General features: G+C 71.2%; 50 protein-coding genes and 1 pseudogene. 41 read left to right on the plus strand and 10 right to left on the minus strand.

The features are described from left to right. Nucleotides 1-249 precede the first annotated feature (249 nt). Complete coding sequence (locus ABZ406_RS23880; protein ID WP_357765614.1) at nt 250-756, minus strand: PaaI family thioesterase; 507 nt, start codon at nt 754-756, stop codon at nt 250-252. Between the two features lie 55 nt (nt 757-811). On the opposite strand from ABZ406_RS23880, the gene ABZ406_RS23885 reads away from it, so the two are divergent. Both ABZ406_RS23885 and ABZ406_RS23890 read left to right on the plus strand, forming a co-directional pair. Next, complete coding sequence (locus ABZ406_RS23885; RefSeq protein WP_357765617.1) at nt 812-1,288, plus strand: helix-turn-helix domain-containing protein; 477 nt, start codon at nt 812-814, stop codon at nt 1,286-1,288. Between the two features lie 346 nt (nt 1,289-1,634). Beyond that, on the plus strand, nt 1,635-2,681 hold the full coding sequence (locus tag ABZ406_RS23890; RefSeq protein ID WP_357765620.1) for a S1 family peptidase: 1,047 nt from the start codon (nt 1,635-1,637) through the stop codon (nt 2,679-2,681). Nucleotides 2,682-2,762: 81 nt separating this feature from the next. Here the strand turns inward: ABZ406_RS23890 and ABZ406_RS23895 are convergent, their stop codons facing one another. Continuing rightward, a complete protein-coding gene (locus tag ABZ406_RS23895; RefSeq protein ID WP_357765623.1) occupies nt 2,763-3,398 on the minus strand; it encodes a DUF998 domain-containing protein in 636 nt (211 codons plus the stop codon). 106 nt (nt 3,399-3,504) lie between these two features. After that, nucleotides 3,505-4,233: a DUF998 domain-containing protein gene (locus tag ABZ406_RS23900; RefSeq protein WP_357765626.1), complete on the minus strand. Its 729-nt coding sequence runs from the start codon at nt 4,231-4,233 to the stop codon at nt 3,505-3,507. Nucleotides 4,234-4,387: 154 nt separating this feature from the next. Between ABZ406_RS23900 and aspS the strand changes: the two genes are divergently transcribed. The 4 genes and pseudogenes from aspS to ABZ406_RS23920 all read left to right on the plus strand — a co-directional run bounded on the left by aspS (nt 4,388) and on the right by ABZ406_RS23920 (nt 8,772). After that, nucleotides 4,388-6,193 (plus strand): aspartate--tRNA ligase, encoded by a 1,806-nt coding sequence (gene aspS, locus ABZ406_RS23905; RefSeq protein ID WP_357765629.1) that lies wholly within the window; start codon nt 4,388-4,390, stop codon nt 6,191-6,193. Nucleotides 6,194-6,296: 103 nt separating this feature from the next. After that, nucleotides 6,297-6,767 (plus strand): annotated as a pseudogene (locus ABZ406_RS23910) (sugar nucleotide-binding protein); the annotation flags it as partial. 63 nt (nt 6,768-6,830) lie between these two features. Next, entirely contained in the window at nt 6,831-7,439 is a 609-nt protein-coding gene (locus ABZ406_RS23915) for a helix-turn-helix domain-containing protein (RefSeq protein ID WP_357765632.1), read from the plus strand. 46 nt (nt 7,440-7,485) lie between these two features. After that, a complete protein-coding gene (locus ABZ406_RS23920) occupies nt 7,486-8,772 on the plus strand; it encodes an MFS transporter (protein WP_357765635.1) in 1,287 nt (428 codons plus the stop codon). A gap of 37 nt (nt 8,773-8,809) precedes the next feature. Here the strand turns inward: ABZ406_RS23920 and ABZ406_RS23925 are convergent, their stop codons facing one another. Then, on the minus strand, nt 8,810-9,550 hold the full coding sequence (locus tag ABZ406_RS23925) for a GNAT family N-acetyltransferase (protein WP_357765638.1): 741 nt from the start codon (nt 9,548-9,550) through the stop codon (nt 8,810-8,812). Between the two features lie 139 nt (nt 9,551-9,689). Between ABZ406_RS23925 and ABZ406_RS23930 the strand changes: the two genes are divergently transcribed. From ABZ406_RS23930 to ABZ406_RS24030, 21 genes are all read left to right on the plus strand, one after another. Then, nucleotides 9,690-9,911 (plus strand): hypothetical protein, encoded by a 222-nt coding sequence (locus ABZ406_RS23930; RefSeq protein ID WP_030335598.1) that lies wholly within the window; start codon nt 9,690-9,692, stop codon nt 9,909-9,911. 74 nt (nt 9,912-9,985) lie between these two features. Then, a complete protein-coding gene (locus ABZ406_RS23935) occupies nt 9,986-11,524 on the plus strand; it encodes a replication-associated recombination protein A (RefSeq protein ID WP_357765641.1) in 1,539 nt (512 codons plus the stop codon). Between the two features lie 2,495 nt (nt 11,525-14,019). Then, nucleotides 14,020-14,715 carry a hypothetical protein gene (locus ABZ406_RS23940; RefSeq protein WP_357765864.1) on the plus strand — a complete coding sequence of 232 codons (696 nt, stop codon included), beginning with the start codon at nt 14,020-14,022 and terminating at the stop codon, nt 14,713-14,715. Between the two features lie 149 nt (nt 14,716-14,864). Continuing rightward, a complete protein-coding gene (locus ABZ406_RS23945) occupies nt 14,865-15,329 on the plus strand; it encodes a DUF948 domain-containing protein (protein WP_357765644.1) in 465 nt (154 codons plus the stop codon). Between the two features lie 30 nt (nt 15,330-15,359). Continuing rightward, entirely contained in the window at nt 15,360-15,665 is a 306-nt protein-coding gene (locus tag ABZ406_RS23950) for a hypothetical protein (RefSeq protein ID WP_357765647.1), read from the plus strand. Further along, on the plus strand, nt 15,662-18,340 hold the full coding sequence (gene alaS / locus ABZ406_RS23955; RefSeq protein ID WP_357765652.1) for an alanine--tRNA ligase: 2,679 nt from the start codon (nt 15,662-15,664) through the stop codon (nt 18,338-18,340). The genes ABZ406_RS23950 and alaS overlap by 4 nt, the downstream gene beginning before the upstream one ends. Before the next feature lie 72 nt (nt 18,341-18,412). Then, nucleotides 18,413-18,871 carry a Holliday junction resolvase RuvX gene (ruvX, locus tag ABZ406_RS23960; RefSeq protein ID WP_357765654.1) on the plus strand — a complete coding sequence of 153 codons (459 nt, stop codon included), beginning with the start codon at nt 18,413-18,415 and terminating at the stop codon, nt 18,869-18,871. Then, nucleotides 18,871-20,067 (plus strand): endolytic transglycosylase MltG, encoded by a 1,197-nt coding sequence (gene mltG / locus ABZ406_RS23965; RefSeq protein WP_357765657.1) that lies wholly within the window; start codon nt 18,871-18,873, stop codon nt 20,065-20,067. Before ruvX ends, mltG begins: the two co-directional genes overlap by 1 nt. A gap of 36 nt (nt 20,068-20,103) precedes the next feature. After that, nucleotides 20,104-20,934: a shikimate dehydrogenase gene (locus ABZ406_RS23970; RefSeq protein ID WP_357765660.1), complete on the plus strand. Its 831-nt coding sequence runs from the start codon at nt 20,104-20,106 to the stop codon at nt 20,932-20,934. A gap of 217 nt (nt 20,935-21,151) precedes the next feature. Next, on the plus strand, nt 21,152-22,852 hold the full coding sequence (locus tag ABZ406_RS23975; protein ID WP_357765663.1) for a glycosyl hydrolase: 1,701 nt from the start codon (nt 21,152-21,154) through the stop codon (nt 22,850-22,852). 382 nt (nt 22,853-23,234) lie between these two features. After that, a complete protein-coding gene (locus tag ABZ406_RS23980; RefSeq protein ID WP_357765666.1) occupies nt 23,235-24,038 on the plus strand; it encodes a phosphatase PAP2 family protein in 804 nt (267 codons plus the stop codon). A 181-nt stretch (nt 24,039-24,219) separates the two neighbouring features. Continuing rightward, the gene (locus ABZ406_RS23985) at nt 24,220-26,151 is read left to right on the plus strand and encodes a hypothetical protein (RefSeq protein ID WP_357765668.1); all 1,932 of its coding nucleotides are present in this window, start codon (nt 24,220-24,222) and stop codon (nt 26,149-26,151) included. Nucleotides 26,152-26,302: 151 nt separating this feature from the next. Then, entirely contained in the window at nt 26,303-27,913 is a 1,611-nt protein-coding gene (locus ABZ406_RS23990; RefSeq protein ID WP_357765671.1) for a lipopolysaccharide biosynthesis protein, read from the plus strand. A 98-nt stretch (nt 27,914-28,011) separates the two neighbouring features. Beyond that, a complete protein-coding gene (locus tag ABZ406_RS23995) occupies nt 28,012-29,262 on the plus strand; it encodes an O-antigen ligase family protein (RefSeq protein ID WP_357765867.1) in 1,251 nt (416 codons plus the stop codon). A 41-nt stretch (nt 29,263-29,303) separates the two neighbouring features. After that, on the plus strand, nt 29,304-30,857 hold the full coding sequence (locus ABZ406_RS24000) for a lipopolysaccharide biosynthesis protein (protein ID WP_357765870.1): 1,554 nt from the start codon (nt 29,304-29,306) through the stop codon (nt 30,855-30,857). Between the two features lie 6 nt (nt 30,858-30,863). After that, the gene (locus ABZ406_RS24005; protein ID WP_357765674.1) at nt 30,864-31,766 is read left to right on the plus strand and encodes a sulfotransferase domain-containing protein; all 903 of its coding nucleotides are present in this window, start codon (nt 30,864-30,866) and stop codon (nt 31,764-31,766) included. Continuing rightward, nucleotides 31,763-33,025, plus strand: a complete 1,263-nt coding sequence (locus ABZ406_RS24010) for a hypothetical protein (protein ID WP_357765677.1) — start codon at nt 31,763-31,765, stop codon at nt 33,023-33,025. Before ABZ406_RS24005 ends, ABZ406_RS24010 begins: the two co-directional genes overlap by 4 nt. A gap of 222 nt (nt 33,026-33,247) precedes the next feature. Further along, entirely contained in the window at nt 33,248-33,727 is a 480-nt protein-coding gene (locus tag ABZ406_RS24015) for a UDP-N-acetylglucosamine--LPS N-acetylglucosamine transferase (protein ID WP_357765679.1), read from the plus strand. An 80-nt stretch (nt 33,728-33,807) separates the two neighbouring features. Next, nucleotides 33,808-34,419 (plus strand): glycosyltransferase, encoded by a 612-nt coding sequence (locus ABZ406_RS24020; RefSeq protein WP_357765873.1) that lies wholly within the window; start codon nt 33,808-33,810, stop codon nt 34,417-34,419. Further along, nucleotides 34,416-35,336: a glycosyltransferase gene (locus ABZ406_RS24025; protein WP_357765681.1), complete on the plus strand. Its 921-nt coding sequence runs from the start codon at nt 34,416-34,418 to the stop codon at nt 35,334-35,336. Before ABZ406_RS24020 ends, ABZ406_RS24025 begins: the two co-directional genes overlap by 4 nt. 62 nt (nt 35,337-35,398) lie before the next feature. Beyond that, complete coding sequence (locus ABZ406_RS24030) at nt 35,399-36,055, plus strand: class I SAM-dependent methyltransferase (protein ID WP_357765683.1); 657 nt, start codon at nt 35,399-35,401, stop codon at nt 36,053-36,055. A 272-nt stretch (nt 36,056-36,327) separates the two neighbouring features. Here ABZ406_RS24030 and ABZ406_RS24035 read toward each other — a convergent pair whose 3' ends face one another. Next, entirely contained in the window at nt 36,328-39,558 is a 3,231-nt protein-coding gene (locus tag ABZ406_RS24035; protein WP_357765686.1) for an RHS repeat-associated core domain-containing protein, read from the minus strand. Nucleotides 39,559-39,912: 354 nt separating this feature from the next. Here ABZ406_RS24035 and aroC point away from each other — a divergent pair, with 354 nt between their 5' ends. Together aroC and ABZ406_RS24045 are read left to right on the plus strand one after the other, a co-directional pair. Further along, nucleotides 39,913-41,091 carry a chorismate synthase gene (aroC, locus tag ABZ406_RS24040; RefSeq protein WP_357765689.1) on the plus strand — a complete coding sequence of 393 codons (1,179 nt, stop codon included), beginning with the start codon at nt 39,913-39,915 and terminating at the stop codon, nt 41,089-41,091. Next, nucleotides 41,091-41,594, plus strand: coding sequence for a shikimate kinase (locus ABZ406_RS24045; RefSeq protein ID WP_357765691.1), 504 nt, complete (start codon nt 41,091-41,093; stop codon nt 41,592-41,594). Before aroC ends, ABZ406_RS24045 begins: the two co-directional genes overlap by 1 nt. Nucleotides 41,595-41,631: 37 nt before the next feature. Here the strand turns inward: ABZ406_RS24045 and ABZ406_RS24050 are convergent, their stop codons facing one another. From ABZ406_RS24050 to ABZ406_RS24060, 3 genes are all read right to left on the minus strand, one after another. Continuing rightward, nucleotides 41,632-42,435: a hypothetical protein gene (locus ABZ406_RS24050; protein ID WP_357765694.1), complete on the minus strand. Its 804-nt coding sequence runs from the start codon at nt 42,433-42,435 to the stop codon at nt 41,632-41,634. Nucleotides 42,436-42,440: 5 nt separating this feature from the next. Then, nucleotides 42,441-42,941 (minus strand): sigma-70 family RNA polymerase sigma factor, encoded by a 501-nt coding sequence (locus ABZ406_RS24055; protein WP_357765697.1) that lies wholly within the window; start codon nt 42,939-42,941, stop codon nt 42,441-42,443. A gap of 206 nt (nt 42,942-43,147) precedes the next feature. Continuing rightward, complete coding sequence (locus ABZ406_RS24060; RefSeq protein ID WP_357765700.1) at nt 43,148-43,564, minus strand: hypothetical protein; 417 nt, start codon at nt 43,562-43,564, stop codon at nt 43,148-43,150. Between the two features lie 10 nt (nt 43,565-43,574). Here ABZ406_RS24060 and ABZ406_RS24065 point away from each other — a divergent pair, with 10 nt between their 5' ends. Beyond that, a complete protein-coding gene (locus ABZ406_RS24065; RefSeq protein ID WP_357765703.1) occupies nt 43,575-43,850 on the plus strand; it encodes a hypothetical protein in 276 nt (91 codons plus the stop codon). A gap of 118 nt (nt 43,851-43,968) precedes the next feature. On the opposite strand, the gene ABZ406_RS24070 is transcribed toward ABZ406_RS24065, so the two are convergent. After that, entirely contained in the window at nt 43,969-44,697 is a 729-nt protein-coding gene (locus tag ABZ406_RS24070) for an alpha/beta hydrolase (RefSeq protein WP_357765706.1), read from the minus strand. 79 nt (nt 44,698-44,776) lie between these two features. Here ABZ406_RS24070 and ABZ406_RS24075 point away from each other — a divergent pair, with 79 nt between their 5' ends. The 5 genes from ABZ406_RS24075 to nusB all read left to right on the plus strand — a co-directional run bounded on the left by ABZ406_RS24075 (nt 44,777) and on the right by nusB (nt 48,365). Then, entirely contained in the window at nt 44,777-45,775 is a 999-nt protein-coding gene (locus ABZ406_RS24075) for a YafY family protein (RefSeq protein WP_357765709.1), read from the plus strand. A gap of 10 nt (nt 45,776-45,785) precedes the next feature. Then, the gene (gene aroB / locus ABZ406_RS24080; protein ID WP_357765712.1) at nt 45,786-46,865 is read left to right on the plus strand and encodes a 3-dehydroquinate synthase; all 1,080 of its coding nucleotides are present in this window, start codon (nt 45,786-45,788) and stop codon (nt 46,863-46,865) included. Next, entirely contained in the window at nt 46,862-47,287 is a 426-nt protein-coding gene (gene aroQ, locus ABZ406_RS24085) for a type II 3-dehydroquinate dehydratase (protein WP_357765714.1), read from the plus strand. The genes aroB and aroQ overlap by 4 nt, the downstream gene beginning before the upstream one ends. Nucleotides 47,288-47,373: 86 nt before the next feature. Continuing rightward, nucleotides 47,374-47,931 (plus strand): elongation factor P, encoded by a 558-nt coding sequence (gene efp, locus ABZ406_RS24090; RefSeq protein WP_007458344.1) that lies wholly within the window; start codon nt 47,374-47,376, stop codon nt 47,929-47,931. 23 nt (nt 47,932-47,954) lie between these two features. Continuing rightward, the gene (gene nusB, locus ABZ406_RS24095) at nt 47,955-48,365 is read left to right on the plus strand and encodes a transcription antitermination factor NusB (protein WP_184188983.1); all 411 of its coding nucleotides are present in this window, start codon (nt 47,955-47,957) and stop codon (nt 48,363-48,365) included. Between the two features lie 73 nt (nt 48,366-48,438). On the opposite strand, the gene ABZ406_RS24100 is transcribed toward nusB, so the two are convergent. Then, entirely contained in the window at nt 48,439-48,927 is a 489-nt protein-coding gene (locus ABZ406_RS24100) for a transcriptional regulator (RefSeq protein ID WP_007458348.1), read from the minus strand. A gap of 288 nt (nt 48,928-49,215) precedes the next feature. Between ABZ406_RS24100 and pyrR the strand changes: the two genes are divergently transcribed. The 6 genes from pyrR to ABZ406_RS24130 are packed head-to-tail and all read left to right on the plus strand — an operon-like array spanning nt 49,216 to nt 57,606. Next, the gene (pyrR, locus tag ABZ406_RS24105; RefSeq protein WP_357765717.1) at nt 49,216-49,800 is read left to right on the plus strand and encodes a bifunctional pyr operon transcriptional regulator/uracil phosphoribosyltransferase PyrR; all 585 of its coding nucleotides are present in this window, start codon (nt 49,216-49,218) and stop codon (nt 49,798-49,800) included. After that, a complete protein-coding gene (locus ABZ406_RS24110; protein WP_030335650.1) occupies nt 49,797-50,723 on the plus strand; it encodes an aspartate carbamoyltransferase catalytic subunit in 927 nt (308 codons plus the stop codon). Before pyrR ends, ABZ406_RS24110 begins: the two co-directional genes overlap by 4 nt. Next, entirely contained in the window at nt 50,720-52,051 is a 1,332-nt protein-coding gene (locus tag ABZ406_RS24115; RefSeq protein ID WP_357765720.1) for a dihydroorotase, read from the plus strand. The genes ABZ406_RS24110 and ABZ406_RS24115 overlap by 4 nt, the downstream gene beginning before the upstream one ends. Next, the gene (gene carA, locus ABZ406_RS24120; protein ID WP_357765722.1) at nt 52,048-53,211 is read left to right on the plus strand and encodes a glutamine-hydrolyzing carbamoyl-phosphate synthase small subunit; all 1,164 of its coding nucleotides are present in this window, start codon (nt 52,048-52,050) and stop codon (nt 53,209-53,211) included. Before ABZ406_RS24115 ends, carA begins: the two co-directional genes overlap by 4 nt. Continuing rightward, nucleotides 53,204-56,551 carry a carbamoyl-phosphate synthase large subunit gene (carB, locus tag ABZ406_RS24125; protein ID WP_357765725.1) on the plus strand — a complete coding sequence of 1,116 codons (3,348 nt, stop codon included), beginning with the start codon at nt 53,204-53,206 and terminating at the stop codon, nt 56,549-56,551. Before carA ends, carB begins: the two co-directional genes overlap by 8 nt. Further along, nucleotides 56,548-57,606 carry a quinone-dependent dihydroorotate dehydrogenase gene (locus tag ABZ406_RS24130; RefSeq protein ID WP_357765728.1) on the plus strand — a complete coding sequence of 353 codons (1,059 nt, stop codon included), beginning with the start codon at nt 56,548-56,550 and terminating at the stop codon, nt 57,604-57,606. Before carB ends, ABZ406_RS24130 begins: the two co-directional genes overlap by 4 nt. Nucleotides 57,607-57,671 lie beyond the last annotated feature (65 nt).

Consider the following 57,671-nt stretch of genomic DNA (forward strand, 5'->3'; position numbering starts at 1 on the left):
CTCCCGGGTCTGCGGCCCTCGGGAGGGCGACGGCTACCTGCGCTTCGTCGAGTACGCGCGGGAGCTGTGGCGGCTCGAACGCACCGACTTCATCGCCCCCACCCCCACCCCACCCCACCCCACCCCAACCCCTCTTTTGCTCGTGGTTGATCAAGAGGTTTCGGTCACCGGCAGCCGGTTTTTTGACGCAAACCTCTTGATCACCCGAGCGAGGGCGGGGCCTGGGGAGGGGCGGGAGGGGGTTTCGGGTTAGGGGAGGGGGAGGAGGAGGCAGGTGCTGGTGGCGTGGGCTACCAGGCGGGCGGTGGTGTCGGTGATGCGCGCCTCGGCCAGGGCCGTGCGGCGGCCGCGTTGCAGCACGGTGCCCTCGCAGCGAAGGGTGCCGCTGTCGACGGTGACCGGGCGGAGGAACTTCACGTTGAGGTCCAGCGAGGTGTAGCCGACGCCGGCGGGCAGGGTGGTGTGCACGGCGCACCCCGCCGCCGTGTCCAGCAGGGTCGAGAGCACGCCACCGTGGACGCTGCCGAGCGGGTTGTAGTGGAACTCCTGCGGCGTCAGTTCGACCACGACCCGACCCTCGTCGGCCTCCATCCGGGTCATGTCGAGAAGGTGCATCACCGGCGGCGCGGCCAAGTCACCGGCGATCATCGCCCGGAGCATGTCGAGGCCGCCGCGTCGACCGATCTGGGCCGCGTTGACCGACGGGTCCGACCAGGTGAAGGTACGGCTACGCGCTGGTTCCTGCGTCTGCGTCATGGACGCAGCCTGGCAGCCGGTTGCTGAGTCTGTCAACGAGACCTAGCCTGGTCGGATGCGACCCCCGGCTCTGGACTGGTCAGTGGAGAACTGCACCATCGCCCGCGCGATGGAGGTCCTCGGTGAGCGGTGGACACTCGTGGTCCTCCGCGAGGTGTTCACCGGCGTACGCCGTTTCGACGACATGCGGGTCCGCACCGGCATTCCGCGCCAGGTGCTCACCAACCGGCTCGCCGCCCTCGTCGAGCAGGGTGTGCTGAGTCGCGAGCCGTACCGGGAGCCCGGCAGTCGGCTCCGTCACGAGTATCGGCTGACGGAGAAGGGGCTGGATCTGTGGCCGGTGCTGGTCGCCGTCCTCGGGTGGGGTGACAGGTACCTCGCCGACGCGGAGGGTCCGCCGCTCACCGTCAGGCACCGCGACTGCGGCGCCGAGGTCCGCGCCGAGTTGCGCTGCGCCGACGGACACGACGTGGCCCGCCCCCGCGACGTGGTGCCCAGTCCGGGCCCCGGCGCCCGTCGCCGTACCCCCTGACACCGCGCCCGCCACGCCCCTGACGCCCGCCGCCCGTCGCGCGGCGTCCGCCGTCCGGTCGCCCCGGTGCGGGTGTACGGGGCGCATCAACGCATCGATGGTTGTGCCCGTCTAATCTGAATCGGATGTCGGTCGGGTGTGACGGTGGCTGTTCCCCAGCGTGTCAGGGGTGTTGCGGCCGAGTGGCGGATCACTGTCGCTGGATCCGGGCGAATCCAAGCCTTGTGAATGATCTTAAGTATGTGAATACTTCAGTCTCATCCGGCCGGTTTTCGCAGATCGGCCGGGTTGCCCTCGGGTCAGCCGCCCCCGGCCGACCCGCTCCCCCGCCCAGGAGGTTTGTTACATGCGACCCACGAGGTCATCATTCCGTGTTGCGGCTACAGTCGCCGTTTCCGGAACCCTGGTCGTCGGCTCGCTCATCGGCGCGCCCGCTCAGGCCGCTCCCGCCGCGTCGCCCGACACCGCCGCCGCGATCTCCGCGCAACTCGGCGACCGCTCCGCCGGCTCGTACATCGACGCCAGCGGCAAGTCCGTCGTCACGGTGACCGACGCGGCCGCCGCCAGCAAGGCGAGCAAGGCCGGCGCCGTCGTCCGCTACGTCACCCGTGGCGCCGCCGAGCTCAACCGGGCCACTGCCGAGCTCGAGCGCTCCGCCAAGATCCCGGGCACCGCCTGGTGGAGCGACCCGGTCACCAACCAGGTCGTCGTCTCCGTGGACAGCACCGTCACCGGCGCCAAGCTGGAGCGCGTCAAGGCCGCCGCCGCGCGGGCCAACGGCGCCGTCCGGGTCGAGGCCGAGGCCGGCGTGCTGAGCACCCGGATCTCCGGCGGCCAGGCCATCTACGCCGGTGGGGGCGGGCGCTGCTCGCTCGGCTTCAACGTGCGCAGTGGCAGCACCTACTACTTCGTCACGGCCGGGCACTGCACCAACATCTCGGCCAGCTGGTACTCGAACTCCGCCCAGACCGCGCTGCTCGGCACCCGCACCGGCACCAGCTTCCCGGGCAACGACTACGGCATCGTGCGGCACAACAACTCGGCGAACGCCGCCGGTAACGTCTACCTCTACAACGGCAGCTACCAGGACATCACCGGCGCCGGCAACGCCTCCGTCGGCCAGTCGGTGCAGCGTTCCGGCAGCACCACCGGCCTGCGCGGCGGCTCGGTGAACGCGACGAACGCCACTGTGAACTACGCCGAGGGCTCCGTCTCCGGTCTGATCCGCACCAACGTCTGCGCCGAGCCGGGCGACAGCGGCGGCTCGCTCTTCGCCGGCAGCACCGCCCTGGGCATGACCTCCGGCGGTAGCGGCAACTGCCGCTCCGGTGGCACTACCTACTTCCAGCCGGTCACCGAGGCGCTCAGCCGCTACGGCGTCAGCGTCTTCTGATCCACGCACCGCTCGCGGGCCGCCGGAACACTCCGGCGGCCCGCGTCGCGTTCGGAGCCAAGCGGGCCAACGCGACGGCGGTCAACCAGGCCCGGACGCGCTCGGCCGCCACCGGGAGACCAGCACGGCGGCCAGCGGTACGACCGCCTCGGCACCCGCCGCCAGCCGCTCGGTCAGCCCGATCCATGTCCCGTCAGTGAAGAGCTCGACGGCGAACCAGCCGACCAGCCCGAGGAGGAGCGCCGCCGCCGCGAGCGCCACCCGGCGTACGGGATCCCGTCCGCCGTCCGACGGGTGGCGGTGCTCCTGGTCGGGGGATGGCGTCGCCCGACCGGGCCCGGCCAGGGCCGGCCAGACGGCCAACGCCCCGAACGCCACACCGGCGGCCACGGCGTGCGTGGTCGAGTCACCGCCCGGGTTCTGCGGGAACGCGACCAGGACCAGGGTCGCCAGCCCGCCCAGCGCGAGCAGCGCCCGACCCGCCGGCGCGGCGCTGACCAGGCCGAGCGCGGTCGCCAGGTGACAGAGGCCCAGGCCGGCCAGGCCCACAGTCATGATCCAGCGATGGTCCGCGCCCGTGGCGGCGAGCGCGCTGATGGTCTGCCGCACCGGGTCGAACCCGTCGGACTGCGCGGCCTGCGCAAGGGTCCAGCCACCGACGAGGAACACCGGTGCGCCACCAGCCGACAGCAGGGCCCAGCGGGGAACGGCAGACATCGGGCGATCGTAGCGATGCGACAGCACCGCGGTTCCCAGGCCGCGTCCGGGCCGCGCAGCCGCCTGCGGGTGCGAGCCCGACGGCAGGATCAGACGGGGTGAGGTCTCACGGGAGCCGGTCGCCGGAAGCGGGCCCGCTCGGAGGTCCGAGCGGATCCGGGGGTACGACGCCGATGGTCGGCAGGTCCGGGCCGACGCGGACGGTGCCGCCGGTCGACCAGGCGAGGTGCGCCCGCCGGGCGGAGAGGACCGCCAGTAGCGGCCAGAGGGAGACCGCCACCGCCGTGATCCGCTCGGCCAGCCCGGTGCGGGATCCACTCGTCACCTCGAACGCGCACCAGCCGAACAGCGCGAGCAGCACGAGCGTGGCGCTCAGCCCCACCGTCCGGCGAAACGCCCACGGCGGCTCCGGTCGGGTGGGGTGCTCGCTGTCGTGACCGCGCGGCAGCCGCAGCGCTGAACCGGCCGGCCAGAGCACGAGGGCGAGGACGGCCACCGTCGCCGCGACGCCATGGCTGACAGAGCCGCCGACCGGCGGCCGGGGAAAGGCGACAAGCACGATGGTGGCCACCCCACCGATCGCGAGCAGGAAGCGGCTCGGCAGCCCGGCGGCGTGCAACACGGCGGCGACCGACAGGTAGCAACAGCCGAGGAGCACCAGGGCCACCACCATGATCCAGGCGTCGGTGGCGTCCTGCCCCGCCAACTCGCTGATGGTGTCCCGGACCGGGTCGTACCCGATGGGCTGCCGGGCCTCCGCCACCGTCCAACCGGCCACCAGCAGGACGGGCGCAGCCGCCGCCGTGGCGACAGCCCAGTTCGGTACGGGCCGCATTTCGCCACGTTAACCGGCCCGGCTGCCGGGGGAGTCGGGTTCGCCGGCCCACCCCACCAGCGAATCGGGCCGGCCTGCCGGGTGCCCGGAGGCGGGGCGGCCACCCCTGACAGAATGCGGGTGAGGACTGTTCCACGATGAGGAGTTGCCAGCCGTGATCCGTACCCACAATGCCGGAAGCCTGCGCGCCGCGGACGCCGGCTCGACGGTGACGCTCGCCGGCTGGGTGGCCCGCCGCCGCGACCACGGCGGGGTCATCTTCGTCGACCTGCGCGACGGTTCCGGTGTTGTCCAGGTGGTGTTCCGCGAGGAAGATGCGCACGCGCTGCGCAACGAGTTCTGCGTGAAGGTCGTGGGCGAGGTGACCCGCCGCCCGGCCGGTAACGAGAACCCGGAGCTGCCCACCGGTGAGGTCGAGGTGACAGTCGTCGAGCTGGAGGTGCTCTCCGAGGCGGCCCCGCTGCCGCTGCCGGTGGACGACCAGATCGAGGCCGGCGACGACATCCGACTCCGGTACCGCTACCTGGACCTGCGTCGCAGTGGCCCGGCCAACGCGCTGCGGCTGCGCTCGCGCGCCAGCCAGCTCGCCCGGGGTGTGCTGCACGAGCGGGACTTCCTGGAGATCGAGACGCCGACGCTCACCCGCTCCACGCCGGAGGGCGCCCGCGACTTCCTGGTGCCGGTGCGCCTCCAGCCGGGCAGCTGGTACGCGCTGCCGCAGTCGCCGCAGTTGTTCAAGCAACTGCTGATGGTCGGCGGCATGGAGCGGTACTACCAGATCGCCCGTTGCTACCGCGACGAGGACTTCCGCGCCGACCGCCAGCCGGAGTTCACCCAGCTCGACATCGAGATGTCGTTCGTCACCGAGGACGACGTGATCGACCTCGGCGAGGCCATCGTCTCGTCGCTGTGGAAGAACCTGGCCGGGCACGAGATCACCCGACCGATCCCGCGCATCACCTGGCACGACGCGATGGCCCGGTACGGCTCGGACAAGCCGGACCTGCGCTACGGCGTGGAGCTGACCGAGCTGACCGAGTACCTGCGCGGCACCGAGTTCCGGGTCTTCGCCGGAGCGATCGACGCCGGTGGCTACGTCGGCGCCGTGGTGATGCCGGGTGGCGCGGCGCAGAGCCGCAAGGAGCTGGACGGCTGGCAGGACTGGGCGAAGGCGCGGGGCGCCCGTGGCCTGGCGTACGTCGTGCTGGACGCCGAGACCGGCGAGGCGCGCGGCCCGGTGGCGAAGAACCTGTCCGCCGAGCACCTGGGCGGGCTCGCCGACACGGTCGGCGCGAAGCCGGGCGACGCGGTCTTCTTCGCCGCGAGCGCCACCACCCGGGAGGCCCAGGAGCTGCTCGGGGCGGCCCGCGTCGAGATCGCCAAGCGGTCCGGCCTGATCGACGAGAGCGCGTGGGCGTTCTGCTGGGTGGTCGACGCGCCGATGTTCGAGCGCACGGACGAGGGCGGTTGGACGGCGGTGCACCACCCGTTCACCTCGCCGAACTCCGAGTGGGTCGACCGGTTCGAGGAGGCTCCGGACCGCGCCCTCGCCTACGCGTACGACATCGTCTGCAACGGCAACGAGATCGGCGGCGGGTCGATCCGTATCCACCGGGGCGACGTGCAGAAGCGCGTCTTCGACCTGCTCGGCATCACGCCGGAGGAGGCGCAGGACAAGTTCGGCTTCCTGCTGGAGGCGTTCAAGTACGGCGCTCCGCCGCACGGCGGCATCGCCTTCGGCTGGGACCGGGTCTGCATGCTGCTCGCCGGCGCGGACTCCATCCGTGAGGTCATCGCCTTCCCGAAGACCCGGGGTGGCTTCGACCCGCTGACCAGCGCCCCCACCCCGATCACCGCCGAGCAGCGCCTTGAGGCCGGCATCGACGCCAAGCCCAAGCCCGCCGCGACGGCCCACACGGGCACAGCCGGCCCGGCAGCCCCGGTAGCAGACCCGGTCTGACCGACCCCCACCCCGCTCCTGCTTGGTTGATCAAGAGGTTTGCGTCATCATCCCCCGGCGAGATGACGCAAACCTCTTGATCGTCGGTGGGGGAGTGGTCGGGGACGACGAACCGCCCACGCCGGTGCACGCGTACGGTGCCGCGAAGGCGGCGGCCGAGACCGCCGTGCGGGCGATCGACCCGGGCGCGGCAGTGGTCCGGACCTCCCTCATCGTGGGGGAGGGCAGCAAGCAGATCCAGCTCTGCCGGGACGCGCTCGCCGGCCGGGCCACCCTGTTCAGCGACGAGCTGCGCTGCCCGATCGACGTCACCGACCTGGCCGACGCCGTGCTGGAGTTGGTCGCCTCGGCGTACGCCGGCCTGCTGAACGTGGCCGGCCCGGATGCGGTCAGCCGGGCGGAGTTGGGCCTGCTGGTCGCCGAGCGGTACGGCCTCGACCCGGCCGGGTTGAAGACCACCACCAGCGCGGCCACCGGCCTGGTCCGCCCTCTGGACGTACGCCTGGACTCCGGGCGGGCGGCGGTCCTGCTGCGCACCCGGCTACGCGGAGTACGTGAGGTTCTGGCCCGCTGACTCCTGCACACTTCCTGTGCACAATAGTTGTGCACAGGAAGTGTGCAGAGATAGTGTGCAGTCATGGTGAACGATGAAGACGCTCCGCGCGCGGCGCTACGTGAGGTCCGCATCGACAAGCGGCAAGTCCGAGTGCTGGCACACCCGCTCCGAATGCGGCTGGTTGGCGCCCTGCGGGTGAAGGGACCCGCCACCGCCACCACCCTCGCCGAACTGCTCGGCACGAATACCGGTGCGACCAGCTACCACCTGCGCCAACTCGCCGAGGTCGGGCTCGTCATCGAAGACCCCGACCGAGGCAGTGGACGGCAACGTTGGTGGCAGGCGGCGCACGACGTCACCAACTGGGAGCCGAGTGACTTCGATGACGACCCCGACGCCCGGGCCGCGATCGAGTGGATCCAGGGCGACCAGGTGCGTCTTCTCGTCGAGACCGCTGACCGCTGGTTCGCCACCCAGCACGAGTGGTCACCCGCCTGGCGGGACGGCTTCGGCATGGGCGACATCTTCATGACCATCCCGCCCGGCCGACTGGAGGAGCTCAAGGCCGAGGTGTGGCAGGTGCTGGAGCGCTACCACCGCGAGGCCGACTCCGCCGACTCTGTCGACCCGGAGGCCCGCCCGGTGCAGGTCTTCCTGGCCAGCTACCCGCTGCGCGAGGGCCTGCGATGAGTGAGCCGGGTTCGCGAGCCCCGCAGTCGCGAACGGGGGTGTCGTCGTGAGCGCGCTGACCGTACGTCAGGTTCGCGGTCGTTATCTGACGCTGTACGGCCTGCGCTGGCTACCCACGGGTCTGATCATCCCGGTGATGATCCTGCTGATGCAGGAGCGCGGCCTGTCGTTGCCGCAGATCGGCCTGGTCGGCACGGCGCAGGGGTTGCTGGTGTTGGCGTTGGAGTTGCCCACCGGGGGCCTCGCCGATGCTCTCGGTCGGCGGCCGGTGCTGCTCGCCGCCGGCGTGCTCAACCTCGCTTCGCTTGCGCTGTTCGCAGTGGCCGACTCGTTCGTGCTGTTCTTCGTGGTGTGGGCGTTGCAGGGCGTCTACCGGGCGCTGGACAGCGGCCCGTTGGAGTCCTGGTACGTCGACGCCACACTGGCCGCCGACCCGGAGGCCGAGTACGAGCGTGGTCTCGGCCACGCGGGCACCGTCATCGGTGGGGCCATCGGGGGTGGCGCGCTGCTCAGTGGTGGTCTCATCGCCCTCGGCCCGATCGGGCCGGTCACCGCCCTCACGGTGCCCGTGCTGGCCGCCATCGTCGCGCAGGCGGCGGCGCTCGTCGCGCTCGTGGTGCTGCTTGTCGAGGAGCGGCCGGCCACGGGGTTCGCGGCGCTGCGGTCCTCGGTGATCCAGGCGCCCCGGATGATCGGGCAGGCAGTGGGGCTGTTGCGTCGCTCCCGGGTGCTGCTGGCGCTGGTGGCCGTCGAGCTGTTCTGGGGCTTCGGCATGATCACGTTCGAGTCGCTGCTTCCGGTCCGGCTCGCCGAGGTGATCGGGGACCCGGAACGTGCGGCCGTGCTGCTCGGGCCGGCGAACTCGGCCGCCTGGCTCGCCTCGGCCGCCGGCGCGGCACTGACCCCGCTGTTGCTGCGCTGGTTCGGTGCCGCCCCTGGTGCGGCCCTGCTGCGCGTCCTGCAGGGCGTGACGGTGGTCGGGATGGGACTGTTCGCCGGGCCGGTCGGGGTGCTGGTGGCGTACCTGGCCTGCTACGCCGTGCACGGCGCGTCCAACCCGCTGCACAGTGGGCTGCTGCACCGGCAGGTCGACGGCCCGTACCGGACCAGCGTGCTCTCGCTGAACTCGATGATGGCGCAACCGGCCGCCGCTCTCGGTGGGGTGGTGCTCACCGCGCTCGCCGCCGCCACCAGCATCAGTACCGCGATGGTGGTCGGCGCTGTGGTGCTGGCCGTCGCCGCCCCGTTGTACCTGCCCGCCTGGCTGGCCGGCCGCCGGGCCGCCCGGGTTGTCGAGCCGACAGCGGTTCCGGTTCCCGCCGCGGACCGCTGAGCACAGGGGCCCCTCGTTCGCGAGGGGGCCCTGCGCGTCAGACGAGGCGGATGGAGCTGAGCGGAAGGGTGAAGGTGTAGCCGAGCCGACGGTAGAGCCGCGCCGCGCCGACATTGTGCGTGTAGACGCCGAGCCCGACCATGTCGTGGCGCGCCAGCAGCGCCCGGGTCATCCCGGCGGTCAGGGCCGCGCCCAGCCCTCGTCCGCGGTGGTCGGGGGCGACGGTCAGGCCGGCGAGGAATCCGATGTCACCCTGGCTGCGGTCCGCGCCGCACGCCACCAACCGGCCGCCGGCCCGGATGCCGTACCAGTCGACCACCCGTGGGTCGCCCGGGCGGGACGTGCTGGTGGGGAACGACTCGCCGACGAGTGCCGCAAGCTCCGGCTGGTCGGCGTCGGTGAGGCGTACCACCGACTGCTCGTGCGGCTGTGTCGGAGGCGACGTGTCGGTCCAGTGGAAGTCCCAGTCGCTGTGGTCGGCCACCGCCAACCGGTCGGCCAGCAGTGCGCGATCGTGTCTCGGCAGGTGCAGCCGCTGACCGGGCTGGAGCATCCCGTCGGCGGCGAGCGCGACACAGATCTCCAGCGCCGCTTCGGCCGGGCCGATCGCGCAGGCGGCGGGTCCGTGCTCGGGCGGGACCAGCCACAGTACGGCGCCGTCGCGCCGGTACATGAGCGCCGGTACGGCCCGCCCGAGCGCGTGCCGGGCGAACGGGTGATGGCCGACGGCGGCCAGGATGGCGCTCCGATCCTGGAGCCTCCGGTCGTCGATGATCATGCGTCCAGCCTAGGAGCCCGGGGTGGATCACCTGCGCAGGGCCGGTGCGGGGTGGCCGTCTCCACGGTGGAGATTGGCGAGTCGACCGATTGGGTACATCACGCGCCGACCTACTGGGAACCCCCACCGGAGGACCGACATGCTCGCCATTCTCGCGGCAATCGTCTTTGGCTTCGCACTGCTGCTCGACCTGCTCGACACCAACTTCGGCGCACCCGACCTGTTCAACTGGAACACCCTCGTGCTCATCGGACTTCTCCTGCTCTCGCTCTACCTCGCCGGCGTGGGCAGCGGCCCGCGCGGTGGCGGTGGCGGCGGCGGTGGCCGCTGGTACCGGGGTCGTCGCCCCGGGCGTGGCTGACCGGAACCGATCACCGGTGGCGGGCCCGCGGCGCGATTCCGGCGTCGTGGGCCCGGCCCGGTACTGTCTTCGTGATGGAGTCCGACGCCCTCTTCTCCCTTGGTGAACCCGCCGGGTCGCGCACCGCGCCCGACGGTCCCGCCGGTGTCGACGGCTTCACCGCGGTGGCCGACGATTCACCCCTGCCCGTCCGGATGCGCCCGGTGACCCTCGACGAGTTGGTCGGGCAGGAGCACCTGCTCGCTCCCGGTGCGCCCCTGCGGCAACTGGTCCACGGCGGGGCACCGATGTCGGTGATCCTCTGGGGCCCGCCGGGCAGCGGCAAGACCACTATCGCGCACCTGGTGGCCGGGGCGACCGACCGCCGCTTCGTCGCCATGTCGGCGCTCTCCGCCGGCGTGAAGGACGTCCGGGCGGTGATCGAGGCGGCTCGCCGCCAGCGCCGATCCGGCGGCCCGCAGACGGTGCTGTTCATCGACGAGGTGCACCGGTTCAGCAAGACCCAACAGGATTCGCTGCTCGCCGCCGTCGAGGACCGTACGGTCACCCTGCTGGCGGCGACCACCGAGAACCCGTACTTCTCGGTCATCTCACCGCTGTTGTCGCGGTGCGTGCTGCTCACCCTGCAACCGCTTGACGACGAGGCGGTGCGGGGCCTGCTGCGCCGCGCGGTCGCCGACAAGCGTGGCCTGGACGACGCACTGGCAGTGACCACCGAGGCCGAGGACCACCTGGTCCGGCTGGCCGCCGGTGACGTCCGCAAGGCGCTCACCGCCCTGGAGGCGGCGGCGGCCTCCGCCACGGCCCTCGGCAGCGGGCGAATCGACCTCACCACCGCCGAGCAGGCGGTCGACGTGGCGGCGGTGCGTTACGACCGCGACGGCGACGCCCACTACGACGTGGTCAGCGCCTTCATCAAGAGCATGCGCGGCTCGGACGTGGACGCGGCGGTGCACTGGCTGGCCCGGATGCTGGTCGCCGGTGAGGACGCCCGGTTCATCGCCCGTCGTCTGGTCATCTTCGCCAGCGAGGACGTGGGCATGGCCGATCCGGGGGCGCTGAGCGTCGCGACCGCCGCCGCGCACGCGGTGGAGTACGTCGGGCTGCCCGAAGCGCAGCTCAACCTCGCCCAGGCGGTGATCCACCTGGCCACCGCTCCCAAGTCGAACTCGGCCACCACCGCCATCGGCGCCGCGATCGCCGACGTCCGCGCCGGTAGCGGCGGCCCGGTGCCGCGAGGACTGCGCGACGCGCACTATTCCGGTGCCCGAGGGTTGGGCCACGGGACCGGCTACCGCTACCCGCACGACGACCAGCGCGGTGTGGTCACCCAGCAGTACGTTCCGGACGACCTGGTGGGCACCGACTACTACCAGCCCAGCCCACACGGCGCGGAACGGGCGGTGGCCAGCCGGCTGCCGCTCCTGCGCCGGATCGTGCGTGGTCTGCCGGCCCCGGCCGCCCGCCCGGAGACGCCGACATCCGAGCCGTCCGTAACGGCGCAGACCGCGCCAGCGCTATCCCCGGGGGTCACCCGTCCGACGACGGGCGCGGGTGCCCCCGGCACGATGCAGGGCAGCGGCACCGACGCCGCAGGAGAGGGTCAACAGTGAGATCGCGTGGTGGGGACCGCCCGGACGAGGGCCCGGACGAGGGGCGCGATCCCCGCGCCAAGACCCGTCGTTGGGGTCGCGGCCGGCCGGCTGAGCCCGAGCCGGAGGAGCCGGTCGCCGGCGAGGAGTTCGGCTGGATCGACGACCTGCGCTCGGCCAAGCAGCAGCGCACCGAGTTGGGCCCGGACGGCGCACCTGCCGAACCGAACCGACCCCGCCCCGGCATGCCGCCGGCAGACCCGGCCGGACCGCCGGCACGACCCGCCCCGCGTACGCCGGCAGAGCCGGCCGGTGCGCGCGGCGGTGGGCCGGAGCCCTCGACACCGCCGGCCCCGCGCCAGACCGAGCCGGGCGGTGCCGCCACCCGTCGACCGGTCGACGGCCCCTGGCCGGGGGAGGCCCCGGCGACCGGCCGCCGCCCGGACGACCGGCCGCCGCCCGCCAGCCCCGGCGCACCAGGTCAGCCGCCCCGCCGCGGGGTACAGCCGGTGCCCGGCGCCCGCGCTGCCGTACCACTGTCGGCGCCGACCGCCCGTCCGGGCGGGGGCGACCCGGCCGGGCCTCGCCCGGCACCCGACGCGCCTGGCGGTCCGGCCCGTCCTCGCGGTGCGGCGGTTCCCGCCGGCCCGCCCGTGGGCCCACCGACCGCAGGCGCCCCGACCGGCCGTCGCCCGGACGCCGCTGTTCCACCGGGCCGTCATCAGGACCCGGCCGCTCCCGACGCCATGCCGCCGCTCCGCCGTCCGGACGCCGGCCCGCTGGGCCGCCGGCCGGGCCCCGAGCAGCCGATCGAGCCCGGCCGTGCCGTGCCACCTGCCGACGGCACGCCCGCCGGTCGGCGTGCTGCCGGCCCGCCGACCGACCCGGCGCGGGCCGCCGGAGCACCCACCGCCACCGGTCCGGCCCGCTTCGACGGCACGCCGGCCGGCGTCGTGCCTCCGCCCGCGGGCGGGCTGCGGCCCGACCCCGCCATCGATCGTGACCCGCGTACGGCCCGGCGTCGTCCGGGCCCGGCCGACCCCGGTGCGCCCGAACCCGCCGGGCAACGTGCTCCCGAGCGTCCTCGTCCGGCAGCCGGCGGGCGTCGCCGCGCCGCGGAACCCGACGAGCCGGTCGTGCCCCGCTCGGGCAACGCCCCACCCGTGCCCGGCGCCGGTAACGCCCCACCCGTGCCCGGTTCGGGCAACGCCCCACCCGCACCCCGCGGCGGCAACGCCCCACCCGTGTCCCGCTCGGGCAACGCCCCACCGGTGTCCCGCTCGGGCAACGCGTCGTCGGTGCCCGAGGCGACCGGCACGCACAGCGGTGCGCTGCCCACCGGCCCCGCCGACGGCACCGGTCGCCGCCGGGTCGTCTCCGACGAACCGGAACGTCGAACGCCCCCGGGTGGCACACCGCGCCTGGACCGGCCGGAGCGGCCCGCGGACTGGCTCCGCCAGGCCGGCCGACTGCCCCACACCGACCCCGGCCTGCCGGTGGTCAACCGCCGAGACGGCAACCCACCGGCCGGGGGTCGCCGTCCGGCACCGCCCACCGGGCCGGCGGATCTCGTCGACCAGGCGTCCGGCCGGCTCGCCGTGCCGGACCCGGCAGCGGAGCAGAACACCGCCCGCCGGCCCGCCGGTCCGCCCGTCGACCCGGGCGCGGACGCACCGGCCGGTCATCGCGCCGTCCGGCCCGACGCCTCGGGATCCACCGGGGAGCAGGCGCTGCAGTATCCGCCGACCGGTGAACGGCCCGCCCGTGGGCGGGGCGCCGCGGCAGTGCCCGCTTCGGATCCCACCGGGCGGCGTGGCCGTGCCGTGGCAGGACCCGGTCCGGACGCACCACCCGCCCCGGATCCGACCGGCCGACGTCGTCGTCCAGCAGCCGAGCCGGGCCCCGACGGTGCCGGTCGACAGGGACCCGCCGATCAGGGCGACGACAGCTACGCCGCCGGGCGACCCGCCCACGGCACTGGTCCGACAGCTCGGGGGGCCGTCCGCTCCGCCCCACCCGGCCGGGCGCGGCCCGTTCCCGGCGACGCGCCGGCACCCGGCCCCGGGCACCGTGGCGCTGACGGCCCGGTGCGACCGGGCCCGGGTGGCGACGTGGCACCCCGGGACGCGACCCGACCGGACGGTCCGGCTCGTGCGGCGGTGCCGCCGGGTGTGGACGGTCCGCCACGTTCACGGCCGGACGGTCCGGCTCGTGCCGCCGTTCGCCCACCCGGCGGGCTGCCGCCGACCGCCGAGCGGACGGCAAGTGAGCCGACACCGACCGGGCCGGCCCGTGCCGCTGCGCCGGTTGGCCGACCCGCGCCGGCCGACCGTGCCGCCGGTCGTGCGCTGCCCCCGCCTCGGGAGCCCGGTCGTGCCGAGCCGAGCGGTGTCGCGCCGGTGCCGCCGCCCGGACGCGGCGGCGAGCCGGTCGGCGTGGCCCGCGCCGCCGCCGTGGTGCCCTCCGCGTCCGGCCCGGTGGACCGGCCGGGTCCGGAGCCCTCCGACGGGCCGGCGCTGCGGTCGGCCGGACAGGACGCCCCGGACGACGAGGTCGCCTCGGGGGCCCGTTCCGAGGAACGGCGACAGACCCGCGAACGACGGCGGCTGCGTGCGGCGGCGTTGGTGCTCGTCAGCGTCGTGCTGCTCGGTGCGGTGCCGCTCTTCTTCGGCATCCGGACGCTGAGCCGTGACCCGGTCTTCGACAACCTGGACCAGCTCAACGTGCCCGGTTGGGCGGCCACGAAGACCGTCGACGACGTCAGCGGCAGCCGGTGGTGCCTGCTCGACTGCCGACTGCGCGAGCGCACCGTGACCTCGGAGAAGGCGCCCAAGGACACCGCGCAGGTCTACGAGGACGCGCTGCGCCAGGACGGGTGGCGGCCCTGGAAGGTGAGCCGCTGCCCGGAGCAGCAGACCAAGGGCAGCTACACCTGCTGGCGTCGCGACGAGTTGACGCTCGACCTGTGGGTGCGTGAGCCGACCTGCGTGCCGCCGCCTGTCGACGGCGAGCCGGCGGTCGTACCGTCCACGGACCCGTCGGCCGCTGCGACCGGGTGCACCGGCTCGTTGGTGTCGGTGAAGGTCCGCAACTCGATCGACGACGAGCGGACCAGGCCGCAGCCGAGCACCGACCCCTCACTGACCGGTGAGGATCCGTTCCCCACTGTCAGTGCGGATCCGCTGGGTGAGCTGACACCCTCACCGTCCTGAGCCGGTCTCCATCACGGACGGTAGGGTCTGGGGCTGGCGGGCACGCCCGCTACCGGTGACCGCCGACTATTCGGCGGCCGGTACGGGTGCCATGGTTGTGCGTTCCGGGGACGTCGGATCCTGCGGAACTCTGCTTGAGGAGGACAGGCGTGAGCGACATTGGAGCGATCGCGGCGCTGATCGCGGCAAGCGCGTTCGCGGTGCTGGTGCTCATCCTGACGCTGCCCATCCTGCGGCTGCGGCACACGGTTGACGCGACCACCCGCATGATCAACGACCTCAACGACCGCACCGCGCCGCTGCTCGGTGACGTCAACACCACTGTGAAGAACGTCAACACCGCGCTGGAGCAGGTGCAGATCTCGCTCGACGGTGTGAACCTCCAGCTGGCGAAGGTCGACACCATGACCAGCCACGCACAGAACGTCACCGCCAACGTCGCCAACCTGGCCACTGTCGTCTCCGCCGCGGCCGCCAACCCGCTGGTGAAGGTGGCGGCGTTCGGCTACGGCGTGCGTAAGGCCGCCGCCGGCCGCCGGCACGCCGAGACCGAGCGTGAGGTACGCGACACCATCAAGCAGCAGCGACGGGCCGCGCGACGCGGCAACAGCTGACCGGCCCGGCGCATCAGGAGGTTGCGGGACATGAGGCGCTTGTTCTGGCTCGGTATCGGCGTCGCCGTCGGGGTGATCGTGGTCCGCAAGGCGACCCGGACCGCCCAGGCGTACACGCCGGCGGGTGTCGCCAGCTCGCTGACGGAATCCGCTGGCGGGCTCGTCGAGTCGCTGCGTAGTTTCGTGGAGGACGTCCGTGTAGGGATGGCCGAACGCGAGCAGGAGATCCACCACGCGTTCGCCCAGGGCGAGGCGTTCGACGACAAGTTCGCCGACCTGCGGGAAGACCCGCGTATCGGTGATCGGGAAATCTTTCCGGAGGAACACCAGCGATGAAGACGGCGGAGATCAAGCGGCGGTACCTCGCGCACTTCGAGGCGAATGGCCACACCGTGGTGCCGTCCGCTCCGCTGCCCGCCATCAACGACCCGAACCTGTTGTTCGTCAACGCCGGTATGGTGCAGTTCGTCCCGTACTTCCTGGGTCAGCAGACACCCGCGTACCAGCGGGCGGTGAGTGTGCAGAAGTGCATCCGTACCCCGGACATCGACGAGGTCGGCAAGACCAGCCGGCACGGCACGTTCTTCCAGATGAACGGCAACTTCTCGTTCGGTGACTACTTCAAGGCCGGGGCGATCCCGCTGGCGTGGGACCTGGTCACCAAGTCACAGGCCGACGGCGGGTTCGGGTTGGACCCGGAGCGCGTCTGGCCGACGGTGTACCTGGACGACGACGAGGCGTATGAGATCTGGCGGTCGGTGGGGGTGCCCGCCGAGCGGATCGTGCGTCGCGGCAAGGCTGACAACTTCTGGTCGATGGGCATTCCCGGGCCGTGCGGTCCGTGCTCCGAGCTGTTCTACGACCGGGGTCCGGAGTACGGCCGCGAGGGTGGCCCGGCGGTCGACGAGGACCGCTACATGGAGTTCTGGAACCTCGTGTTCATGCAGTTCGAGCGGGGTCCGGGCACCAGCAAGGAGGACTACCCGATCCTGGGTGACCTGCCGGCGAAGAACATCGACACCGGCATGGGCCTGGAGCGGATGGCCTCGATCCTGCAGGGTGTGGACAACCTGTACGAGATCGACGAGGTCCGGCCGATCCTGGCCCGCGCCGCGGAGCTGACCGGTAAGCGCTACGGGGCGCACTCCGGGCATGTGGCCAGCGAGTCGCACCCGGACGACGTGCGGTTGCGGGTGATCGCGGACCACGTGCGGACGGCGTTGATGCTGATCGGCGACGGGGTGACCCCGTCGAACGAGGGCCGTGGGTACGTGCTGCGGCGGATCATGCGCCGGGCGATCCGGTCGATCCGGCTGTTGGGCTGGCAGGAGCGGGCGCTGCCCGAGCTGCTGCCGGTGGCCCGGGACTGCATGGCGCCGTCGTACCCGGAGCTGGCGACCGACTTCGACCGGATCGCTGACTACGCGTACGCGGAGGAGGAGGCGTTCCTGTCCACCCTGCGGGCGGGCACGACGATCCTGGACACGGCGATCGCGGAGACCCGTACGGCGGGTGGTTCGGCGTTGTCGGGGGCGAAGGCGTTCCAGTTGCACGACACGTACGGCTTCCCGATCGACCTGACCCTGGAGATCGCCGCGGAGCAGGGCCTCAGCGTCGACGACGAGGGTTTCCGCCGGCTGATGGCCGACCAGCGGACCCGGGCGAAGGCGGACGCGCAGGCCCGTAAGACCGGCCACGTCGACCTGTCGGCGTACCGCTCGGTGCTCGACGCGGGTGGGCCGGTGACGTTCACCGGGTACAGCGAGGTGTCCCGCGAGTCGACGGTGCGGGCGTTGCTCGGCGCCGACGGCCCGCGCCAGGCGGCGACCGAGGGCGACACCATCGAGCTGGTGCTGGACACCACCCCGTTCTACGCCGAGGGCGGTGGCCAGCAGCCCGACCAGGGCATGATCACGGTGGGTGGCGGGCAGGTCGAGGTGCTCGACGTGCAGCAGCCGGTGCCGGGTCTGATCGTGCACCGCGCCCGGGTCATCCGGGGTGAGGTGCGCGCCGGTGAGGCCGGCTTCGCCGAGATCGACACGACCCGGCGTCGGGCGATCTCCCGGTCGCACACCGCCACGCACCTGGTGCACCAGACGATGCGCAACTTCCTCGGCGAGTCCGCCACGCAGGCGGGGTCGTTGAACGCGCCCGGTCGACTCCGGTTCGACTTCAACACCCCGACCGGGGTGTCGCCGAGCGTCCTGCGTGACGTGGAGCAGCAGGTCAACGAGGTGCTCCTGGCCGACCTGGAGGTGCACGCCTTCATCACCTCGCTGGAGGAGGCGCGGCGGATCGGCGCGATGGCGCTCTTCGGCGAGAAGTACGGCGAGGAGGTGCGGGTCGTCGAGGTGGGTGACTACGCCCGTGAGCTGTGCGGCGGCACGCACGTGGCCCGGTCGGCCCAGCTCGGCCTCGTGAAGATCCTCTCCGAGTCGTCCATCGGGTCGGGTGTCCGCCGGGTCGAGGCGCTTGTCGGCATGGACGCCTTCGGCTTCCTGGCCAAGGAGCACCTGCTCGTCTCCCGGCTGGCGGAGCTGTACCGGGTGCCGAACGACCAGGTCGCTGACCGGGTGGAGCAGACGGTCTCCCAGCTTCGGGACGCCGAGAGGGAGCTGGAGAAGCTGCGCGCCCAGTTGGTGCTGGGTGGCGCGGCGGCGCTCGCGGCGCAGGCCAAGGACGTGCGCGGGGTCGCGTACGTGGGCACCGAGGCGCCGGAGGGCGCGGCCGGTAACGACGTGCGGACCCTGGCCCAGGAGATCCGCGGCAAGATCGACCCGGCGCGGCCGGCGGTCGTCGCGGTGGCGGCCCGATCGAACGGCAAGGCGTCCCTGGTGGTCGCTGTCAACGCGGCGGCGCGGGGCCGTGGCCTGGCCGCGTCGGATCTGGTGAAGGCGGCGTTCTCCGGGCGCGGCGGTGGCAGCCCCGACCTCGCGCAGGGCGGCGGTCTGCCGGCGGCCGAGGCGCCGAACCTGCTGCTCACCGTCGAGAAGGCGATCACCGAGGCGTGACTGATCATTACTGTGAGTCAGGGCGGGCCGTCTGGTCCGCCCTGGTTCGTACCCGGTCCGTGGTGACGTTCGGTGGCTGAGCTGACGCGTGGTGTGCGAATCGGCGTGGACGTCGGTCAGGTGCGGGTGGGCGTGTCCCGCTCGGATCCCGACGGGATCTTGGCGACGCCGCTGGTCACGCTGGCCCGTGATCTCACGGCGGCGCCGGACGCGGTGCCCAGCGATCTTGCCGAGCTGGCCGCGTTGGTGGCCGAGTACGAGGCCGTCGGGGTTGTCGTCGGTCTTCCGGTCAATCTCGCCGGCAAACACGGCCCTGCGGCCGTCCAGGTGAAGGCGTACGCTGACCGACTGGTCGATGTGATTGCGCCTGTCCCGGTAACGCTCACTGACGAGAGGATGTCGACCGTGGTCGCTTCTCGTAGGCTTGCCGAGCGTGGCGTCCGAGGTAAACGTCAACGTGCGGTTGTCGATCAGGCGGCCGCGGTGGAGATCCTGCAGAGCTGGCTGGACGCGCAGCGGAGGCGGACGTAATGATCGACGATCTGGATCTTGGGTTCGACGAGGCGGAGCGGGGGGAGAAGGGTCGGCACCGGCGCGGCTTCCGCAACCGCAAGGGCGGGTCCGGTGGCGGCCGGGGCAAGACGTTCCTGGCTCTGCTGATGGCCCTGCTCCTGCTCGGCGGCATCGGCGGCGGCGCGTTCTACGGCTTCGACCGCATCCAGAACTACTTCGTCACCCCCGACTACGACGGCAGCGGCTCCGGTGAGATCACCGTCGAGATCAAGAACGGCGCGTTGCTGGCCGACATGGCCGACGCCCTCGTGGCGGCCGGCGTGGTGAAGAGCCAGAAGGCCTTCATCGAGGCGGCCGACGCCAACTCCCGCAGCAAGAACATCCAGCCGGGCACGTACAAGCTGCGCAAGCAGATGAGCGGCGCGAACGCGGTGACCGCGATGCTCGACCTGAAGAACAAAATCGTCAACGGGCTGACCATCCCCGAGGGCCGCACGAGCTTCAACATCTACAAGTTGCTCTCCGACAAGACCAAGATTCCGGTCAAGGACTTCCAGGCCGCCGCGAAGGACCCGGAGGCGCTCGGCGTCCCGGACTGGTGGTTCAAGCGCGCCGACGGCAAGAAGTCCGTCAAGTCCGTCGAGGGCTTCCTCTTCCCGGACACGTACGAGATCCCGCCGAAGTCCACCGCCGAGAGCGTCCTCAAGCTGATGGTGAACCGCTTCCTCTCGGTGACGGGTGAGATGAAGTTCGCCGACCGGGTGCAGGAGGAACGCGGCGGTGTCAGCCCGTACGAGGCGCTGATCGTGGCCTCCCTCGCCCAAGCCGAGGCGGGCAACAAGGACGACCTCGGCAAGGTCGCCCGGGTGGCCTACAACCGGGTGTACGGCGAGTTCAACTGCAACTGCCTGGAGATGGACGTCACAGTCAACTACTACCTGGAGTCGATCGGCAAGCCGACCAAGTCGTCCAAGCAGATGACGGCGGCCGAGTTGGACGACTCGAAGAACCCGTACAACCGCAAGCTGCGCGGCATGATCCCCACCCCGATCAACAATCCGGGCAAGCAGGCCCTGGAGGGGGCGATGGACCCGCCGTCCGGCAAGTGGCTCTACTTCGTGGCGATCGACAAGCAGGGCCATTCCGCCTTCGCCGAGACGTACGAGGAGCAGCGGCGCAACGAGAACAAGGCCCGCGAGGCCGGCATCATCTGACCGGGGACTTGAACGTGATGTCGACGGTGACCGGTGATGACCGTGTCGATTCGTAGAGCCGCGGTGCTGGGCAAGCCGATCGCGCACTCCCTCTCCCCGGTGATCCACACCGCGGGCTACGTCGCCGCCGGGCTGGCCGACTGGTCGTACACCCGGATCGAGTGCGCGGCGGCGGAGCTGCCGGGTCTGGTCGCCGGCCTGGGCCCGGAGTGGGCCGGGTTGTCGGTGACCATGCCGGGCAAGGAGGCGGCGCTCGCCGTGGCCGACGCCGCCTCGCCGGTCGCCGCCGCCGTCGGTGCCGCCAACACGTTGGTACGACGTCCGGACGGCTCCTGGTACGCGGACAACACCGACGTCGCCGGCATGGTGCGGGTGCTCACCGACGCCGGCGTGACCCCGGGTGCCGCCGTGACGGTGCTCGGCGCCGGCGGGACGGCCCGCGCCGCGCTCGCGGCGGCGGCGGAGCTGGCCTGCTCGTCGGTGACGGTGGTGGCCCGTCGGCCCGAGGCGGTCGACGAGTTGCGCCAGGTGGCCGGCGCGGTGGGCGTCACACTGACGCCCGCGCCCTGGGCCGACGCACCCCGCCGGTTCGCCGCCGCCGACGTGGTCGTCTCCACGGTGCCGAAGGGGGTCGCCGACCCGCTGGCCGGCACGGTGGCCTGGCGGTCGGGCGCGGTGTTCTTCGACGCGCTCTACGACCCGTGGCCGACACCGTTGGCGACGGCCGCCGACGCGGCCGGCTGCCGGATCGTCTCCGGTCTGGATCTGCTGCTGGCCCAGGCGGTCGGGCAGTTCGAGCAGTTCACCGGCGTGACCGCGCCGAGGGTGGCGATGGCTGCCGCGTTGACGGCAGCTCGCGCCGGCTGACGGACCGGTCAGACGGGCTCAGCCATCGAGGGCATTGACTGTGGGCGGGCTCCGCGGGCATGGTGTGGGAAGGGCTCCGGCCAGAGCCCGTTGGCTTCTCCGAGGTGTTTTCTTAGCTGAGGGTTAAGACGCGCTTACGGAAAACTGTCCTACCTGCCACATGTCCTGGTCATCGATACGCTGCTCAGCGTTACGGACTCAGACACAGGGAGTTTCCTTGACCAGGCACGGACTGCACCGCATCACCCGTTTCCGCTCCGGCCCCCGCCGCAAGGCGATTGCCATCGGCCTGGTCGGCGGTTCGGTGGTGGCCGGCATGGTGGCAACCATGATGCCGCTGCTGGCCAACGACGACCTGTCGATCCGGGCGGCGGCGGACACCACCGCCACCACGGTGTCCCAGGACGGTGACAACGCGTCCAAGCCCACACTGGCCACCTGTGCGACGCGTTGCGACGGCAACCCGCGCGGTGGCCGTGAGGCGGTCATCGAGTTCGGTGTGACAACGGTTCCGTCCACTGCGGTCAACGTCCGGGCGACGCTGCGGGTGTACGCCTGGCAGCCGTTCGCCGCCACCGTGACGGCGCACGCCTCGCCGCTGAGCGCCCGCGAGTCGCGGCCTCCCCTGACGTCGGCAGGTGCTGCCCTGGACCGGGTGACAAGTGTGGCGAAGGGCTTCAACGAGTGGGACGTCTCCAAACTCGTCACCGGCAACGGCACCTGGACGGTCTCGTTGGCGCAGAGCGGTCTGGAGAGTCGGATCTACTGGGCATCGGTCGAGAACCGCAACCCTGACCTGCGGCCCAACCTGCTGATCAGCTATGACCTCGGGGCCTCGCCGACGGTGGCACCGACCCGTCCGGCGCCACCGCCGTCGCCCAGCGGGTCGCCGAGCACCACGCCGAAGCCGTCGCCGACCATCGCCCCGACCCGGACGGCGACCCCGAGCGCCAGCGGCACCCTCCCGTCCGGCAAGTGCGGGTCCGTCTCGGACAAGCTCGTCCCGTCCTGCGGCGCCTGGTGGGGCATGTACAACCCCGCCGGGGCGGCCGGCGGCTGGGACCACGGCAAGGCCGTCACCGACGTGGAGAAGCAGGTCGGGCGCAAGTTCGACATCGTCCACCGCTACCACGACTTCTCCAACGCCGGCAGCAACGGCGCCTTCCCCGACACGTACGAACAGCAGCAGATGCGCGAAGGCCGGCTGATGTTCTTCGCCTGGGAGTCCCGTGACTTCTCGGCCGGGATCACCCTCAGGTGGTCGGATGTCTACGGCGGCAAGCAGGACGACACCATCGACGCGGTAGCGGGCCGGATCAAGGCCGCCAAGGTGCCCGTCTTCATCGGCTTCGACCACGAGCCGGAGGACGAGCCGGCCAAGGGCAGCGACGCCGACTTCGTCCGGGCCTGGCGCTACGTCCACGAGCGCTTCGCCGCGGTCGGCGCGACGAACGCGGTCTGGGTCTGGACGATGATGGGCTGGTCGGGCCACAACTCCCGGTACGCCGGGCTGTATCCGGGTGACCGGTACGTCGACTGGGTGGCCTACGACCCGTACAACTTCCACGTCTGCAACGGCAGTACGGTGTGGAGGAGCCCGAGCAGCACTGTCGGCGATTTCTACCGCTGGTTGGACGACAACAGCATCGGTGCCGACAAGCCGCGGATGCTCGCCGAGTTCGGTACCAACTTCAACGCCGCCGATCTGGGTGCCAAGCAGCGTTGGTTCCAGGATTTCCCGGCCGCGCTAAAAGCCCACCCGAAGATCAAGGCAGCCATTTACTTCAACTCGGCCGGCATGACCAGCCGCACGTCGACCTGCGACATGACGATGAACCACGATGCCTCTTCGGTGGCCGGTTTCACGCAGGCAGGGCAGGACCCGTACCTGCGGCAGCCGACCGGGGGAATCCGCTGACGAGAGTCTGAGGGGCGGCAACTCTCCATCCCCGCTGCTGCCGTCGAAATCCAGCACTGTCGCAATTGTGACTCGACCACAATGCTGAATATTGGTCGATGGCGTGACCCCGAAGATTGCCGAGATCAGGACGGAGGGTTGACGGGGAGCAGACAGAACGGCTGCTTTCGCGGAGCGTCCCAGTCCCCTAACGTGTCACCTCGAACGCCATGCGGTGGTGCCAGCGGATCCTGAACGGGGTCGATGCTCGGTGCCCGGGTGAGAGGGGACCGATGACGTCGGCGAACATCAGACGGCTGCACGCCACCGCTGTGGCGGGCTCAGCCGCCGGTCGACGGGGCGGCGGTGTCCGACTGTGGTCCTGATCTACGTTCTTGGGGCGTTGTCGGTACTGGTACCCATGGTGCTGGTCCCGGTGGTGGCGACCCGTTGGGTGCCCGCCGTCCGGGCCAGCCGGGTGGCTGACCGACTGCGGGTCGCGGTAGCCGGGCTCACCGAGGCTTTCGGCCGGCTGGGGGCCGCGCTGGTCATCCTGCTCGCCGGGTGCGCGGCGGTGGTGGCGATCTGCTGGCCTCTCGGTGAGTTGCTGTCCAGACTGGAACCCTCGGTCGACCATGCGGTCTTCGACTACGTGCATGCCCGTCGTGTCGAGACGTGGGCCGACATCAACACGTTCATCACCGCTATCGGCGACCGTTACCCGCTCAAGTGGGTGACGGTGGTAGCGGCGATCGTCTTCGCCATCCTCTGGCGCCGGCGCCGATGGTGGATCCCGCTCGTCGCGATGCCGTTGCAGTTCGTCGTCGAGCAGTACACCCAGCAGATCCTGGCGCTGACCGTCAACCGCGGTCACCCACCGACCGACCTGGGCACCTACCCGTCCGGCGGCTGCGCCCGGGTCATGCTCACCTTCGGTACCATCGCGGTCCTGGCGGGGTTGACCTGGAAGATCCCGAAACGTGGCCGAATCGCGATGGCGACAGCACTGACCGTGTTGGTCGCCGTCGAGGGGTACACCCGGCTCTATGCCGAGCGGCACTGGTTCACCGACGTCATCGGTGGTTGGATCTTCGCCACCCTGCTGTTCGGCGTGATGGTGCTGACGGTGCTGGTGGCCGAGAATCGGGTGCGTCCGCCCGTTCGGTCAGCGGATGAGACTCCCGTCGCGGTGAGCAGCACCATCTGATCGTCACCTGATACAAAAGCCGTCCATCGTCGTCGCGTGGGGCTGGCGACAGCCCACTCGGCGGATGTCGGAAAATATGATCGGCGAGGCACGCTACGCGGGTTCTCGTCCAACTTGGAGGCGCAGCGTGCCCAAAGTTCCGCTCTCTCGGTCGTCCGCCGGGTTTCGTATCCGGGTGGCCGTGGTCGCTCTGACGACCGTTGCCGCGGTGTTGGTCGCCCCGTCCGCCACCTCTGCCGCCGTGGTAGCGGCTCCGGAGACGGCGACCGTCGTGTCGACAAATCCCGCCGACAACACCCCCCATGGTCGCGACGGCGAGACCCGCGCCTTCGCGCAGGTCGGCTCGCAGGTGTACGTGGGAGGCAGCTTCACCCAGATTCGGCAGACCGCCACCGCCGCCTGGGTCACGCAGAGTTACCTGTTCGCGTACGACCGGACCACCGGGACGATCTCGACCACCTTCCTGCCGGTTCTCGACGGCGCGGTCAACACCCTGCTCGCCGGTCCGAACGGCACCCTCATCGTCGGCGGCGCGTTCAAGACGGTCAACGGGGTCTCCCGGAAGAACCTGGTGGCGCTCGACCCGACGACCGGGGAGACCATCGCCAGCTGGGTCGGCCGCTCCGACGGCGGCATGGTCCGGGACATGGTGCTGCGCGGCAACTGGCTCTACGTCGCCGGCGCGTTCAACTGGCTGAACGGTGCCGCGCACTCCGGCCTGGGACGCCTCAACGCCACAACGGGCGCGATCGACCCGACGTTCAACATCAACGCCACCGTCGGGCGGCACGGCACCGGCTCGTACGGCTGGACGATCGATGTCACCCCGGACGGGCAGACGATGATCGCGGGTGGCAACTTCACCCTGGTCAACGGGCTCTCCCGTAACCAGATGGCGATGATCGACCTCTCTGGGACGCCGACGGTGCTGGACTGGAGCACCGACAAGTTCGTCGCGCCGTGCGCCGCACCGGAGACCTTCGTGCACTACGTGCAGGACCTGAAGTTCGGCGCGGACGGCACCTGGTTCGTCGTCGGCACCAACGGTGGCGCGGGCTGGCCGGCTGCCTACTGTGACGCACTGATCAGGTTCGAGACCGCAGACCGGGGCAGCGGCATGTTGGGCACCTGGGTCGACTACACCGGTAACGACACCATCACCTCGGTGGAGGTGGCGGACAACACCATCTACCTGGGCGGCCACTTCCGGTGGCTGAACAACCCCAATGCCAGCGACGCGGCCGGCAATGGTGCGATCGACCGGCTCGGCATCGCCGCGGTCACCCCGGCGACCGGTCTGCCGGTCGCCTGGAACCCCGGCCGTCGCGGCAGCGCGTCCATGCCTGCCGGCACCGCCACCTGGGGCTCACAGGTTCCGGTGCTCTGGCGGGGCAGTGACGGGCTCTACTTCGGGCACAACTCCGACGGCATGGGCAGCGAATACCACGGCCGGCTCGGCATGTTCCCGCTTGCTGGCGGCCGTACCTTCGCCCCGAAGAACCCGCCGACCGCGGCCACCGGCAACCTCTACCTCGGCACGGGTGAGGGTCAGCTGGCCAAGGCGTCGTTCAACGGCACGACCGTCGGCGCCGCCACCACCGTCAGCCAGCCCAACTACACCAACGCCGGAGCGACGTGGCGGGTGAGTGACCGCATCTACTGGTCGCACACAGTGACCGGCACCCCCACCGGCAGCCGCCTCGACGTGTCGATGTTCAACGGTGGCGCGATCGGCGTCCCGTGGGAGTCGTCCGGGTTCAACGACTGGTTCAACCCGGCGGGCCTGACCGGTGCGTTCTATCTCAACGGTCGGCTCTACTACACCCGCAGTGGTGCCAACGCGCTCTACTACCGCTACTTCGAGATCGACGGCAACTACCTGGGTGCCACCGAGTTCACACTGCCGACGACGGCGGTCACCTGGTCGTCGGTGCGCGGCATGGCCTGGGTCGACGGTCGGATCGTGTACGGCGGAACGGACGGTACGCTACGCGGCGTGCCGTTCGATCCCACGGCCAACCCGGCTGTCGACGGCGCGACAGGCACGGAGATCGCACCGGCGGGCGGTGGGTTGACCTGGTCCACGCCGCAGATGTTCTTCTCTGTGCAGTGACGACTGGTCCGATCGTCACCGCGCGACGATAAGAGCGCGGTCGGGCCGGCGGCGGACCACGTCGCCGGCCCGGAACGTCACAGGGGGTGGACGAACCTGCAGCCGCGGTGTCGTCCACGCCCAGGCAACTCACAACAGACGGTGAAGTTCTATGGCTGATGCACCTCCCGGTTCCTGGCCCGCCGATGCGTTCGGTGGTGGGGGCACGCCGGCCCGTACCGTCACCCTGACGGACCTGCTCCGCGTCCCTCTGCACCGGGTCCGGCTGGTAGGGGCGGTCGCCGCATTCGGCTTCCTCGCCGCCCTCGGTTACGTCCTCATCCTGCCGGGCGCGGTCACCGCGAGCGCTGTGGTGGCGGTGCGCCCGGTCGTCACCGACGCGTTCACTCCGAGCGGTGCGGCCGCCGACCGGGCGGTGAACATGAACGTGGAGAGTGGCATCGCCACCGGGACCGAGGTGGTGCAGCGGCTCGCGGCGGAGGGCAGGGACCAGCGTGACGTGCGCGACGCCCTCGAGGTCGAGGTGCCGACCGGCGGGCAGATCCTGCGCTTCACGTTCACCGATCGCTCCACCGACAATGCGGTGCGCAACGCCAACCTGGCCGCGCAGACCTACCTCGACGTGCGCCGGACGATGTACGAGAAGCAGCGGGCCGAGATGCTCAAGCGCTACGACGAGAGCATCGAGGACGTGGAGAAGCAGCGGGACGCGTTGCAGCGGCGGATCGCGAGCGCACGCGACGGCTCGTTGGACGCCGCCATCGCCGAACTGGGCGGCACCAACAATCAGCTGACCCAGTTGAAGTCCTCCCGGACCGAGATCGCGGCGGTCGACGTCAACCCGGGCTGGATCACGCAGAGCGCCGAGAACGTCCTGGTGTCGTCGAGCGGGCACATCCTGTTGTACGTGCTGGCCGGGCTGCTCGGAGGGGCGCTGCTGGGCGTGGTGCTGGCGTACGCCTGGGAATCGGTGGACCGCCGGGTCCGTTCGGTGCACGACGGGCGTGACGTCACGGGCCTGCCACTGCTGGGGACCGTCCGTGGTCGGAGGTTTCGCGGCCGGGGCAAGGCGGTGGACGCCGACATCCGGTACGCGGCCATGGCCATCGCCGAGCGGGTCCGTGAACCTGCCCGGGTGGCGCTGCTGACCACCCGTGAGGACCAGACCGCCATCACCGCCGGTCTCGCGGTGGCGCTCGCCGCGACCGGTCGGGAGGTCTACGTGGCCGACGACAGTGGTCGCCTCGACCGGTTGCGCGGCGCGGTGTTGGCGGACCGTGACCACCTGCCCGCCACGGCCAACCCGGCACGCCCCGTCGTGCCGAAGCCCCGGACGGCCGAGTCGGGCACCGGCAAGGACGCCACCGAGCCGATTCCCACCCGTCGTCCGTCCCCGTACCCGCCGGGCACGTACTCGTCGGCGGATCCGGACGCCACCATGACGCTGCCACGCGCGGGCCTGAGCGCGGCCTCGACCGACATGAGCATGGTCGGGAGCAGCGCGGAGAAGGTGACTGTCGGCGCTGGCGGAGTTCGCTTCGGCACGTGGCGCCAACGCGCCGCAACGGGTGTCGTGCTCTTCAACGCGCCGGCGTCGGAGGCCGACGAGCGCGGCGTGGCGGCGGCTCGTCAGGGCACCGCGGTGGTGGTGGTGGAGCAGGACAGAACTCGTCAGGCGGATTTGCGCCGGCTGGCGGAACGGCTGCTCGCGGCCGGTGTGACCCCACTCGGGTTCGTGCTCACCCGCAGCGGACGGGGCTGACCGTGTCCGTCGCTGTCGCTCTGGACAGCAGCGAGCCGAACCGGTACGCACCGAGCGTCTCCCCGCCTCCACCTCCTCGGCTGCCCCGCTGGCCGCTGATGATCGCTTTCGGTCTGATTCCCGTGTGGTGGCTGGCCGGCGCGTTCTACCTGATCTGGCCACTGTTCGGCGCGGTGCTCCTGGCGTTGCTGATCGTCCGCGGGCGGGTGCCGCTGCCGCCGGCCACCGGGATCTGGTTGCTCTTCCTGACCCTCGTGCTGCTCAGCGCCACCCAACTGCCCGCAGTCGTCTCACTGCTGCCCTTCGGGCTTCGGTTCGGTTACTACGTCACCGCCCTGGTGGTCGGGGTGTACGTCTACGTCTACGCGCGGGAGCGGGGCGACGTGCCGGCGGCGCTCGTGCCCCTGTGCATGTTCTGGTTCGGCCTGGTGCTGTTGGGCTGGCTGGGCGTGCTGGCACCCCGCTTCGAGCTGACCACCCCGATGGAGATCCTGCTGCCCGGTGGCGTCGCCCATCACCCGTACATCCAGGATCTGGTCCATGTCAGCGCCGCCGAGTGGAGCAGGGTGTCGCTCACGCCGATCTACCGGCCCACGGCACCGTTCCCGTACACGAACAACTACGGTGGGGCGTACGCGATGACGTTGCCGTGCGTGGTGGCGTACACCATGTTGCGTCGCCGTGGGTTCCTCCGGTGGGCCCTGCTGGTGTCGCTGCCGCTGTCCCTGGCGCCGGCCTTCCTCACCCTGAACCGGGTGATGTTCGCGAGCCTCGGGGTGGGCCTGGCAGTGCTCGGGCTGCGGGCCGCGCTCCGCGGAAACGTCCGCGTCGGTGCCTCCGTCGTCGGGGTGATCACCATCGTCGGTCTGACGACCCTGTTGATCCCGGTCGCTGATCTGATCAACAGTCGGGTCGAGTCGACCGACACGAACACCGACCGGTTCTCCCTCTACGCCGAGGTCATCCGCCGGATGTGGGACTCGCCGTGGCTCGGGTACGGCGCGCCGGTCACAGTGGACACCGTGACCGCCGAGGTGCCGGTCGGCACCCAGGGGCAGTTCTGGACGGTGTTGTTCAGCCACGGCGTGCCGGCGCTGCTCTGTTTCCTCGCCTGGTTCGTGGTCGTCGTGCTGAAGACCGCCCGGGCCCGCTCGGCGCCCGGCCAGTGGTTGGCGGTGATTCCCGTGATCTGTCTCGTGCAGATCCCGTTCTACGGCATGGCCGACCCCACCATGACGATCGCGTACGTCGGGGTCGCCGCCGCCTTGGCGCTCACTGAGAGTGAGGTGGGCACCAAGGGAGGGGGCAGTGGCCGCCCGGTGCACAGTCCGAAGGTGGTGACGGGTTGACCGCCGAGACCCGTTCGACAGCCGAGCCCGGCGCCGGTGCGATCCCGAGCGACGGTTCGTCCGAGACGCGGCGCAGCGCCCGTACCGGCCTGGCGGGGTTGGCCGGGGCCGCGACCAACGGGCTCTTCGGTTTCCTGCTGGCTGTGGTGATCACCCGCAGCTACGGCACCGTCGGCTCGGGTGCGTTCTTCGCGGCGATCGGAGTCGTCACGGTGACCGCCGCCATCTGCACGCTCGGTGCGGAGACCGGGCTCATCTGGACCCTTCCCCGCCGGCGTGTCGGCCGGGGAGGTGACGCGGCGCGGGTGCTCCCGGTGGCGCTGCTGCCCCCGTTGGCGGTCGCCATCGTCGTCGCCGTCGGCGGAGTCCTCGCCGCTGACGCGCTCGCACCCCGCCTCCTGGACGGGCGCGGCGGCGCCGACACGGCTTTGCTCGTGGTCAGCTTCGCCACGGTGCCGCTGGTGGTGGCGATGACGCTCCTGCTGGCCGTGCTGCGGTGTGTGCGACCGATCCGGGCGTACATCGGGGTGCAGTCCGTCCTGGTTCCGGTCGCCCGGCCGCTGCTGGTCGGCGTGGCGGCCGTTGCCAGTGGTGGCGTGCTGGCCGGCATGGTCGGTTGGGTGGTTCCGGCGGCGATCGCCGTCCTGGCCTGTCTCCTGCTGGTGACCGGCCCGCTGGGGGTGGGCAGGGGTTCGGCGTTGCGCCCCGAGCGGGCCGACTGGTCGACGTTCTGGCGTTTCGCGCTGCCCCGCGCCGCCTCCGCCGCTATCGACGCCAGCGCCGTGTGGGTGGGCGTCCTGCTCACCTCGGTACTCGCCGGGCAGGCCGCCGCCGGCGTGTTCGGCGCTGTCGGCCGGTACATCCTGGCCGGGCAACTGGCCATGCAGGGCTTGCGGGTGGCGGTGTCGCCCCAACTGTCCCGCCTGCTCGGTGCCGGCGAACGGGCCGCGGCAGCCGCCGTGCACCGGCAGATGACCACGTGGGCTCTGGCGCTGTCGTGGCCGGTCTACCTCCTGCTCGCGGTGTTCGGGTTGGCGTTCCTGCAACTCTTCGGGCCGGGCTTCACCGCCGGGGCCACCGCGATCACCGTGCTGGCCGTGGCGATGCTCGTCAACACCGGGGTGGGTAACGTCCAGACGCTGCTGCTGATGAGCGGTCGCAGTGGCCTTCACCTGGTCGCGACGGTCGCCGGGCTGGGGGTGACCGTCTCGCTCGGACTGGTGCTGATCCCGCAGCACGGGGTGACGGGTGCCGCCACCGCCTGGGCGGCGGGCATAGTCACCGAGAATCTGATCTCCTTCGTCTGCGCCCGGGTGGTGATCGGCCAGCCGCTCGTCGACGCGGCGCTGGCACGTGCGGCGGCAGCGGTCGTCGTCACGGTGGGAGTCGCGGCGCTCAGCGGCGTGCTCATCGGCGGTCGGGGGATCGCCGGCCTGGTGGTGGCACTTGTCGTGCTGGTCACCGGCTGCGTCGGCTTGTTGACGGTGCCTGCGGTGCGACGGCGGATCCGGGTGACCATGAGGCAGTTCCGTCGGGGTCGGACGGCGGCGCCGGTCGCCGCCGAAACCGCCGTGACGTCGACGAAGGACAGGTGAGAACGCGTGTCGTCCATCCGAGATCGGGTGAAGCAGCTCGTGCCCGCCCAGGTGACGAACCTGGTGAAAGGCTCCCTGGTCGACTACGGGGTGCGGACCAGCGACCGCAGAGGGCTGCCGGACTTCCTCATCATCGGCACCAAGCGCGGCGGCACCACCTCGCTGTGGAACTACCTCGTGCAGCACCCGCTGGTGCCGAGGCTCTTTCCGGCCTGGAACACCAAGTCGGCGCACTACTTCGAGGAGCACTGGGGTCGCGGCGAGGCGTGGTATCGCTCGCACTTCCCGACGGAGCGGCAGCGTGCGGCCCTGACCAGGCGGCACGGTGGGCCGGTCCGGGTCGGTGAGGCGGCCCCGCTGTACATGTTCCACCCGCTCGCCGCGCAGCGGGTCGCCGCGCTGATGCCCACCGTGAAGCTGATCGTGCTGCTGCGGGACCCGGTGGAGCGGGCGTACTCGCACTGGAAGGAACGCCGCACCCACGGCATCGAGCCACTGGACTTCGCCGCCGCGCTGGCCGCCGAGCCGGAGCGCACCGCGGGGGAGCGGGAACGGTTGATCGCCGAGCCGGAGTCGTTCAGCGAGCCGTACGACTGGTACACGTACCGGGCCCGGGGGCGTTACCTGGAGCATCTGGAACCGTGGCTGGAGCGCTTCGACCGGGAGCAGATCCTCTTCCTGCCCAGCGAGGACCTCTACAGTGACTCGCGCGCTACCTACCGGCGAACCCTCGACTTCCTCGGTCTGCCGGCTCACGACCTGCCCAGCTTCAAGGTCTACAACGATCGCCGGTCCGCGCCGCTAGAGCCCGCGGTGCGCGCCGAGTTGACCGACTACTACCTGCCGTACAACGACGCGTTGCGCCAGCGGCTCGGGATGGACTTCGACTGGGCGGACCGGCCGGCGTGACGGCGCCTGTCGACGCGACGGCGGATCCGCGGTCACGGACGGACGGCCTGGGCTGGGTGAGCCGGGCGGTCTTCCCGGACCGTCGGGTCGCGTTGACGGTGGGGGGCGACCCGCCGGCCGGCCATCGCGCGGTGGCTCGCTACGCCGTCGTACCCTCGCCGGCCCGGGCCCGGTTCCTGGTGCCACTGGGCGCGCCACGCGCCGCAGCCGCGTCGCTGCTGGCGTACAACGCGCTGCGGCCTCCGAAGGTGCGGGCGTTGCGGGCCGCGATCGGCGGGCTGGCCCGGTTCGGCGCGGTGGGCCTGGCCCCGTTCCCGACCCTCACCGTCTCGGTGCCCGCCGGGGTGCCCGCGGCCGAGGTGCTGCTGGCCGAACGGGTAGCCGACACGCTCGGTGGCACCCCGCTGTTGGCAGCCTTCGGCGTCCGCCCACCGGATCCCAACCACAAGCCCACACTGCAACTGTTCAGCGCCGACGGCCGCCCCCGCGGGTACGCCAAGATCGGCTGGAATGACGCCACCCGCGCGTTGGTCAGCGCGGAGGCGGCCGCGCTGCGGGCGCTGCGATCGGTGGCCGGTGCGGCCGACCACCCGGTGCCGCCGGGTCTGCTGGCCGAGCTGACCTGGGCCGGACAGGTGGTCGCGGTGATCGAGCCGCTGCCCCCTGCGGTACGCGGGGTGCCGGTCGACGATCCGCCCCGGATCGCGGCGCTGCTCGCGGTGGCCCGACGGGGTGGGCCGGGGACGCCGCTCCGACCGCTTGCCGGGTCGGCGTTCGTGGCGCGACTGACCGCGCAGGCCGAGCGCGCCGCTGCCGGCGGGGCCGCTGGTGCTCGGGCCGTCGACGCCGTCCAGGCGTTGGCCCGGCGGCACGGGGGCACCGAGGTGGAGTTCGGGCACTGGCACGGTGACTGGGTGCCGTGGAACCTGGGCGAGCACGCCGGACGGTTGGTGGCCTGGGACTGGGAGCACAGTGGCCCGGACGTGCCGGTCGGCTTCGACCTGGCGCACGACGCGTTCCAGCGGGCACTGGTGCTGCGCGGCGAGCCGGCCGTGGTGGCTGCCGGTGCCGTCGACGCGTACCTTGACCGGCACGGTGACCGGCTCGGCCTGGGCCCGGCGCAGCGCCGGTTGGTGGCCGACGGCTACCTGCTGGAGATGTGGTTGCGGACCTGGCGGCTGGCGGACGCGGGCGCGGGCTGGAACGCCGCGCTGCATCCCGCGCTGTTGGACGTCATCGAGAAACGACATAGCGGCTGATCCGGGGAAATCGCCGAGGGTGGCACCGGGGGCGGTGCCACAGAGTGACGAAGAAGACGCAGGTCGTGATGAGCATCGATATGGCTCGGGCGATCGGTGGGCCAGACCATCCCACGCGGTGGGCAAGCGATCGGCTGGTCGCGCTATTCAGCGACTGGCAAACGTGTGATCTGCTCATGCGTGGCGTGGACCATAATTCCAAGCGTACTTGTGGGGAGTCGCGTGGACAGGAAGATCGAGGCCGAAGAACCTCCGGCACTGCTTCTGGTCGGATCCAGCGGCGGGCACCTAGCCCAGCTGCTGGCGTTGCGACAGTGGTACGAGGGCCGGCAACGCTGTTGGGTCACCTTCGACACACCGGAGGCGGTGTCGCTGCTCGCCGGCGAGGATCTGGTGCCGGCGTACCACCCAACCACCCGTAACGTGCCGAACCTGTTGCGCAACGCGGTGCTCGCCTGGCGGGTGCTGCGCGAGCGGCGGGTCGAGGCAGTCGTCACCACTGGCGCCGGGGTGGCAGTGCCGTTCGTGGTGCTGGCCCGGCTGTGGCGCATCCCGACCGTCTACATCGAGGTGTACGACCGGATCGACACCCCGACGCTGACCGCCCGACTGTGCCGTCCGTTCCTCTCCGCGATGCTCGTGCAGTGGGATGAGCAGCGGCGGCAGTACCCGGAGGCAACTGTCGTCGGGACGCTGTTGTGAGCGGGGAGGCGACGACCGGCACCGCCCGGCGTCCGCTGCCCCCCGAAATCCCGCCGAGCACCGACGCCGAGCACGGTCGCCTGCCGCGGCAACGCGACGTGGCGTCGACGGACCAGTTACGGGTCCTGGTCGCCGTCGGCACGGACAAACATCCCTTCGGCCGGCTCGTCGACTGGTTGGCGCACTGGCACGCGGACGCCGCTGGCCCGGTGGACCTGACTCTGCAACACGGGCACACCAGGGCGCCGGCGGTGCCCGGCGCGGTGTCGTTCCTCGGCCACGCCGCCCTGCAGGAGGCGATGTCCCGCGCCGACCTGGTGGTCTGCCACGGTGGCCCGGCGACCATCCTGGAGGCCCGGCGGCACGGCCACCTCCCGATCGTGGTGCCCCGCGACCCGGCGCTCGGCGAGCACGTGGACAACCACCAACAGCTCTTCGCCCGTCGGCTCGGCGTCGCCGGCATGGTCGCGCTCTGCGAAACCCGGGAGCAGCTAATCGACGCGCTGGACGCCGGGTTGAACGACCCGTCCCGGTACGCGGTGACGGCCGACCCCCAGGCGCAGCGGGCGCAGGCCGCGGCGGTGGCCCGGGTCGGTGCGATAGTCGACGAGTTGGTGGCCCGATCGGCGCGGCGCCCGCCGCGTCGGGGAGTGTGGGCACGGCTGCGCCGCGGCGCGGAGGAGACCAGGTGACCCGGCAGCCGAGCGTCAGCGTCGTGGTGCCCACCCGGGACCGCCCGGAACTGCTGCGGGCCGCGGTGCGTGCGATCCTGGCCCAGGAGTACGCCGGGCCGGTCGAGGTGGTGGTGGTCCACGACCAGTCGTCGCCCGACGAGTCCCTGGCCGCGTCGGACGACCCGGACCGCGTGGTCCGGGTCATCAGCAACACCCGCACACCCGGCCTGGCCGGGGCCCGCAACAGCGGCACCCTGGCCGGCAGCGGCGAGCTGATCGCCTTCTGCGACGACGACGACGAGTGGCTGCCCGGCAAACTGGCCGCGCAGGTGACTGCCCTCGTCGCCGACCCGGGGGCGGAGTTCGTCTGCTGCGGCATCCGGGTCAGCTATGACGGCAGCACAGTCGACCGTGTGCTGGACAAGGACCGGATCACCCTCGACGACCTGCTGCGCGACCGGATGACCGAACTGCACCCGTCCACGTTCCTGATCCGAGCCAGCGCGCTGCGCGACGGGTTCGGTCTGGTCGACGAGGAGATCCCGGGCAGCTACGCCGAGGACTACGAGTTCCTGCTGCGGGCCGCCCGCAGCGCGCCGCTGCTCAACCTGCGCACCCCGTCGGTGCTGGTGCGGTGGCACAAACGGTCCTACTTCGCGCAACGCTGGGACACCATCTCCGAGGCGTTGCAGTGGTTGCTGCAGCGCTACCCGGAGTTCGCCAGCCAGCCGGCCGGCGAGGCCCGGGTGACCGGGCAGATCGCGTTCGCGCGGGCCGCCTCCGGTGACCGCCGGGGTGCGCTGCGCTGGGCCCGGCGAACGCTTCGGCGAAACCCCCGGGAGCCGCGCGCCTACCTCGCCCTCGCCGTCGCCGGCCGGGTGGTCCGGGCCGACGCGGTGCTGCGCACGCTGCACAAACGCGGCCGGGGTATCTGACCGAGCCGGACGACGCACCGCACTCCCTCAACGAGCACCAGCAGATCAAAGGACAACCATTCATGGGACTTCACTCGCTCAGGTTCCGTCTCGTCGACTCGCCGACATCGCTCGGTGCCAAACGGCGGGCACGGCGCGCGGCCTGGCTGTCGGACGCCTTCCCCGACCTGGCCGACATGACCGTCCTCGATCTGGGCGGCCGAGTGGACAGTTGGGCGCGCGTCCCCGTCCGGCCGGCACACGTCCACGTGGTCAACCTGGAGCCGCTGCCCACCGAGCTGCCCGACTGGGCCGAGGCCGACCACGCCGACGCCTGCGAGCTGCCCAAGAGCATCCTGAGCCGCACGTACGACCTCGTCTTCAGCAACAGCGTCCTCGAACACGTGGGTGGGCACGAGCGGCGGCAGCGGATGGCCGACGCGGTCCGTGAGTTGGGGCGCGCGTACTGGGTGCAGACGCCGTACCGGTACTTCCCGGTCGAGCCGCACTGGGTGGCCCCCGGGATGCAGTTCCTTCCGGTGTCGGCGCGGGTGGTGATGGCGCGTAAGTGGCCGCTCGCCTACAACCCCGGCAAGTCGTACGAGGCGGCGATGAGGCAGGTGCTGACGACCGAGTTGATCGGCCGCGCCGAACTCAAGTATCTGTTCCCCGACGCGACCATTCGTAATGAGCGTCTGGCGGGTCTGACCAAGTCGATCATCGCGATCCGGAACCGCTGAGACGGCGACGCGGCTCCAGAGAAACGCTGGCGAGCGTCATCCGACAGCACCGGCCCGGGCGCCATCGAAGATGCCCGGGCCGGTGGAACGTCTATCTGCGCGACGCCTTGCTGCGGAGGACGATAAACAGCAGGCAGCTCATCAGGAATACCGTTACGGGCAGCCCTGATTCCCGCCACGATTGATCACTAACCGTCACCTCGATGATCACAGCGACTCCCGAGAGAAGCATCGCCAGGACCGCGAGATACAGAAGTAATTTTGGTCTCAATCTACTCCCATCCACACTCATCGACCATCTCCTTTGCCGATGCCCCTGCCGCAAAGAAACTCGAGACGGCGAGGACGCCGCTAACGAGAGTTACGGGAGTCGTCAGGACAGAGACTTCGAAAACGACCACCGCGGCAGCTGTGGTGACAACTTTCGTGGTGCAGGTCTGCCCCGTCGGGTCTCCATAGCTCACCGGGTTGCACGCCGCATACGCGTACCGGTTGCCCTGCTTCGGACTACCGATGAAGCTGAGGTTGTCCTGTTGGGTGAAGCGTCCCTGGTCCGAGTTGTACCAGCGCTGCCCGAACTTCGTGAACTTTGTCGCCGGGTCGTACGTGCCGCTGGCGTACCGGATGATGTTGGTCTGCCCCAGGCCCGTCTCGGACGCGGTGAGCGCGTTGCCGTACGGGTCGTAGGTGTAGCTGGCCGAGGCGGAACCGTCCGCCTTCACCAGCCCGACGACCGAGCCGAGCCCGTCCAGGACGTACGCGTGGTCGGTGGTGCCGACGCGCACGCCGAGCGGGGTGCCGAGGCCGTCGCGTTCCACGTAGACATTGGCGTTGGCACCGATCTTCCACGACTGGAGCCACGGCATGCCGTGCTGGTCGTCCCGGCCGTACGTGAGGCTGATGCCGCCCGCCTGAGCCAACTCCACCTGGTCGGTGCCGGCGTAGCTGTAGGTGGTGGTGCCGCTGGTGGTGGCGGTGGTCATCTGCTTGGCGGCGTTGTAGCCGATGCCGCTGACGGCCGGGGCGCTGGTCTTCGTCTGGTTGCCCCGGGTGTCGTAGGTGTTGTTGGTGGTGGTGACCTGGTTGGCGCTGTTGTATGCCAGCGTCTGGGTCGTGGTGCCGTCGACCTTGACGGTCTCGCGGTTGCCGTTCGTGTTGTACGTGTAGTCGTAGGTCTTGCCGTTGTGGTTGGCGGCCTTGGTGAGCCGGTCACCCTTGTCGTAGGTGTACTGGCTGATCTGCCCGTTCATCTCGTTCTTCTGCCACTGACGCAGCCCGGTGTCGTCGGCCTTGGCCGTTGAGCACGCCTGGCCGGACACGTACTTCGCGTGGCAGTAGGTCACGTCGAAGACTGTCGTCGGGCTCGCCGAGTTGCGGGTCGAGGTGATGCGCAACGGGCGGTCGGACTTGTCGTACGTGGTGGTGGTCTTCAGCGCCCAGGTGCTGTTGGCGGCGTTGGTGGCGAACCACGTGGTGATGCGGTTGCCGTCCTTGTCGTAGTCGAAGTTGTAGCGGGTGCTCCCGGCGGTGTCCATGCGGACGAGCCAGTTGCGGGTGTTGTAGTAGTACTTCGTGGTGCCCCGGCCGTCCACCAGCTCGTCCAGGTTGCCCGCCACGTCGTGCCGGTAGATCTGCTGTGGCCCCGTCGGCGGGTTGCGCTTGTTCAGCCGGTTGAGCTTGTCGTACTCGTAGGTGGTGGTGCCGGTGGCGTCGGTGCGGATGAGCAGGTTGCCGGAGCCGCCGTACTCGTAGACGACGGCGGTCGTGGCGGTGCAGCCGGAGTAACTGGTGGTCGTCAACCGGTCGTCGAGGCTGTACTCGTAGGTGGTGGTGCAGCCGCCGACGACCTCGGTGCGCAGCCGGCCGTAGCTGTCGTAGGTGAAGGTCTTCGCCGTCAGGCTGTTGCTGGTCGGCGGGGTGAGCGTGGTGAGCTGCTTGTTCGAGTCGTACGAGTAGGTGGTGGCGTTGGTGCCGTTGCCCGGGTCGGTGGACGATTTGACCGTGCCGTCGCTGTTGTAGTCGACCTTCGCCTCGGCGGCCAGGGCGTCCTTGCTGGACATCTGGTTGCCGGCACCGTTGTAGGTGTACGTCGAGCTGTTGCCCTGCGCGTTGGTCGACGACGACGGCTGGAAGTTCGCCGTCGGGTTGGTCGACGTCGCCGTGTTGGCGTAGGCGGCCGAGCCGCTGGCGCCGGTGGGTGACTCCGACTTCGTCTGGGACTGACCGCTGTTGGCGCCGTGGGTGTTCGTGGTGGTGCCGCCCTCGGCCGACACGCTGGTCGCGACGTCGCTGAACGACGTGTAGGTCTTGCTGCGGCTGTTGCCCGCCGGGTCAACGGCCTTGGTGATCCGCTTCTCGGAGTTCACCGTGTAGGTGGTGTGCGGCACCGAGGTGACCGGCTGGGAGAGGTCCTGGCGCGGGTCGGCGACGTCGGTCACCGTCGAGCTGGTGTACGCCAGGCGGGTGGTCGCGCCCTGCATTGTGGCGTTGTCAGTGACCTGCGTGAACGACGTGACGCGGTGCTGCCCGTCGTAGGTGATGGTGGCGAAGGTGCTGTCCTCCATCACGATCTTCGTGAGGTCACCGGCCGAGTTGTACTCGAACTGCACCTTGCGCCAGGTGGCGCTCTGGATGGTCTTCAGCCGGCTGGCGGAGTCGTACTCGTAGGACACGTCCCGCCAGTTGCCGTCGCTGCCGGTGTGCCGGTAACGGGTCAGCCGGTCACCGGTGTAGGTGACAGCGGCCGACCGCACCGACCCGACGCCCCGGTTGGACGTCACTGTCGTCATCTTGCCGCTGCTGTAGGCGACGTCCACGACGTTGCCGTTGCGGTCCTCGGTCTTGTCCAGCAGACCGTCGGAGGTGAAGAACAGCTCCTTGCCGCTGTCGTTCTCGGTGAGGATCCATCCGGTGCCGTTCTGGGCCAGCTTGGCCTTGAACTCGCCCGGCGAGGTGTAGGCGGAGCCCGAGGCGGTGAACTTTCCGACCACACCGTCGGCCGCCGCGTAGGTCACCGAGCCGTCGTCGGCGGGGAACAGCCGGACGTCGATGCCGGACCTCGTCCGCCACCCCGGCCCGTGGGCACCGTTGGCGATGCCGCTGCCGAGCAGGAGACTGTTGAACGACGCGCCGAGCGTGACGTTCTCGGCGATGCCCGGCAGGGTCAGTTCGGTGCTGGTCAGCACCAGGTTGCCGGAGCCGACGTTGACCTTGGCCTGGAGGCGGTCGGTCAACGAGAAGTCGAGGAAGGTGCCGTTGCGGACCGGACCGGTGCCCTTCGGCACCGACGGCGCCGCGGCGGCGGCCTGCCAGGCGGCAGCCGGAGCGGAGCCCCCTGCCGTGAACAGCCACACATCCGAGCCGGAGCGCGGCGACACCACCGGCTTGGTGGCCTTTCCACCCGGCGCCGCGGCGGTCGGAACCGCCCACGCCGGCACTGCTACCAGCACTGACGCTGCGGTAACCGCCAGCGCCACCCCCATACGTACCGCGGTAGATCTCACATGCTCTCCCTATGTGGTCATTCGGCGGGGAGATTCCCGCCGAACATCGAGCCGGGCCGCGCATTGTGTGAAATGCGCAGGAAGGTTCGCCGTCAGGCCGAGGGCCTGACGGATGATGGGGAGCGAGCAGAAAAGACGAGGTCCCACTGGTGCGGGCACCCTCGTAGACAAAAACAAGACCGGCCGACCAAACTCCCCGTGCGGTCGCCGTTACTTGTTGTGGAACAACTTATGGGCATGGCTCGATGGAAACAAGTGCCGATCGCATTTGCCCGGGTTGGTCAACCCGTCCGCTGGGCGGGACGGACCGGGGAGCGCGTCGCGTCGGTGACCCGTCGTGACAGACTGACCGCTGTGTTGCGCTGGCTGACTGCAGGTGAATCGCACGGTCCCGCCCTCGTCGCGATGATGGAGGGGGTGCCGGCCGGCATCGAGGTGACCACCACCGAGATCGCCGACGAGCTGGCCCGCCGCCGGCTGGGCTACGGCCGTGGTGCCCGGATGGCGTTCGAACGGGACGAGGTCGAGCTGATCGGCGGCCTCCGTCACGGCGTGACCCTGGGCAGCCCGGTGGCGATCCGGGTCGGCAACTCCGAGTGGCCCAAGTGGCAGACCGTGATGGCCGCCGACCCGGTCGACCCCGACGAGCTGGCCCGGCAGGCCCGCAACGCGCCGCTGACCCGCCCCCGGCCGGGTCACGCGGACCTGGCCGGCATGCAGAAGTACGGCCACACCGACGCCCGGCCGATCCTGGAACGCGCGAGCGCCCGGGAGACCGCCGCCCGGGTGGCCGTCGGCACTGTCGCCAAGGCGCTGATCCGTCAGGCGCTCGGCATCGAGATCGTCTCGCACGTCGTCGAGTTGGGCCCGGTGGCCGCGAAGCCCGGCCTGCGCCCGACGCCGTCCGACGCCGCCCAGATCGACGCCGACCCGCTGCGCTGCCTCGACCCGGAGGCCAGTGCCCTGATGGTCGCCGAGGTCGACGCCGCGAAGAAGGCCGCCGACACCCTCGGCGGCGTGGTCGAGGTGCTGGCGTACGGGGTGCCACCGGGGCTGGGCAGCCACGTGCAGTGGGACCGCAAGCTCGACGCCCGGCTGGCCACCGCCCTGATGTCCATTCAGGCGATCAAGGGCGTGGAGATCGGCGACGGTTGGCAGCAGGCTCGGTCCCGCGGCTCCGAGGCGCACGACGAGATCATCCCGTCGGCCACCGGCGTCCGCCGGGTCACCGACCGGGCCGGCGGGCTGGAGGGTGGCATCACCACAGGTGAGCCGCTGCGGGTCCGCGCCGCGATGAAGCCGATCTCCTCGCTGAACCGGGCGCTGGCCACAGTGGACGTCACCACCGGCCAGCCGGCCACCGCGATCAACCAGCGCTCCGACGTCTGCGCGGTGCCCGCCGCGGCGGTGGTCGCCGAGGCGATGGTGGCGCTGGTGCTCGCCGAGGCGGCCACCGAGAAGTTCGGTGGGGACTCGATCGCCGAGATCCGTCGCAACGTGGCCGGGTACCTCGACGCGCTCATCATCCGCTGATGGCACCCGTCGTCGTGCTGGTCGGCGCACCCGGCTGCGGCAAGACCACAGTCGGGCGGGCGCTCGCCGCCACCCTCGGTGTGGAGTTCCGCGACACCGACGCCGACATCGAGCAGATGGCCGGGAAGCCGATCCCGGAGATCTTCATCGACGAGGGTGAGGCGCACTTCCGTACCCTGGAACGGGCCGCCGTGGCCGCGGCACTGGCCGCCGGCACAGGCGTGCTCGCCCTCGGCGGCGGCGCGGTGCTGGCCGAGGAGACCCGGGCGGCCCTGATCGGGCACCGGGTGGTGCACCTGTCGGTCGAGTTGCCCGACGCGGTCAAGCGGGTCGGGCTCGGCGCCGGTCGGCCGCTGCTGGCGCTCAACCCACGGGCCACCCTCAAGCACCTGATGGATCAGCGTCGGCCCCTCTACGCCGAGGTGGCCACCGAGACGGTGGTCACCGACGGCCGGGCCCCGGCGCAGGTCGTCGCCGAGGTCGCCGCCCTGCTCCCGCGCTGACACCCCGGCGTCGCCGCTACTGAGCGGGGCGGGTGGGTCAGCCGCCGGCCGGGCGGCGGGCGGGGCCGTTGTCGATCAGCCGGAACGTGCTGGGCACCGGCCCGTCGGCGACCTCTTCCAGGATCATGCCGTCGGTCGGGGAGTGTTGGAGGTACGCGGACCTGTTGCTGATCGCGTACGCGCCCTTGCCGCTGGCGACGATGGTGAAGCGCTGCGCCGGGTTGTCGGCGTCGCAGACCGCGCCCTCGATTCTAAGTGGTTCGCCGTCACCGGGGTTGTCGACCTGCCAGCAGGCCGGTTCGTCGTTGGCGGGGTGGTTGTCGGCTGTGCCGTAGGCCTTGATCAGGTAGGTGTCGCCGCCCAGTGGCGTCGTCACGAACAGTTGCCGACCGCTGTCGTCGTCGACCTCGGTGAGTTGACCGTCGAGGGCGATGCCGCCCTCGGTGGCCTGCACGCGCACGATGGTGACCTCGCGCCTGCCGGCGAGCACCGGGTTTGTCGTGCCGCTCGGCCTGGACGGGGGCGCGGCGGACGCCGACGAGGGGGCTGTGGACGTCGACGGGGCCGATGACGGCGTCGTCGGCGTCGGTCCCGTGGGTGCGGAGGCCGTCGTCGGGGTGGCCGCCGGCGGCGGAAGCGGCCCGGCCGTCGGTCGGCCGATCGCCACCCCCACACCGAGCAGACCCACCACCGCGACACCTGCCGCCGCCGAGGCCACGTGGCGTCGCCTGCGGTGCGCGTCGCCGCGTTGTCGGACCACCGTGGCGTCGGCGAGACGGCCGCGACGGGCGCCCTCGTCGGCCAGTGACCGCAGACCGTCGTCGAGGTTCTGGTCGGGCATCAGGACTACCCCCCATCCATGACGTAGGGCTCGACGCTGGTGAGGTGATCGGCCAGGGCCCGACGGCCGCGTGCGAGCCAGGTCTTGACCGTGTTGGGGGACGCGCCGGTCTCGGTGGCGATCTCGGCGACGCTGAGACCGACGAGATGGTGCAGGACGATGACCCGTCGTTGGTCGGCGGAGATCTGGCGAAGGGCCTTCACCAGTGCCACATGGTCGGGGCTGATGGCGTCGACCTGCTCGGAGGTGGTGTCCCGGCGGTGGGCTCGTAGCCGGTTGGCCGCCTTGCGCCAGGCCGAAACGGCGATCCGGTACGCGACGCGGCGCACCCATGCCTCGGGGCTGTCGCACTCACGCACCCTGCTCCACCGATCCCACGCCCTGAGGTAGGCCTCCGCGACGGCGTCCTCTGCCTCGGCATGATTGCCGATCATCGCGTACACCTGACCCAGCACCCGCCGGGAGGACGCGGTGTAGAAGTCGTCGAACTCGTGGGCGTTACGCATGTGCCAGTGCACTCCCGCCCAGCCCGGACCGTATCCGGGTGGCTTACCCACCCGGCGCGCGGTCCCGGTGCTCGCTCACCCGTCGTCGACTGCCGTCGACGAGGATAGATGGCCCGGCACACGTGACCACGTGGGGGTGGAGCGCTGCCGTGCCCCGGGAGGGTGGCCGGGTCGCCGCCCTCCCGGGCCGTCCGGTCCGAAGATGATCAGCCGCCGGCCGGACGCCGGGCGGGGCCGTTGTCGACGAGCCGGAACGTGCTGAGGACCGGACCGTCGGCGACCTCCTCCAGGATCATCCCCTTGGTGCGGGAGTGTTGGAGGTACGCGGACCGGTTGCTGATGGCGTACGCGCCCCTGCCGCTGGCGGTGATGGTGAAGCGCTGCGCCGGGTTCTTGGCGTCGCAGACCGCGCCCTCGACCGTCAACGGCTCGGAGTTGCCCGGGTTGGTGGCCTGCCAGCAGGCCGGTTCGTCGTTGGCGGGGTGGTTGTCGGCCCTGCCGTAGGCCTTGATCAGGTAGGTGTCGCCGCCCAGTGGCGTCGGGACGAACAGTTGCCGTCCGCTGTCGTCGTCGACCTCGGTGAGTTCGCCGTCGAGGGCGATGCCGCCCTCGGTTGCCTGCACCCGCACGATCGTGACCTCCCGCTTGCCGGTGAGTACCGGGTTGGCCGGCCCGGAGGTCGCAGGCTTCGACGGCGGCGGGCTGGACGGCGACGCGCTGGATGGCGGAGGCGACGTCGCGGAGGCCGATGCGGAAGCGGAGGCCGATGCGGAAGCGGAGGTGGAGGGCCCGGCGGATGCTTCCGGGGCCGCGGTCGGATCGGACTGGCACGCCACCAGCGCGCTGCCGCCCGCCAGCAGCATCGCGCCGGCCGCCCACTTCGTAACCTTGAACATACCCAACTCCTGACCCGCTGCCCCGGCAGCCACAATGGACGGTGCGTCGGATTCCGATCGCCGACGCACCCCCCAACACGCGTGCGCCGCACCGCCGGTTTCACCGCCAACCGAAAATCTGGCGCGCCGGTTCAGCTGCGGGCGATCAGGTCGAGGATGTCGGTCAGCGCCTTCGGCTCGCTGAGCATCGGCCAGTGCCCGGTGGGCAGCTCGTGCAGCTCGCCGTCGGCCAGGCCGGTGAAGAACGGGTGCTCCTGCCGGATCATCTGCCGCACGACGCCGAGTGGGAAGGTGCTGGCGACAAGCGCGGTCGGCACCGGGCGCCCACCGGTGCGTCGGACCGGGTCGGTGGCGGCCCGCAGCGGGTGCGGGGTGGCCCGGCGACGCAGCAGGGCGAGCGCGGGCTCGTCCAGGCCGGCCAGGTTCGTCGGGTCGGCGGCCGGGTCCCAGGCCGGCGGCGGCAGCAGGTGCCCGGTGCCGATCGCGACGCGCAACCGCTGCTGCTCCTCCGGCGGCACCGTGTCGAACTGCGCAGTGCCGTCCGGCAACGGCCCGCTCTCCACGTAGACGACCCGGGCGATCCGGTCCGGGACGCGGTCCGCCGCCAGGGCGGCCGGCATCCCACCGCCGGAGTGCCCGACCAGCTGTACGTCGCGCAGGTCCTCGACCTCGATCAGCCGGACGATGTCAGTGGTGTGCGTGTCCAGGCTGACCTCCGGCCCGGCGAGGTGGTCGCGCTCGGCCACCCCGGTCAGTGTCATCGGGTACACCTCGTGCCCCTGCGACCGCAGCGCGACGGTCACGTCCCGCCACGCCCAGGCACCCAGCCAGAATCCCGGTACCAGCACGAATGTCGCCATCTGTCGCTCCTTCTCTCGGTTACCGACAGACCGTACGATCGAATCCGGACAGGATTCGCCCGGTTTGGAGGAGTGGCCCATGTCACATCCCGCCGGACGGGTGCTGGCCCTGCTCGAACTGCTGCAGACCCGGCACCTGTCGACTGCCGCCGACCTCGCCAGCCAGCTCGGCGTGGACGAGCGGACCGTGCGCCGGTACGCGGCCACGCTTGTCGAGCTCGGCATCCCCGTCACCGCCAACCGGGGCCGTTACGGCGGCTACCGGCTGCACTCCGGCTACAAACTGCCGCCGCTGATGCTCACCGACGACGAGGCGGTGGCCGTACTGCTCGGCCTCGTCGTCGCCGAACGGGTCGGGCTCGCCACCGAGCAGCCCGCCACCGCCACCGCGCTGGCGAAGATCCGCCGGGTGCTGCCGGTGGCGCTCGCCGACCGGCTCGCCGCCGTCCAGGAGCACCTCGGTTTCACCCTGCGTCGTCCGGAGCCGGAGCGCGGACCGGCGTCGGGCACCCTGCTCGCTCTGGCCTCGGCCACCCGGCACCGGCAGCGGGTGGCACTTGACTACCGCTCCTGGCGGGGCGAGCAGTCGCACCGCGAGCTGGACCCGTACGGGTTGGTCTTCCACGCCGGCCGGTGGTACGTCACCGGCCACGACCACCGGCGCGGCGAGGTCCGCACCTTCCGACTGGACCGGATCGGGGCGGTGACGCCAGGCGTGGCGACGTTCACAGTGCCCGACGACTTCGAGGCGGTGGCCTGGGTGACCCGGTCGCTGGCCGGGGTGCCGTACGCGCACGAGGTGCAGGTCGTGCTGGAGACCGACCTGGTCGCCGCCCGCCGCCGCATCCCGCCCAGCGTGGCCGAGTTGACCGCCACCACCGACGGCGTGCTGCTGCGGGCGCGGGCGGAGAGCCTGCCCGGGATGGCAGCGCTGCTCGCCGGGCTGGGCTGCCCGTTCACCGTCCGACATCCCGACGCGTTGCGCGCCGAGGTGGCCGAACACGCCCGTCGGCTGGCGGAGTGGGCCGCCCGGCCAGCCTGTGGACAGCCGCCCGCGCCGCGCCGTCCGCTGGACTAGGCTGCCGGCGATGGACGAGGTGACCCGGATTCCGGTCGGCGGCGAGCGGCCGTACGACGTGTTGGTGGGACGTGACCTGCTGGGCGCGCTGCCTGGCCTGCTGCCCGGCGCGACCCGGGCGGCGGTGCTGCACGCGCCTCCGCTCAAGGCCCTCGCGGACGCGCTCGGTGAGCGCCTGCGCGCCGCCGGCATCGAGCCACTGCCGATCGAGGTGCCCGACGCCGAGTCGGGCAAACACGTCGACGTGGCCTCCGCCTGCTGGGACCGGCTGGGAGCGGCGGGCTTCACCCGTACCGACGCGGTTGTCGGCGTGGGCGGCGGCGCGGTGACCGACCTGGCCGGCTTCGTCGCGGCCTGCTGGTTGCGGGGGGTGCGCTGGGTGCCGGTGGCGACCTCGCTGCTGGGCATGGTCGACGCCGCGGTGGGCGGCAAGACGGGCATCAACACCGCCGCCGGCAAGAACCTGGTGGGCGCGTTCCACCCGCCGGTCGGGGTGTTGGCCGACCTGGCCACGCTCGACAGCCTGCCCGCCGTCGATCTGGCGGCCGGCCTGGCCGAGGTCGTCAAGTGCGGTTTCATCGCCGACCCGACGATCCTGGATCTGATCGAGGGCGACCCGCAGGCCGCCACCGACCCCCGGGGGCCGGTGAGCCGCGAGCTGATCGAGCGGGCGATCCAGGTCAAGGCCGACGTGGTCGCCGACGACCTGCGCGAGTCGGGTCTGCGGGAGGTGCTCAACTACGGTCACACCCTGGCCCACGCCATCGAGCAGAACGAGGGTTACCGCTGGCGGCACGGCCACGCCGTCGCCGTCGGTCTGGTGTACGCGGCCACGCTGGCCCGGCTCGCCGGGCGACTGGACGCGCCGACCGCCGAACGGCACCGGGTCACGTTGAGCGCGTTGGGCCTGCCGGTGAGCTACCCGGCGGACGCCTGGCCGCGACTGCTGGCCGCGATGCGGGTGGACAAGAAGACCCGGGGCAGCCGGTTGCGCTTCGTGGTGCTCGACGGGCTGGCCCGCCCCGCGATGCTCGAGGGCCCGGACGACACGCTGCTGGCGGCCGCCTACGACGAGGTGACCAGGCCATGAAGGTCCACGTCCTGAACGGGCCGAACCTGGGGCGGCTGGGCACCCGCGAGCCCGACGTGTACGGCGCGACGAGCTACGCCGACCTGGTGGCGCTCTGCGAGAGCACCGGTCGGGAGCTGGGGCTGGACGTGACGGTCCGGCAGACCGACGCCGAGCACGAGCTGCTCGGTTGGCTGCACGCGGCGGCCGACGAGGGCGCCGCGGTGGTGCTCAACCCGGCCGCCTGGTCGCACTACTCGTACGCGGTGCGGGACGCCTGCGCCATGCTGCGGGGGCCGCTGGTGGAGGTGCACATCTCCAACATCCACACCCGTGAGGAGTTCCGGCACCACTCGGTGGTGTCGGCGGTGGCGACCGGGGTGATCTGCGGTTTGGGCATCGACGGGTATCGTCTCGCCCTGCACCATCTGGCCACCCACTGAACCCCCGCTCCGAGCGGGGACCGGGCGATTCGACGCAGCTAGTAGACTCGTAGGGTCTGTCCGCCAATTGATGATCAAGGCAGGAAATGGCCTCCACCAACGACCTCAAAAACGGCCTGGTACTCAACCTGGACGGCGAGCTCTGGGCCGTCGTCGAGTTCCAGCACGTCAAGCCCGGTAAGGGTGGTGCCTTCGTGCGCACCACGCTGAAGAACGTGCTGTCCGGGAAGGTGGTCGACAAGACCTTCAACGCGGGCACCAAGGTCGAAACCGCGACCGTTGACAAGCGCACGATGCAGTATCTGTACGCCGACGGCGAGGACTTCGTCTTCATGGATCTGGAGACCTTCGACCAGATCACCGTGCCCGGTGGCACCGTCGGTGAGGCAGCCAACTACCTGCTGCCCGAGGCGGAGGCGACCGTCGCCCAGCACGAGGGTGTGCCGCTCTACATCGAGCTGCCCACCAGCGTCGTGCTGGAGGTCACCTACACCGAGCCGGGCCTGCAGGGCGACCGTTCGACCGGCGGCACCAAGCCGGCGACCGTGGAGACCGGCGCCACAGTGCCGGTTCCGCTGTTCATCACCACCGGCGAGAAGATCAAGGTCGACACCCGCGACGGCCGTTACCTCGGCCGCGCCTGATGGCTGAGGGTTCCAAGCAGCAGATGCCGGCACGCCGCAAGGCGCGCAAGCGGGCGCTGGATGTCCTCTACGAGGCCGACCTTCGGGACAAGCCTCCGGTGGAGGTGCTCGCCGGCTACGTGCAGCGGATCGAGCAGCCCCGACCGGAGCACCTGGGCTACGCGGTGGGCCTGGTCGAGGGTGTCGCCGAGCACCTCAACCGGATCGACGAGCTGATCGCCAGCTACGCCGAGGGTTGGACGCTGGAGCGGATGCCCGTCGTCGACCGGAATCTGGCCCGGATCGCCGTCTACGAGTTGCTCTACGTCGACGAGATCGACGACGCGGTGGCGATCAGCGAGGCAGTGGAGTTGGCCCGGCAGATGTCGACAGACGATTCGCCGCGCTTCCTCAACGGGGTGCTCGGCCGGATCGCCGAGTACGCCACCCGCTGAGCGTCCGCACCGAACACCGCAATCCGAAAGGGCCCGTGCCGACTGGCACGGGCCCTTTCGGTGGAGCGGCAGATCAGGAGGCGAAGAACGCCCGGGGGTCGGCCACCAGCACGCCGTGCTCGGTGAGCCGCTCGATCAGACCCGACGGTGAGGCGTCGTAGACGATCGCGAGCGCACGCAGGTCGTCGGCGCGGATGGAGAGCACCCGGCCGTTGTAGTCGCCGCGCTGCTGCTGGATGGCGCGGGCGTAGCGGGCGACGTAGGCCAGGTCCTCGGAGGCCTCGTCGTAGAGCCGCTCCAGGTCCAGGACAATCTTGCTGGTGGGCTCGTGACGGACGCCACTGCCGTCAGGCAGCAACTCCGAGACGGGTACGCGGTAGAACTCGGCCAACTCGGCCAGACGGGACACCGTCACGGCCCGGTCGCCTCGCTCGTACGAGCCGACCACCACGGCCTTCCACCGCCCGTTCGACTTCTCCTCCACCCCCTGCAGGGAAAGACCCTGCTGCTGGCGGATGGAGCGCAGGCGGGCGCCCAGAGACTTGGCGTATTCAGAGGGCATTCGGACACTCCCAGTGCTGCTCGGGGTTCTCCCGTCGATCGCTACGGAGCGTGACGGTACGGGGAATGCGACACGTGGTCAAGTGGTCGTGTCCCTACCGTTGGGGAGCGTCCGGGAAGTTATCCCCTTTTCCGGTGCCTGACCCGGTGGTCAGCGGCCGCCGTCCATCACCCCGGTGACCACTGGTAACGTGGCGGAAGCCCCGGCCCAGGTCCGCTGCGCGGTCCGGCCGGAGGTGCCCGACATCCTTTAACGACCCGTCCCGTGAGGCGGGGAAGGAGGTCCGCCGTGGCATACCCACCGGCTGCCCGTTCGTCACCACCGCGACAACCCTCGGTGAAGGTGATCCTCGCCAGCGCCGACGTGCAACGCGTGGTCGACCGCATCGCCCACCAGATCCTGGAGAAGACCCAGGGCGCCGCCGACACCGTGCTGTTGGGGATTCCCACCCGGGGCACCCCCCTCGCCCGGCGGCTCGCCGACCGGATCAGCACCTTCGAGGACGTCGCCGTCGGAGTCGGTGTGCTCGACATCACCCTGTACCGCGACGACCTCCGTCGGCACGCCACCCGCGCGGTGGGTCCGACCGAGTTGCCGTCCGGCGGGATCGACGGCAAACGGGTCATCCTCGTCGACGACGTCCTCTTCTCCGGCCGTACCGTCCGGGCCGCGCTCGACGCGCTCAACGACGTGGGCCGCCCGGCGTCGGTGCAACTCGCCGTGCTGGTCGACAGGGGTCACCGGGAGCTACCGATCCGCGCCGACTACGTCGGCAAGAACATCCCTACCGCACTCGCGGAGAGCGTCAAGGTGACGCTCGCCGAGATCGACGGGGCGGACGAGGTCAAGCTCTACGGGGGTCCCCACCAGTGATCAAGCATCTGCTTTCCGGCGGGGACCTGGACGCCGACACCGCCACCGAGATCCTGGACACCGCCGCCGAGATGGCCACCGTCGCCGGCCGGGAGATCAAGAAGCTTCCCGCCCTGCGCGGCCGGACCGTGGTCAACCTCTTCTACGAGGACTCCACGCGTACCCGGATCTCCTTCGAGGCGGCGGCGAAGCGGCTCAGCGCCGACGTGATCAACTTTTCCGCGAAGGGGTCGAGCGTCACCAAGGGTGAGAGCCTGAAGGACACCGCGTTGACCCTGCAGGCCATGGGCGCGGACGCGGTGGTCGTCCGACACCCCGCCTCCGGCGCGCCGCACCGCCTGGCCAACTGGGTGGACGGGTCGGTGGTCAACGCCGGTGACGGCACCCACGAGCACCCCACCCAGGCGCTGCTGGACGCGTACACCATGAGGGCCCGGCTGGGCCGGCTCGCCGGCCTGTCGGTCGCTGTGGTCGGGGACGTGCTGCACTCCCGGGTGGCCCGTTCCAACGTGCTGCTGCTGTCCACCCTCGGCGCGAAGGTCACCCTGGTCGGCCCGCCGACCCTCATTCCGGTCGACATCGCGGGCGCCCTCGCCCCCGGCACCGACGTGTCCTACGACCTCGACTCCGTCCTGCCGAACGTGGACGTGGTGATGATGCTGCGCGTGCAGCGGGAGCGGATGAACGATTCCTACTTCCCCTCCGCACGCGAGTACGCCCGCCGCTACGGGCTGGACGGGCCGCGGATGCGCCGGCTGCCCGAGCACGCGATCGTCATGCACCCCGGCCCGATGAACCGGGGGATGGAGATCACCCCCGAGGTCGCCGACTCACCCCGCTCCACCATCGTCGAACAGGTCACCAACGGGGTCTCCGTGCGGATGGCTGTCCTGTACCTGCTGCTCGGAGGGAACAACCGGTGACCGCGTACCTGATCACCAGCGTGAGTGTCGTCGGCGGCGCGCCGACCGACCTGCTGATCCGCGACGGCGTGATCGCCGCTGTCGGGCCCGGCCTGACCGCGCCGGACGCCACAGTCGTCGACGGCACCGGCCTGGTCGCCCTGCCCGGCCTCGTCGACCTGCACACCCACCTGCGCGAGCCCGGCCGGGAGGACGCCGAGACCGTCGAGTCCGGTTCCCGGGCGGCGGCACTCGGCGGTTACACGGCGGTCTGCGCGATGGCCAACACCTCCCCGGTGGCGGACACCGCCGGTGTGGTCGAGCAGGTCTGGCGGCTCGGGCGGGAGGCCAACCTGGTCGACGTGCAGCCGATCGGCGCGGTCACCGTCGGGCTGGCCGGCGAGCGGCTGGCCGAGCTGGGCGCGATGGCCGACTCGGCGGCCCGGGTGCGGATCTTCTCCGACGACGGGCACTGCGTCGCCGACCCGAAGCTGATGCGCCGGGCCCTGGAGTACGTCAAGGCGTTCGACGGGATCATCGCCCAGCACGCCGAGGAGCCCCGGCTCACCGAGGGCGCCCAGATGCACGAGGGCGAGGTCTCCACCCGGCTCGGCCTGATCGGCTGGCCGGCGGTCGCCGAGGAGGCGATCATCGCCCGGGACGTGCTGCTCGCCGAGCACGTCGGCAGCCGACTGCACGTCTGCCACGTCTCCACCGCCGGCAGCGTCGAGGTGCTGCGCCAGGCAAAGGCCCGCGGGGTACGGGTGACCGCCGAGGTGACCCCGCACCACCTGCTGCTCACCGACGAGGCCGTGAGCGGGAGGAGTGAGCTTGCGAGCCCCGGACTCGCGAACAGCTGGAGTCCAGCGGAGAGCTACGACCCGGTCTTCAAGGTGAACCCGCCGCTGCGTACCGCCTCGGACGTCACCGCGTTGCGCGCGGCCCTCGCCGACGGGGTGATCGACGTGATCGCCACCGACCACGCCCCGCACGCCGTGGAGGACAAGGAGTGCGAGTGGGCGTACGCCCGACCGGGGATGCTCGGTCTGGAAACGGCCCTCTCGATCGCGTTGGACGTGCTCGGCCCCGAGTGGGATCTGATCGCCGAGCGGATGTCCCGTACTCCGGCACGGATCGCCGGCCTCACCGGGCACGGCGTCGACCCCGCGCCTGGGGTGCCGGCCAACCTGACACTGATCGACCCGGCCGCCCACCGCGTCATCGAACCGGCGGAGCTGGCCAGCCGCAGTCGCAACACCCCGTACGCCCGCATGACGCTGCCGGGTCGCATCGTGGCGACCTTCCTGCGCGGCGAGCCGACGGTCCTGGACGGAAAGGCCATCAAATGAGTAAGCGCAGACCCGCAATCCTGGTGCTGGAGGACGGGCGCACGTTCCCCGGCGAGGCGTACGGCAGCGTCGGCGAAACCTTCGGCGAGGCGGTCTTCAACACCGGCATGACCGGTTACCAGGAGACCCTGACCGACCCGTCGTACCACCGTCAGGTGGTGGTGCAGACCGCCCCGCACATCGGCAACACCGGCGTCAACGGCGAGGACGACGAGTCCGGTCGGATCTGGGTGGCCGGCTACGTCGTGCGCGACCCGGCCCGGATCGGGTCGAACTGGCGGGCCACCGGTGGTCTCGAGGACCGCCTCGCCACCGAGGGCGTGGTGGGCATCAGCGGGGTGGACACCCGGGCGCTGACCCGGCACCTGCGCGAGCGGGGCGCCATGCGGGTGGGTATCTCCAGCATCGATCTCGACCCGCAGAGCCTGCTGACCCGGGTCCGCGAGGCGCCGCAGATGGTCGGCGCGGACCTGTCCGCCGAGGTGAGCACCCCCGAGCCGTACGTCGTCGAGGCAGTGGGCGCGCACCGGTTCACGGTGGCCGCCCTGGACCTGGGCATCAAGCGCAACGTGCCGCGACGGCTGGCCACCCGCGGGGTGACCACCCACGTGCTGCCGGCGTCGTCGAGCATCGACCAGCTGCTCGCCACCGGCGCCGACGCGATCTTCCTGTCGCCCGGCCCGGGCGACCCGGCCACCGCCGACGCTCCGGTGGCGCTGGCCCGGGAGGCGCTGCGGCGGGAGGTGCCGCTGTTCGGCATCTGCTTCGGCAGCCAGATCCTCGGTCGGGCGCTCGGCTTCGGCACCTACAAGCTGGGCTACGGGCACCGGGGGATCAACCAGCCGGTGCTCGACCGGGTCACCGGCAAGGTCGAGGTGACCAGTCACAACCATGGCTTCGCTGTCGAGGTGCCGGGTGTGGGCGTCGGCGCGGTCGTCCCCGACCAGGTGATCGACACCGACTTCGGCGGCGCTCAGGTGTCGCACGTCTGCCTCAATGACAACGTGGTCGAGGGGCTGCGGGCGATCGACGTGCCCGCGTTCACCGTCCAGTACCACCCGGAGGCGGCGGCCGGCCCGCACGACGCGGACTACCTCTTCGACCGATTCGCCGACTTGATCGAAGGCCGGACCCACAGCAGGGGGCGTAGCAATGCCTAAGCGGACCGATCTCAAGCACATCCTCGTGATCGGCTCCGGACCGATCGTCATCGGGCAGGCCTGCGAGTTCGACTACTCCGGCACCCAGGCGTGCCGGGTGCTGCGCAGCGAGGGGATCCGGGTCAGCCTGGTCAACTCCAACCCGGCGACGATCATGACGGACCCGGAGTTCGCCGACGCGACCTATGTCGAGCCGATCACCCCGGAGTTCGTGGAACTGGTCATCGCCAAGGAGCGCCCGGACGCGATCCTCGCCACCCTCGGCGGGCAGACCGCGCTGAACACGGCGGTCGCCCTGCACGAGGCCGGTGTCCTGGAGAAGTACGGCGTGGAGCTGATCGGCGCGAACATCGACGCCATCAACCGCGGCGAGGACCGGCAGTTGTTCAAGGAGATCGTCGCGAAGGCCGGCGTACGGCTGGGCATCGACGACCCGACCGGTCTGGTGCCCCGCTCACGGGTCTGCCACTCGATGGACGAGGTCGAGGCGACTGTCGCCGAGCTGGGCCTGCCGGTGGTGATCCGGCCGTCGTTCACCATGGGTGGCCTGGGTTCCGGCATGGCGCACACCCCGGAGGACCTGGCCCGCATCGCCGGTGACGGCCTGTCCGCCAGCCCGGTGCACGAGGTGCTCATCGAGGAGAGCGTGCTCGGCTGGAAGGAGTACGAGCTCGAGCTGATGCGCGACCGGCACGACAACGTGGTGGTGGTCTGCTCGATCGAGAACATCGACCCGATGGGCGTGCACACCGGCGACAGCGTGACAGTGGCCCCGGCCATGACGCTCACCGACCGGGAGTACCAGCACCTGCGTGACCTGGGCATCGCCGTGCTGCGCGAGGTCGGGGTGGACACCGGCGGCTGCAACATCCAGTTCGCTGTCAACCCGGTCGACGGCCGGATCGTCGTGATCGAGATGAACCCCCGGGTGTCGCGGTCCTCGGCGCTGGCCTCCAAGGCGACCGGCTTCCCGATCGCGAAGATCGCCGCCAAGCTGGCCATCGGCTACACACTCGACGAGATCCCCAACGACATCACCCTGAAGACCCCGGCGGCGTTCGAGCCGACCCTCGACTACGTGGTGGTGAAGATTCCCCGGTTCGCGTTCGAGAAGTTCCCCGGCGCGGACCCGGAGCTGACCACCACGATGAAGTCGGTGGGCGAGGCCATGAGCCTCGGGCGCAACTTCACCGAGGCGCTGAACAAGGCGATGCGCTCGATGGAGACCAAGTCATCCGGTTTCTGGAGCGTCCCGGACCCGGAGGGCGTCACCCTCGCGGACACTCTCGCCGCGCTGCGCATCCCGCACGACGGCCGGTTGTACACGGTGGAGCGGGCGCTGCGCCTCGGCGCGTCGATCGCCGAGGTCGCCGAGGCGTCCGGCGGGATCGACCCGTGGTTCCTGGACCAGATCGCCGCGCTGATCGAGCTGCGCGACGAGATCGTCGACGCGCCGGTGCTCGACGTCGACCTGCTGCGCCGTGCCAAGCGGGCCGGTCTGTCCGACCGGCAGCTCGCCGCACTGCGCCCGGAGCTGGCCGCCGAGGACGGAGTACGAACCCTGCGGCACCGCCTCGACGTGCGGCCGGTCTACAAGACGGTGGACACCTGCGCCGCCGAGTTCGAGGCGACCACGCCGTACCACTATTCGACGTACGACCTGGAGACTGAGGTCGTGCCGTCGGACCGGCCGAAGGTGCTGATCCTGGGCTCCGGCCCGAACCGGATCGGGCAGGGCATCGAGTTCGACTATTCCTGCGTGCACGCGGTGCAGGCGCTGCGGACCGCCGGTTACGAGACCGTCATGGTCAACTGCAACCCGGAGACCGTCTCCACCGACTACGACACCGCCGACCGGCTCTACTTCGAGCCGCTGACCTTCGAGGACGTTCTGGAGGTCTGGCACGCTGAGGACTCGTCCGGTCGGGCGGCCGGCGGGCCGGGCGTGGTCGGCGTGGTCGTCCAGCTCGGTGGTCAGACCCCGCTGGGTCTGGCGCAGCGGCTCAAGAACGCCGGTGTGCCGATCGTCGGCACCTCCCCGGAGTCGATCCACCTGGCCGAGGAGCGGGGCGCGTTCGGCGCGGTGCTGGCGCGCGCCGGGCTGCGCGCGCCGGCGCACGGCATGGCCACGTCGTACGACGAGGCCAAGACGATCGCCGACGAGATCGGCTATCCGGTCCTGGTCCGGCCGTCGTACGTGCTGGGCGGACGGGGCATGGAGATCGTCTACGACGACCCGACGCTTCGCGACTACATCGGCCGGGCCACCGACATCTCTCCGGACCACCCGGTGCTCGTGGACCGGTTCCTCGACGACGCCATCGAGATCGACGTGGACGCGCTGTGCGACGCCGACGGCGAGGTCTACATCGGCGGCGTGATGGAGCACATCGAGGAGGCCGGCATCCACTCCGGCGACTCGTCCTGCGCGCTCCCGCCGATCACCCTGGCGGGCTCGCACCTGGTCGAGGTGCGTCGTTACACCGAGGCCATCGCCCGGGGTGTCGGCGTCCGCGGCCTGCTCAACGTGCAGTACGCCCTCAAGGACGACGTGCTCTACGTGCTGGAGGCCAACCCGCGGGCGTCGCGGACCGTCCCGTTCGTCTCCAAGGCCACGGCGGTGCCGCTGGCCAAGGCGGCGGCTCGGATCGCCCTCGGGGCGAGCATCGTCGAGCTGCGCGCCGAGGGCCTGTTGCCGGCGACGGGGGACGGCGGCACGATGCCCGCCGACGCGCCGGTAGCGGTCAAGGAGGCGGTGCTGCCGTTCAAGCGTTTCCGGACCCGCGCGGGTAAGGGGATCGACTCGCTGCTCGGGCCGGAGATGAAGTCGACGGGCGAGGTGATGGGCATCGACACCAACTTCGGCCATGCCTTCGCCAAGAGTCAGTCGGCCGCGTACGGGTCGCTGCCGACCGCTGGGAAGATCTTCGTCTCGGTGGCCAACCGGGACAAGCGCGGCATGATCTTCCCGATCAAGCGGTTGGCCGACCTGGGGTTCGAGATCGTCGCCACCGCCGGCACGGCGGAGGTGCTGCGCCGGCACGGCATCGCCTGTGAGCAGATCCGCAAGCACTACCAGGCCGGTGCGGGCGACGACGCGGTGTCGCTGATCGGCGGCGGCCACGTGGCGCTGGTGATCAACACGCCGCAGGGCTCCGGAGCCAGCGCCCGGTCCGACGGTTACGAGATCCGCAGCGCGGCCGTGACCGCGGACATCCCCTGCATCACCACGGTCCCCGGCGCCGCCGCCGCGGTGATGGGCATCGAGGCCCGGATCCGCGGCGACATGCAGGTCCGCCCGCTGCAGGATCTGCACGCCACCCTGCGGGCGGCCCAGTGACAGTGTTCGAGCAGGCGGTACGGCCGTTGTTGTTCCGGCTCGGGGGAGGGGACGCCGAGGCGGCCCACGAGTGGACGCTGCGGCGGTTGTCCGCCCTGTCGCGGCGGCCGACGGCGCTCGCCGCGCTGCGGGCCCGGTACGCGGTCGACGCGCCGCGCACGGTGTTCGGGGTGCGGTTCCCCAACCCGGTCGGGTTGGCCGCCGGCATGGACAAGGACGGTGCGGCGCTTCCGGCCTGGCCGGCGCTCGGCTTCGGTTTCGTGGAGGTCGGCACTGTCACCGCGCACGCCCAGCCGGGCAACCCCCGGCCGCGGCTGTTCCGGCTGCCGGCAAGCGAGGCGGTGGTGAACCGGATGGGCTTCAACAACGCCGGGGCCGCCGCGTTGGCCGCCCGGCTGGCGGCGTTGCCGCGTCCGCTCGGGGTGCCGCTGGGCATCTCACTGGGCAAGTCCAAGGTGACCCCGCTGGACGAGGCGGTCGAGGACTACCTCGCCTCGTACCGGGCGCTGAGCGGGCACGGCGACTACTTCGCTGTGAACGTGTCCTCACCGAACACCCCGGGTCTGCGGTCGTTGCAGGATCGCGCCCACCTGGACGCGCTGCTCGGTGCGCTGGTGGGGGACAAGCCGGTGTTGGTCAAGATCGCACCGGACCTGACCGAGGCGGCGATCGCCGAACTGCTGGAGGTCTGCCTGGCCCGGGGCGCCGCCGGGGTGATCGCCACCAACACCACGTTGTCCCGGGACGGGCTCGCCGACGGTGACGTCGAGCGTGGTGCGCAGGCAGGTGGCCTCTCCGGTCGGCCGCTCACCGGGCGGGCCCGCGACGTGGTCGCGTTCGTGCACCGGGAGACCGGCGGCCGGCTGCCGATCGTCGGCGTCGGCGGGGTACTGGACCCGGACGACGCGGCGCGGATGTTCGACGCCGGCGCCGCTTTGGTGCAGCTCTACACCGGCTTCATCTACCGGGGTCCGGCCCTGGTCCGGGCCGCCGTCCGCGCGACCGCCGGGTCCGCGCTCCCGTCGGCGGTACCGGACCCCGTCGCGGACCGTTGACCGTTCCCAGCCCGGCGCTGGCTCGACACGACCAGGCCCGGAGTCCGCTCCGGGCCAAGGGGCGC

Source organism: Micromonospora sp. NPDC005710 (assembly GCF_040630995.1).
In the GTDB taxonomy this organism is placed as follows: domain Bacteria; phylum Actinomycetota; class Actinomycetes; order Mycobacteriales; family Micromonosporaceae; genus Micromonospora.

What these genes read in the sequence shown, in the direction of transcription:
- ABZ406_RS23880 (WP_357765614.1), bottom strand. Translation starts at nt 756, where the DNA reads ATGACGCAGACGCAGGAACCAGCGCGTAGCCGTACCTTCACCTGGTCG.
- ABZ406_RS23885 (WP_357765617.1), top strand. Translation starts at nt 812, where the DNA reads ATGCGACCCCCGGCTCTGGACTGGTCAGTGGAGAACTGCACCATCGCC.
- ABZ406_RS23890 (WP_357765620.1), top strand. Translation starts at nt 1,635, where the DNA reads ATGCGACCCACGAGGTCATCATTCCGTGTTGCGGCTACAGTCGCCGTT.
- ABZ406_RS23895 (WP_357765623.1), bottom strand. Translation starts at nt 3,398, where the DNA reads ATGTCTGCCGTTCCCCGCTGGGCCCTGCTGTCGGCTGGTGGCGCACCG.
- ABZ406_RS23900 (WP_357765626.1), bottom strand. Translation starts at nt 4,233, where the DNA reads ATGCGGCCCGTACCGAACTGGGCTGTCGCCACGGCGGCGGCTGCGCCC.
- ABZ406_RS23915 (WP_357765632.1), top strand. Translation starts at nt 6,831, where the DNA reads ATGGTGAACGATGAAGACGCTCCGCGCGCGGCGCTACGTGAGGTCCGC.
- ABZ406_RS23925 (WP_357765638.1), bottom strand. Translation starts at nt 9,550, where the DNA reads ATGATCATCGACGACCGGAGGCTCCAGGATCGGAGCGCCATCCTGGCC.
- ABZ406_RS23930 (WP_030335598.1), top strand. Translation starts at nt 9,690, where the DNA reads ATGCTCGCCATTCTCGCGGCAATCGTCTTTGGCTTCGCACTGCTGCTC.
- ABZ406_RS23935 (WP_357765641.1), top strand. Translation starts at nt 9,986, where the DNA reads ATGGAGTCCGACGCCCTCTTCTCCCTTGGTGAACCCGCCGGGTCGCGC.
- ABZ406_RS23950 (WP_357765647.1), top strand. Translation starts at nt 15,360, where the DNA reads ATGAGGCGCTTGTTCTGGCTCGGTATCGGCGTCGCCGTCGGGGTGATC.
- alaS (WP_357765652.1), top strand. Translation starts at nt 15,662, where the DNA reads ATGAAGACGGCGGAGATCAAGCGGCGGTACCTCGCGCACTTCGAGGCG.
- mltG (WP_357765657.1), top strand. Translation starts at nt 18,871, where the DNA reads ATGATCGACGATCTGGATCTTGGGTTCGACGAGGCGGAGCGGGGGGAG.
- ABZ406_RS23970 (WP_357765660.1), top strand. Translation starts at nt 20,104, where the DNA reads ATGACCGTGTCGATTCGTAGAGCCGCGGTGCTGGGCAAGCCGATCGCG.
- ABZ406_RS23990 (WP_357765671.1), top strand. Translation starts at nt 26,303, where the DNA reads ATGGCTGATGCACCTCCCGGTTCCTGGCCCGCCGATGCGTTCGGTGGT.
- ABZ406_RS23995 (WP_357765867.1), top strand. Translation starts at nt 28,012, where the DNA reads ATGATCGCTTTCGGTCTGATTCCCGTGTGGTGGCTGGCCGGCGCGTTC.
- ABZ406_RS24030 (WP_357765683.1), top strand. Translation starts at nt 35,399, where the DNA reads ATGGGACTTCACTCGCTCAGGTTCCGTCTCGTCGACTCGCCGACATCG.
- ABZ406_RS24045 (WP_357765691.1), top strand. Translation starts at nt 41,091, where the DNA reads ATGGCACCCGTCGTCGTGCTGGTCGGCGCACCCGGCTGCGGCAAGACC.
- ABZ406_RS24050 (WP_357765694.1), bottom strand. Translation starts at nt 42,435, where the DNA reads ATGCCCGACCAGAACCTCGACGACGGTCTGCGGTCACTGGCCGACGAG.
- ABZ406_RS24055 (WP_357765697.1), bottom strand. Translation starts at nt 42,941, where the DNA reads ATGCGTAACGCCCACGAGTTCGACGACTTCTACACCGCGTCCTCCCGG.
- ABZ406_RS24070 (WP_357765706.1), bottom strand. Translation starts at nt 44,697, where the DNA reads ATGGCGACATTCGTGCTGGTACCGGGATTCTGGCTGGGTGCCTGGGCG.
- ABZ406_RS24075 (WP_357765709.1), top strand. Translation starts at nt 44,777, where the DNA reads ATGTCACATCCCGCCGGACGGGTGCTGGCCCTGCTCGAACTGCTGCAG.
- aroB (WP_357765712.1), top strand. Translation starts at nt 45,786, where the DNA reads ATGGACGAGGTGACCCGGATTCCGGTCGGCGGCGAGCGGCCGTACGAC.
- aroQ (WP_357765714.1), top strand. Translation starts at nt 46,862, where the DNA reads ATGAAGGTCCACGTCCTGAACGGGCCGAACCTGGGGCGGCTGGGCACC.
- efp (WP_007458344.1), top strand. Translation starts at nt 47,374, where the DNA reads ATGGCCTCCACCAACGACCTCAAAAACGGCCTGGTACTCAACCTGGAC.
- nusB (WP_184188983.1), top strand. Translation starts at nt 47,955, where the DNA reads ATGCCGGCACGCCGCAAGGCGCGCAAGCGGGCGCTGGATGTCCTCTAC.
- ABZ406_RS24100 (WP_007458348.1), bottom strand. Translation starts at nt 48,927, where the DNA reads ATGCCCTCTGAATACGCCAAGTCTCTGGGCGCCCGCCTGCGCTCCATC.
- carA (WP_357765722.1), top strand. Translation starts at nt 52,048, where the DNA reads ATGAGTAAGCGCAGACCCGCAATCCTGGTGCTGGAGGACGGGCGCACG.
- carB (WP_357765725.1), top strand. Translation starts at nt 53,204, where the DNA reads ATGCCTAAGCGGACCGATCTCAAGCACATCCTCGTGATCGGCTCCGGA.